General features: G+C 59.1%; 58 protein-coding genes and 2 tRNA genes (1 of these 60 cut by a window edge). 39 read left to right on the top strand and 21 right to left on the bottom strand.

The genetic code is table 11. The features are described from left to right. From hflX to AC6BYQ_RS24815, 10 genes are all read left to right on the top strand, one after another. Positions 1-1,234: the 3' portion of a ribosome rescue GTPase HflX gene (hflX, locus tag AC6BYQ_RS24860; RefSeq protein WP_004933675.1), read on the top strand. The gene continues 47 nt to the left of window position 1, outside the view; only the last 1,234 of its 1,281 coding nucleotides appear in the window; its start codon lies beyond the left edge, outside the window; its stop codon occupies positions 1,232-1,234. Between the two features lie 68 nt (positions 1,235-1,302). Then, entirely contained in the window at positions 1,303-2,553 is a 1,251-nt protein-coding gene (hflK, locus tag AC6BYQ_RS24855) for an FtsH protease activity modulator HflK (RefSeq protein WP_019453380.1), read from the top strand. Positions 2,554-2,556: 3 nt separating this feature from the next. After that, entirely contained in the window at positions 2,557-3,561 is a 1,005-nt protein-coding gene (hflC, locus tag AC6BYQ_RS24850; protein ID WP_004933669.1) for a protease modulator HflC, read from the top strand. A 63-nt stretch (positions 3,562-3,624) separates the two neighbouring features. Continuing rightward, entirely contained in the window at positions 3,625-3,825 is a 201-nt protein-coding gene (locus tag AC6BYQ_RS24845; RefSeq protein WP_004933666.1) for a DUF2065 domain-containing protein, read from the top strand. 98 nt (positions 3,826-3,923) lie between these two features. Then, complete coding sequence (locus AC6BYQ_RS24840; RefSeq protein ID WP_025159583.1) at positions 3,924-5,222, top strand: adenylosuccinate synthase; 1,299 nt, start codon at positions 3,924-3,926, stop codon at positions 5,220-5,222. 233 nt (positions 5,223-5,455) lie between these two features. Beyond that, on the top strand, positions 5,456-5,881 hold the full coding sequence (gene nsrR, locus AC6BYQ_RS24835; RefSeq protein ID WP_015376391.1) for a nitric oxide-sensing transcriptional repressor NsrR: 426 nt from the start codon (positions 5,456-5,458) through the stop codon (positions 5,879-5,881). A 59-nt stretch (positions 5,882-5,940) separates the two neighbouring features. Continuing rightward, on the top strand, positions 5,941-8,415 hold the full coding sequence (gene rnr, locus AC6BYQ_RS24830) for a ribonuclease R (protein WP_049201413.1): 2,475 nt from the start codon (positions 5,941-5,943) through the stop codon (positions 8,413-8,415). 61 nt (positions 8,416-8,476) lie between these two features. Beyond that, positions 8,477-9,208: a 23S rRNA (guanosine(2251)-2'-O)-methyltransferase RlmB gene (gene rlmB, locus AC6BYQ_RS24825; protein ID WP_004933653.1), complete on the top strand. Its 732-nt coding sequence runs from the start codon at positions 8,477-8,479 to the stop codon at positions 9,206-9,208. A 116-nt stretch (positions 9,209-9,324) separates the two neighbouring features. Then, positions 9,325-10,953, top strand: a complete 1,629-nt coding sequence (locus AC6BYQ_RS24820) for an isovaleryl-CoA dehydrogenase (RefSeq protein WP_019453375.1) — start codon at positions 9,325-9,327, stop codon at positions 10,951-10,953. A 66-nt stretch (positions 10,954-11,019) separates the two neighbouring features. Beyond that, positions 11,020-11,418, top strand: coding sequence for a DUF350 domain-containing protein (locus tag AC6BYQ_RS24815; protein ID WP_015376394.1), 399 nt, complete (start codon positions 11,020-11,022; stop codon positions 11,416-11,418). Here the strand turns inward: AC6BYQ_RS24815 and AC6BYQ_RS24810 are convergent. Together AC6BYQ_RS24810 and bsmA are read right to left on the bottom strand one after the other, a co-directional pair. Further along, positions 11,415-11,690: a YdgH/BhsA/McbA family protein gene (locus AC6BYQ_RS24810; protein ID WP_025159584.1), complete on the bottom strand. Its 276-nt coding sequence runs from the start codon at positions 11,688-11,690 to the stop codon at positions 11,415-11,417. The genes AC6BYQ_RS24815 and AC6BYQ_RS24810 overlap by 4 nt on opposite strands. A 123-nt stretch (positions 11,691-11,813) precedes the next feature. Further along, positions 11,814-12,122 (bottom strand): biofilm peroxide resistance protein BsmA, encoded by a 309-nt coding sequence (gene bsmA, locus AC6BYQ_RS24805; RefSeq protein WP_074055420.1) that lies wholly within the window; start codon positions 12,120-12,122, stop codon positions 11,814-11,816. A 126-nt stretch (positions 12,123-12,248) separates the two neighbouring features. Between bsmA and yjfP the strand changes: the two genes are divergently transcribed. Both yjfP and AC6BYQ_RS24795 read left to right on the top strand, forming a co-directional pair. Next, a complete protein-coding gene (gene yjfP / locus AC6BYQ_RS24800) occupies positions 12,249-13,001 on the top strand; it encodes an esterase (RefSeq protein ID WP_019453372.1) in 753 nt (250 codons plus the stop codon). Positions 13,002-13,123: 122 nt separating this feature from the next. Continuing rightward, positions 13,124-13,498, top strand: coding sequence for a hypothetical protein (locus AC6BYQ_RS24795; RefSeq protein WP_100219130.1), 375 nt, complete (start codon positions 13,124-13,126; stop codon positions 13,496-13,498). Between the two features lie 103 nt (positions 13,499-13,601). Here AC6BYQ_RS24795 and AC6BYQ_RS24790 read toward each other — a convergent pair whose 3' ends face one another. Next, on the bottom strand, positions 13,602-13,868 hold the full coding sequence (locus AC6BYQ_RS24790; RefSeq protein ID WP_063918018.1) for a YdgH/BhsA/McbA family protein: 267 nt from the start codon (positions 13,866-13,868) through the stop codon (positions 13,602-13,604). After that, entirely contained in the window at positions 13,865-14,086 is a 222-nt protein-coding gene (locus tag AC6BYQ_RS24785; RefSeq protein ID WP_498057670.1) for a hypothetical protein, read from the bottom strand. Before AC6BYQ_RS24785 ends, AC6BYQ_RS24790 begins: the two co-directional genes overlap by 4 nt. Before the next feature lie 236 nt (positions 14,087-14,322). Between AC6BYQ_RS24785 and rpsF the strand changes: the two genes are divergently transcribed. The 5 genes from rpsF to AC6BYQ_RS24760 all read left to right on the top strand — a co-directional run bounded on the left by rpsF (position 14,323) and on the right by AC6BYQ_RS24760 (position 16,236). Further along, the gene (gene rpsF / locus AC6BYQ_RS24780) at positions 14,323-14,721 is read left to right on the top strand and encodes a 30S ribosomal protein S6 (protein ID WP_004933634.1); all 399 of its coding nucleotides are present in this window, start codon (positions 14,323-14,325) and stop codon (positions 14,719-14,721) included. A gap of 8 nt (positions 14,722-14,729) precedes the next feature. Beyond that, complete coding sequence (priB, locus tag AC6BYQ_RS24775; protein WP_049233092.1) at positions 14,730-15,047, top strand: primosomal replication protein N; 318 nt, start codon at positions 14,730-14,732, stop codon at positions 15,045-15,047. Positions 15,048-15,051: 4 nt separating this feature from the next. After that, complete coding sequence (gene rpsR, locus AC6BYQ_RS24770; protein WP_000135199.1) at positions 15,052-15,279, top strand: 30S ribosomal protein S18; 228 nt, start codon at positions 15,052-15,054, stop codon at positions 15,277-15,279. A gap of 39 nt (positions 15,280-15,318) precedes the next feature. Then, positions 15,319-15,771, top strand: a complete 453-nt coding sequence (gene rplI / locus AC6BYQ_RS24765; protein ID WP_004933629.1) for a 50S ribosomal protein L9 — start codon at positions 15,319-15,321, stop codon at positions 15,769-15,771. Positions 15,772-15,882: 111 nt separating this feature from the next. Continuing rightward, a complete protein-coding gene (locus AC6BYQ_RS24760; protein WP_498057669.1) occupies positions 15,883-16,236 on the top strand; it encodes a DUF488 domain-containing protein in 354 nt (117 codons plus the stop codon). Between the two features lie 3 nt (positions 16,237-16,239). Here the strand turns inward: AC6BYQ_RS24760 and AC6BYQ_RS24755 are convergent, their stop codons facing one another. Then, on the bottom strand, positions 16,240-16,908 hold the full coding sequence (locus tag AC6BYQ_RS24755; RefSeq protein WP_154747207.1) for an OapA family protein: 669 nt from the start codon (positions 16,906-16,908) through the stop codon (positions 16,240-16,242). 267 nt (positions 16,909-17,175) lie between these two features. Here AC6BYQ_RS24755 and bamJ point away from each other — a divergent pair, with 267 nt between their 5' ends. After that, positions 17,176-17,796: a BamJ family beta-barrel-assembly machinery protein gene (gene bamJ / locus AC6BYQ_RS24750; protein WP_004933618.1), complete on the top strand. Its 621-nt coding sequence runs from the start codon at positions 17,176-17,178 to the stop codon at positions 17,794-17,796. A 43-nt stretch (positions 17,797-17,839) separates the two neighbouring features. Here bamJ and ytfE read toward each other — a convergent pair whose 3' ends face one another. Both ytfE and AC6BYQ_RS24740 read right to left on the bottom strand, forming a co-directional pair. Beyond that, positions 17,840-18,505, bottom strand: coding sequence for an iron-sulfur cluster repair protein YtfE (gene ytfE / locus AC6BYQ_RS24745; RefSeq protein WP_498057668.1), 666 nt, complete (start codon positions 18,503-18,505; stop codon positions 17,840-17,842). 113 nt (positions 18,506-18,618) lie between these two features. Further along, positions 18,619-20,571 carry a bifunctional 2',3'-cyclic-nucleotide 2'-phosphodiesterase/3'-nucleotidase gene (locus AC6BYQ_RS24740; protein WP_498057667.1) on the bottom strand — a complete coding sequence of 651 codons (1,953 nt, stop codon included), beginning with the start codon at positions 20,569-20,571 and terminating at the stop codon, positions 18,619-18,621. A 254-nt stretch (positions 20,572-20,825) separates the two neighbouring features. On the opposite strand from AC6BYQ_RS24740, the gene cysQ reads away from it, so the two are divergent. Further along, positions 20,826-21,566, top strand: a complete 741-nt coding sequence (gene cysQ, locus AC6BYQ_RS24735; RefSeq protein WP_033644177.1) for a 3'(2'),5'-bisphosphate nucleotidase CysQ — start codon at positions 20,826-20,828, stop codon at positions 21,564-21,566. Between the two features lies 1 nt (position 21,567). Here the strand turns inward: cysQ and AC6BYQ_RS24730 are convergent, their stop codons facing one another. Further along, the gene (locus tag AC6BYQ_RS24730) at positions 21,568-22,125 is read right to left on the bottom strand and encodes a YtfJ family protein (protein WP_025159587.1); all 558 of its coding nucleotides are present in this window, start codon (positions 22,123-22,125) and stop codon (positions 21,568-21,570) included. A 330-nt stretch (positions 22,126-22,455) separates the two neighbouring features. On the opposite strand from AC6BYQ_RS24730, the gene AC6BYQ_RS24725 reads away from it, so the two are divergent. Next, a complete protein-coding gene (locus tag AC6BYQ_RS24725) occupies positions 22,456-22,662 on the top strand; it encodes a DUF1107 domain-containing protein (protein WP_019453363.1) in 207 nt (68 codons plus the stop codon). A gap of 66 nt (positions 22,663-22,728) precedes the next feature. On the opposite strand, the gene paeA is transcribed toward AC6BYQ_RS24725, so the two are convergent. Beyond that, the gene (paeA, locus tag AC6BYQ_RS24720; RefSeq protein WP_038879165.1) at positions 22,729-24,060 is read right to left on the bottom strand and encodes a polyamine export protein PaeA; all 1,332 of its coding nucleotides are present in this window, start codon (positions 24,058-24,060) and stop codon (positions 22,729-22,731) included. Between the two features lie 180 nt (positions 24,061-24,240). Beyond that, positions 24,241-24,879: a peptide-methionine (S)-S-oxide reductase MsrA gene (msrA, locus tag AC6BYQ_RS24715; protein WP_086012758.1), complete on the bottom strand. Its 639-nt coding sequence runs from the start codon at positions 24,877-24,879 to the stop codon at positions 24,241-24,243. A gap of 307 nt (positions 24,880-25,186) precedes the next feature. Between msrA and tamA the strand changes: the two genes are divergently transcribed. From tamA to AC6BYQ_RS24700, 3 genes are read left to right on the top strand one after another with little or no spacing between them, the layout of a single operon-like run. Then, positions 25,187-26,905: an autotransporter assembly complex protein TamA gene (tamA, locus tag AC6BYQ_RS24710; protein WP_198635868.1), complete on the top strand. Its 1,719-nt coding sequence runs from the start codon at positions 25,187-25,189 to the stop codon at positions 26,903-26,905. Further along, positions 26,902-30,720: an autotransporter assembly complex protein TamB gene (gene tamB, locus AC6BYQ_RS24705; RefSeq protein WP_498057666.1), complete on the top strand. Its 3,819-nt coding sequence runs from the start codon at positions 26,902-26,904 to the stop codon at positions 30,718-30,720. Before tamA ends, tamB begins: the two co-directional genes overlap by 4 nt. A gap of 2 nt (positions 30,721-30,722) precedes the next feature. Further along, complete coding sequence (locus AC6BYQ_RS24700) at positions 30,723-31,070, top strand: gamma-glutamylcyclotransferase family protein (protein ID WP_025159589.1); 348 nt, start codon at positions 30,723-30,725, stop codon at positions 31,068-31,070. A 53-nt stretch (positions 31,071-31,123) separates the two neighbouring features. Here AC6BYQ_RS24700 and ppa read toward each other — a convergent pair whose 3' ends face one another. Next, positions 31,124-31,654 (bottom strand): inorganic diphosphatase, encoded by a 531-nt coding sequence (gene ppa, locus AC6BYQ_RS24695; RefSeq protein WP_004933594.1) that lies wholly within the window; start codon positions 31,652-31,654, stop codon positions 31,124-31,126. A gap of 260 nt (positions 31,655-31,914) precedes the next feature. Here ppa and AC6BYQ_RS24690 point away from each other — a divergent pair, with 260 nt between their 5' ends. Beyond that, positions 31,915-33,468 carry a methyl-accepting chemotaxis protein gene (locus tag AC6BYQ_RS24690; RefSeq protein ID WP_019453357.1) on the top strand — a complete coding sequence of 518 codons (1,554 nt, stop codon included), beginning with the start codon at positions 31,915-31,917 and terminating at the stop codon, positions 33,466-33,468. A 45-nt stretch (positions 33,469-33,513) separates the two neighbouring features. Here the strand turns inward: AC6BYQ_RS24690 and fbp are convergent, their stop codons facing one another. After that, on the bottom strand, positions 33,514-34,518 hold the full coding sequence (gene fbp, locus AC6BYQ_RS24685; protein WP_004933587.1) for a class 1 fructose-bisphosphatase: 1,005 nt from the start codon (positions 34,516-34,518) through the stop codon (positions 33,514-33,516). A 169-nt stretch (positions 34,519-34,687) separates the two neighbouring features. Here fbp and mpl point away from each other — a divergent pair, with 169 nt between their 5' ends. Then, entirely contained in the window at positions 34,688-36,067 is a 1,380-nt protein-coding gene (gene mpl / locus AC6BYQ_RS24680) for a UDP-N-acetylmuramate:L-alanyl-gamma-D-glutamyl-meso-diaminopimelate ligase (RefSeq protein ID WP_033636810.1), read from the top strand. 197 nt (positions 36,068-36,264) lie between these two features. On the opposite strand, the gene yhcN (AC6BYQ_RS24675) is transcribed toward mpl, so the two are convergent. The 3 genes from yhcN (AC6BYQ_RS24675) to argR all read right to left on the bottom strand — a co-directional run bounded on the left by yhcN (AC6BYQ_RS24675) (position 36,265) and on the right by argR (position 37,786). Continuing rightward, positions 36,265-36,528 (bottom strand): peroxide/acid stress response protein YhcN, encoded by a 264-nt coding sequence (yhcN, locus tag AC6BYQ_RS24675; protein ID WP_443004570.1) that lies wholly within the window; start codon positions 36,526-36,528, stop codon positions 36,265-36,267. A 120-nt stretch (positions 36,529-36,648) separates the two neighbouring features. After that, the gene (gene yhcN, locus AC6BYQ_RS24670) at positions 36,649-36,912 is read right to left on the bottom strand and encodes a peroxide/acid stress response protein YhcN (protein WP_004933574.1); all 264 of its coding nucleotides are present in this window, start codon (positions 36,910-36,912) and stop codon (positions 36,649-36,651) included. A gap of 403 nt (positions 36,913-37,315) precedes the next feature. Then, complete coding sequence (gene argR, locus AC6BYQ_RS24665; RefSeq protein ID WP_016929335.1) at positions 37,316-37,786, bottom strand: transcriptional regulator ArgR; 471 nt, start codon at positions 37,784-37,786, stop codon at positions 37,316-37,318. A gap of 464 nt (positions 37,787-38,250) precedes the next feature. Between argR and mdh the strand changes: the two genes are divergently transcribed. Continuing rightward, a complete protein-coding gene (gene mdh, locus AC6BYQ_RS24660) occupies positions 38,251-39,189 on the top strand; it encodes a malate dehydrogenase (RefSeq protein ID WP_004933569.1) in 939 nt (312 codons plus the stop codon). A 66-nt stretch (positions 39,190-39,255) separates the two neighbouring features. Here the strand turns inward: mdh and AC6BYQ_RS24655 are convergent, their stop codons facing one another. Further along, a complete protein-coding gene (locus tag AC6BYQ_RS24655) occupies positions 39,256-39,516 on the bottom strand; it encodes a helix-turn-helix domain-containing protein (RefSeq protein WP_074055411.1) in 261 nt (86 codons plus the stop codon). A gap of 182 nt (positions 39,517-39,698) precedes the next feature. Between AC6BYQ_RS24655 and AC6BYQ_RS24650 the strand changes: the two genes are divergently transcribed. Continuing rightward, on the top strand, positions 39,699-40,055 hold the full coding sequence (locus AC6BYQ_RS24650) for a DNA-binding protein (RefSeq protein WP_498057672.1): 357 nt from the start codon (positions 39,699-39,701) through the stop codon (positions 40,053-40,055). A 50-nt stretch (positions 40,056-40,105) separates the two neighbouring features. On the opposite strand, the gene ispB is transcribed toward AC6BYQ_RS24650, so the two are convergent. After that, positions 40,106-41,077, bottom strand: a complete 972-nt coding sequence (gene ispB, locus AC6BYQ_RS24645; protein WP_019453351.1) for an octaprenyl diphosphate synthase — start codon at positions 41,075-41,077, stop codon at positions 40,106-40,108. Positions 41,078-41,347: 270 nt separating this feature from the next. Between ispB and rplU the strand changes: the two genes are divergently transcribed. The 4 genes from rplU to cgtA all read left to right on the top strand — a co-directional run bounded on the left by rplU (position 41,348) and on the right by cgtA (position 44,200). Next, positions 41,348-41,659 carry a 50S ribosomal protein L21 gene (rplU, locus tag AC6BYQ_RS24640; protein WP_004933561.1) on the top strand — a complete coding sequence of 104 codons (312 nt, stop codon included), beginning with the start codon at positions 41,348-41,350 and terminating at the stop codon, positions 41,657-41,659. 17 nt (positions 41,660-41,676) lie between these two features. Then, positions 41,677-41,934 (top strand): 50S ribosomal protein L27, encoded by a 258-nt coding sequence (gene rpmA / locus AC6BYQ_RS24635; RefSeq protein WP_004933559.1) that lies wholly within the window; start codon positions 41,677-41,679, stop codon positions 41,932-41,934. Positions 41,935-42,039: 105 nt separating this feature from the next. Next, positions 42,040-43,011, top strand: a complete 972-nt coding sequence (locus AC6BYQ_RS24630; protein ID WP_154747204.1) for a DMT family transporter — start codon at positions 42,040-42,042, stop codon at positions 43,009-43,011. 16 nt (positions 43,012-43,027) lie between these two features. Further along, complete coding sequence (gene cgtA / locus AC6BYQ_RS24625; RefSeq protein ID WP_004933553.1) at positions 43,028-44,200, top strand: Obg family GTPase CgtA; 1,173 nt, start codon at positions 43,028-43,030, stop codon at positions 44,198-44,200. Between the two features lie 36 nt (positions 44,201-44,236). On the opposite strand, the gene pmrB is transcribed toward cgtA, so the two are convergent. Genes pmrB through dacB form a run of 3 tightly spaced genes read right to left on the bottom strand, consistent with a single transcriptional unit; the run spans position 44,237 to position 47,399 of the window. Continuing rightward, on the bottom strand, positions 44,237-45,298 hold the full coding sequence (gene pmrB, locus AC6BYQ_RS24620) for a two-component system sensor histidine kinase PmrB (RefSeq protein WP_019453349.1): 1,062 nt from the start codon (positions 45,296-45,298) through the stop codon (positions 44,237-44,239). Then, the gene (gene pmrA / locus AC6BYQ_RS24615) at positions 45,295-45,957 is read right to left on the bottom strand and encodes a two-component system response regulator PmrA (RefSeq protein WP_019453348.1); all 663 of its coding nucleotides are present in this window, start codon (positions 45,955-45,957) and stop codon (positions 45,295-45,297) included. The genes pmrB and pmrA overlap by 4 nt, the downstream gene beginning before the upstream one ends. 8 nt (positions 45,958-45,965) lie before the next feature. After that, complete coding sequence (dacB, locus tag AC6BYQ_RS24610) at positions 45,966-47,399, bottom strand: serine-type D-Ala-D-Ala carboxypeptidase (RefSeq protein WP_025159591.1); 1,434 nt, start codon at positions 47,397-47,399, stop codon at positions 45,966-45,968. A gap of 256 nt (positions 47,400-47,655) precedes the next feature. Here dacB and greA point away from each other — a divergent pair, with 256 nt between their 5' ends. Continuing rightward, positions 47,656-48,132 (top strand): transcription elongation factor GreA, encoded by a 477-nt coding sequence (greA, locus tag AC6BYQ_RS24605; protein WP_004933539.1) that lies wholly within the window; start codon positions 47,656-47,658, stop codon positions 48,130-48,132. Positions 48,133-48,244: 112 nt separating this feature from the next. Here the strand turns inward: greA and yhbY are convergent, their stop codons facing one another. Next, positions 48,245-48,538 (bottom strand): ribosome assembly RNA-binding protein YhbY, encoded by a 294-nt coding sequence (gene yhbY / locus AC6BYQ_RS24600; RefSeq protein ID WP_004933536.1) that lies wholly within the window; start codon positions 48,536-48,538, stop codon positions 48,245-48,247. Between the two features lie 143 nt (positions 48,539-48,681). On the opposite strand from yhbY, the gene rlmE reads away from it, so the two are divergent. The 7 genes from rlmE (at position 48,682) to AC6BYQ_RS24565 (ending at position 54,415) form a co-directional block, all read left to right on the top strand. After that, complete coding sequence (gene rlmE / locus AC6BYQ_RS24595; RefSeq protein ID WP_004933533.1) at positions 48,682-49,311, top strand: 23S rRNA (uridine(2552)-2'-O)-methyltransferase RlmE; 630 nt, start codon at positions 48,682-48,684, stop codon at positions 49,309-49,311. A 56-nt stretch (positions 49,312-49,367) separates the two neighbouring features. After that, positions 49,368-51,299 (top strand): ATP-dependent zinc metalloprotease FtsH, encoded by a 1,932-nt coding sequence (ftsH, locus tag AC6BYQ_RS24590; protein ID WP_004933529.1) that lies wholly within the window; start codon positions 49,368-49,370, stop codon positions 51,297-51,299. A gap of 92 nt (positions 51,300-51,391) precedes the next feature. Further along, on the top strand, positions 51,392-52,228 hold the full coding sequence (gene folP, locus AC6BYQ_RS24585; protein ID WP_019453345.1) for a dihydropteroate synthase: 837 nt from the start codon (positions 51,392-51,394) through the stop codon (positions 52,226-52,228). Between the two features lie 3 nt (positions 52,229-52,231). Then, positions 52,232-53,569 carry a phosphoglucosamine mutase gene (gene glmM, locus AC6BYQ_RS24580; protein WP_019453344.1) on the top strand — a complete coding sequence of 446 codons (1,338 nt, stop codon included), beginning with the start codon at positions 52,232-52,234 and terminating at the stop codon, positions 53,567-53,569. A gap of 220 nt (positions 53,570-53,789) precedes the next feature. Then, entirely contained in the window at positions 53,790-54,125 is a 336-nt protein-coding gene (gene secG, locus AC6BYQ_RS24575) for a preprotein translocase subunit SecG (protein WP_197807064.1), read from the top strand. Positions 54,126-54,195: 70 nt separating this feature from the next. Further along, a tRNA-Leu gene (locus AC6BYQ_RS24570) sits at positions 54,196-54,282 on the top strand. Positions 54,283-54,342: 60 nt separating this feature from the next. After that, positions 54,343-54,415: transfer RNA gene (locus AC6BYQ_RS24565), tRNA-Met, on the top strand.

The raw sequence follows: 54,415 nt of genomic DNA, 5'->3' as shown, positions 1-54,415 counted from the left end.
CTATTTCTCGCAAGACAAAGATACGGAAGACCTCAACGAGTTCGAATCGTTGGTTTCCTCAGCCGGTGTCGAAGCTTTGCAAGTGGTGACTGGTAGCCGCAAAGCCCCGCATCCGAAGTACTTTGTCGGCGAAGGAAAGGCCGAAGAAATTGCAGATGCGGTGAAAGCCAGCGGCGCGTCTGTTGTCCTGTTTGATCATTCCCTTTCCCCGGCGCAGGAAAGAAACCTTGAGCGCCTGTGCGAATGCCGGGTGATCGACCGCACCGGGTTGATTTTAGACATCTTTGCCCAGCGTGCCCGCACCCATGAAGGTAAGCTGCAGGTGGAGCTGGCGCAGTTGCGTCACATCGCCACGCGTCTGGTGCGCGGCTGGACGCACCTGGAGCGGCAAAAAGGGGGGATTGGCCTGCGCGGGCCGGGGGAAACCCAGCTTGAGACCGACCGTCGCCTGTTGCGCGATCGCATCAGCTTGATTCTGCGCCGCCTGGAGCGGGTAGAGAAGCAGCGTGAACAAGGCCGACGCGCGCGGACCCGCGCCGATGTGCCGACCGTATCGCTGGTGGGCTACACCAACGCCGGCAAATCCACCCTGTTTAACCGAATAACGTCTGCCGAGGTGTATGCGGCGGACCAGCTATTTGCCACCCTGGATCCTACGTTGCGGCGCATTGATGTGCCGGACGTGGGAGATACCGTGTTGGCGGATACCGTAGGCTTTATCCGGCACCTGCCGCACGATCTGGTGGCCGCCTTCAAGGCGACGCTGCAGGAGACGCGCCAGGCATCGCTGCTGCTGCACGTCATCGACGCGGCGGATCCGCGCGTCGATGAGAACATCGAAGCGGTGAACACCGTGCTGGCGGAGATCGACTCGGATGAAATCCCTACACTGTTAGTGATGAACAAAATAGATATGCTGGACGATTTTGTGCCGCGTATCGACCGCAACGACGAAAACCTGCCGATCCGGGTGTGGCTGTCCGCCGCCAGCGGAGAGGGTATTCCGTTGCTGTATCAGGCGTTGACGGAGCGCTTATCGGGGGAGATCGCGCATTACGAATTGCGCTTACCGCCACGGGCAGGCCGTCTTCGCAGCCGTTTTTACCAGCTTCAGGCGATTGAAAAAGAGTGGAACGAGGAGGACGGCAGCATTGGCGTGGTGGTGCGAATGCCGATCGTCGAATGGCGTCGTCTCTGCAAGCAAGAACAGGACCTGATTGACTTTATCGTATGATCATATCCTGTTACATTTATGCTTCGCGAAAGCCTGAAGTACCCAATCACAGAATATGGAGCTAAAACATGGCGTGGAATCAGCCCGGTAATAACGGACAGGACCGCGACCCGTGGGGGAGCAGCAATAACAATGGCGGCAACTCTGGCGGTAACAACAAAGGCGGTCGTGATCAAGGGCCACCTGATTTGGACGATATCTTCCGCAAACTGAGCAAGAAATTGAGCGGTTTCGGCGGGGGCAAAGGCTCCAACAGCAATAGCGGCGGCACCGGCACCTCTGGTCCGGGCTTCAGCGGCCGCATTATCGGTATCGCGGCGGTCGCCGTGGTGGTGATCTGGGCTGCCAGCGGCTTCTACACCATCAAGGAAGCCGAGCGCGGCGTCGTGACGCGTTTCGGCAAGTTCAGCCACCTGGTGCAGCCGGGCCTGAACTGGAAACCGACCTTCATCGACGACGTGCGTCCGGTGAACGTGGAATCCGTGCGCGAGCTGGCGGCGTCCGGCGTGATGCTGACCTCCGATGAAAACGTGGTGCGCGTGGAAATGAACGTGCAGTACCGCGTGACCAACCCGGAAGCGTACCTGTTCAGCGTCGTCAATGCCGACGACAGCCTGAGCCAGGCGACCGACAGCGCCCTGCGCGGCGTGATCGGCAAATACTCGATGGACCGCATCCTGACCGAAGGCCGTACCGTGGTGCGTAACGATACGCAGCGCATGCTGGAAGAGACCATTCGTCCTTACAACATGGGCATCACGCTGCTGGACGTCAACTTCCAGGCGGCGCGTCCACCGGAAGAGGTGAAGGCGTCGTTCGACGATGCGATCGCCGCGCGTGAGAACGAGCAGCAATACATCCGTGAAGCGGAAGCTTACGCCAACGAAGTTCAGCCGCGTGCGAACGGCCAGGCGCAGCGTCTGCTGGAAGACTCCAAGGCTTATAAAGACCGCACCATCCTGGAGGCTCAGGGTGAGGTGGCGCGCTTTGCCAAACTGTTGCCGGAATACAAGTCCGCTCCGCAGATCACCCGCGAGCGTCTGTATATCGAAACCATGGAAAAAGTGCTGGGCCATACCCGTAAGGTGTTGGTGAGCGACAAAGGCAACAACCTGATGGTGCTGCCGTTGGATCAGATGCTGCGCGGCCAAGGCGCGGCACCGGAGAGCGGCAACAAGGATACCAGCCTGATTCGCCTCAATCCGAATCCTGCGCCGGCTGCCAACAGCAGCGCTCCGCGCACCAGCGGCGGTTCGATTATGGATCAGCGCCGGGCGAATGCGCAGCGTGACGACACCACTCGCGTAGGGAGAGAGTAATCAATGCGTAAGTCTTTTGTAGTTATTGTCCTCGCGGTGCTGGTGGTGCTGTACGCTTCGCTGTTCGTGGTGCAGGAAGGCCAGCGCGGCATTGTGCTGCGCTTCGGCAAGGTTCTGCGCGACGGTGAAAACAAGCCGCTGGTGTATGCGCCGGGTCTGCACCTCAAGATCCCGTTCATTGAAACCGTGAAGAACCTGGATGCGCGTATCCAGACCATGGACAACCAGGCCGATCGCTTCGTGACCAGCGAGAAGAAAGACCTGATCGTCGACTCCTATCTGAAGTGGCGCATCAGCGATTTCAGCCGTTACTATCTGGCGACCGGCGGCGGCGACGTCTCCCAGGCTGAAGTGCTGCTGAAACGTAAGTTCAGCGACCGTCTGCGTTCCGAAATCGGCCGCCTGGATGTGAAAGACATCGTGACCGACTCGCGCGGCAAGCTGATGTCCGACGTGCGTGACGCGCTGAACACCGGCACCGTGGGTGACGGCGAAGAAGTGGCGACCACCGAAGCCGATGACGCTATCGCCTCTGCGGCGGCGCGCGTTGAGCGGGAAACCACCGGCAAACAGCCGCAGGTGAACCCGAACAGCATGGCGGCGTTGGGCATCGAAGTGATCGACGTGCGTATCAAGCAGATCAACCTGCCGGCCGAAGTGTCCGACGCCATCTACCAGCGTATGCGCGCCGAGCGTGAAGCGGTAGCCCGTCGTCTGCGCTCGCAAGGCCAGGAAGAAGCCGAGAAGCTGCGCGCCAGCGCGGACTACGAAGTGACCCGTACCCTGGCGGAAGCCGAGCGTCAGGCGCGTATCACCCGTGGTGAAGGCGATGCCGAAGCGGCCAAACTGTTCGCCAATGCGTTCAGCCAGGATCCGGACTTCTATGCCTTTATCCGCAGCCTGCGCGCCTATGAAGCCAGCTTCAAGGACAACCAGGACGTGCTGGTACTGAGCCCGGACAGCGATTTCTTCCGCTACATGAAGTCGCCTGATACCCTGCGCAAATAAGCGCGGCAGGCAATCTGAACGAGGGCCCGTTTACGCGGGCCCTTTCTCGTTTTTGGGGGATGCATGAACTCAACGATTTGGCTGGCGCTTGGGCTGGTTCTGGTACTGGAAGGATTGGGGCCGATGCTGTTTCCGCAGGCCTGGCGCAAAATGATTGTGGCGATGTCGCAGCTGCCGGACGCGACGCTGCGGCGATTTGGCGGTGGAATAGTGGTTGCGGGCTGCGTGATCTACTACATGTTGAGCGGCCGCACGGGTCTTTAAAGTCTAGCCCAAAATTTATGCAATCGTATGCTAAAAGTGCTGAAAATCGAAAATTACGGTGGTAGAATCCATTTTTAAGCAATCGGTGATTTTGAAAAATGGGTAAGAACGTCGTCGTACTGGGCACCCAATGGGGTGACGAAGGTAAAGGCAAGGTTGTAGACCTGCTGACTGAACGGGCTCAATATGTTGTGCGCTACCAAGGTGGCCATAACGCTGGCCACACTCTGGTAATCAACGGTGAAAAAACCGTCCTTCATTTAATTCCTTCAGGTATTCTGCGTGAAAACGTCACCAGCATCATCGGCAACGGTGTTGTTCTGGCGCCGGACGCGTTGATGAAAGAAATGGGTGAACTCGAAGCGCGTGGCATCCCGGTACGCGAACGTCTGTTACTGTCTGAAGCTTGCCCATTGATCCTGCCTTACCACGTTGCGTTGGATAACGCGCGTGAGAAAGCGCGCGGCGCGAAAGCGATCGGTACCACCGGTCGCGGCATCGGCCCGGCTTACGAAGATAAAGTGGCTCGTCGCGGCCTGCGCGTCGGCGACCTGTTCAACAAAGAAACCTTCGCCGTTAAGCTGAAAGAGATCGTCGATTACCACAACTTCCAGCTGGTCAACTACTACAAAGTTGAAGCCGTCGATTATCAGGCGACGCTGGACTATGTGCTGTCTATCGCCGACATCCTGACCGCCATGGTGGTTGACGTTTCCGAACTGCTGGACGGCGCGCGCAAGCGTGGCGATCTGATCATGTTCGAAGGCGCTCAGGGCACCCTGCTGGATATCGACCACGGCACCTATCCGTACGTGACCTCTTCCAACACCACCGCAGGCGGCGTAGCTACCGGTTCCGGCATTGGCCCACGTTATGTGGACTACGTGCTGGGCATCGTGAAAGCTTACTCTACTCGCGTGGGTGCAGGTCCGTTCCCAACCGAACTGTTCGATGAAACCGGCGAGTACCTGTGCAAGCAGGGTAACGAGTTCGGCGCCACCACCGGCCGTCGTCGTCGTACCGGCTGGCTGGATGCCGTAGCGGTGCGTCGCGCGGTGCAGATCAACTCCCTGTCCGGCTTCTGCCTGACCAAACTGGACGTCCTGGACGGCCTGAAAGAAGTGAAGATCTGCGTGGGCTACCGCATGCCGGACGGCCGCGAAGTGGACACCACTCCGCTGGCGGCAGAAGGCTGGGAAGGCATTGAGCCTATCTACGAAACCATGCCGGGCTGGAGCGAAACCACCTTTGGCGTGAAAGAGCACAGCAAGCTGCCTCAGGCTGCGCTGAACTACATCAAGCGCATCGAAGAAGTGACCGGCGTACCGGTAGACATCATCTCTACCGGCCCGGATCGCAGCGAAACCATGATCCTGCGCGACCCGTTCGACGCATAATCAGGCTTTGCGGCACTAAACAAACCGGGCGCGTCCCGGTTTGTTTTTATCCTGACTCCCTCCGATTGCGGTTTCACGTCAAAAAATCCTTTCATAAACCCGCCTTAGGGCGCGGGATTCGCTAAATAATTAGCGACGAACTCTCCGGCTGGTTTATTATCCAATGAGTAATCTTTTGAATAGCGCCGAAAAGCGGCGTATCAGACGGGTAAAGTGATACCCAGAGGTAAGATGTGCAGTTAACAAGTTTTACTGATTATGGCCTGCGGGCGTTGATCTACATGGCTTCGTTGCCGCAGGACAAGATGACCAGCATCTCGGAAGTGACCGAGGTTTACGGCGTGTCTCGCAACCATATGGTGAAGATCATCAATCAGTTGAGCCGGGTGGGTTTTGTCACGGCGGTGCGCGGCAAGCATGGCGGCATCCGTTTGGGCAAACCGGCCGAGAGCATTCGCCTCGGCGACGTAGTGCGGGCGCTGGAGCCGCTTGCGCTGGTTAACTGCAGCAGCGAGTTTTGCCACATCACCCCTGCCTGCCGACTGAAGCAGGTGCTCCAGCAGGGCGTACAGAATTTCCTTGAAGAGCTGGATAAGCATACGTTGGCCGACATGGTCGAAGACAATCCGCCGCTCTACAAGCTATTGCTTGTCGAATAAAACGACGTTGAGAAGACAAGGCTCAACGTCATCCTGCTGATGACAACGGAGGAACCGCAATGTCACAAGATCCATTCCTGGAACGAGAAGCAGAAAAATACGAATCCCCCATCCCCAGCCGTGAATATATCCTGGCCCATTTGGCGAAACGAGAAACGCCGGCCAGCCGCGAAGAACTGGGCAATGAACTGGGCCTCAGCGGCGAAGAGCAGTTGGAAGCGCTGCGTCGCCGCCTGCGTGCCATGGAGCGCGATGGCCAGTTAGTGTTTACCCGCCGCCAGTGCTACGCGCTGCCGGAACGTTTGGATCTGCTGCGCGGCACGGTGATCGGCCACCGCGACGGTTACGGTTTCCTGCGCGTTGAGGGCAGCAAAGACGATCTGTACCTGTCCGCCGAACAGATGAAAATGGCGATCCACGGCGACGTGGTGCTGGCGCAGGCGCTGGGCGCAGACCGTAAAGGGCGCCGCGAGGCGCGCATCGTGCGCGTGCTGGTGCCGAAAACCAGTCAGATCGTCGGCCGTTTCTTCATGGACGCCGGTACCGGCTTCGTGGTGCCGGACGACAGCCGTCTGAGCTTTGATATTCTGATCCCGGCGGACAGCGTCAGCGGCGCGCGCATGGGCTTTATGGTGGTGGTGGAGCTGACTCAGCGTCCGACCCGCCGCACCAAGGCGGTCGGCAAGATCGTCGAGATCCTCGGCGACAAAATGGGCACCAGCATGGCGGTGGACATCGCGCTGCGCACCCATGAGATCCCGCATACCTGGCCGCCGCAGGTGGAAAAACAGGTGGCCGATCTCAGCGAGCAGGTGCCGGAAGCGGCCAAGAAGGGCCGCGTCGATCTGCGCAAGCTGCCGTTGGTGACCATCGACGGTGAGGACGCGCGCGACTTCGATGACGCCGTGTACTGCGAGAAGAAACGCGGCGGCGGCTGGCGCCTGTGGGTGGCGATCGCCGACGTCAGCTACTACGTGCGTCCGCGCACCGCGCTGGACGACGAAGCGCGCAGCCGCGGCAACTCGGTCTACTTCCCGTCGCAGGTGATCCCGATGCTGCCGGAAGTGCTGTCCAACGGGCTGTGCTCGCTGAACCCGCAGGTCGATCGCCTGTGCATGGTGTGCGAGATGACCATCTCCGCCCAGGGGCGCCTGTCGACGGCCAAATTCTACGAGGCGGTGATGAGCTCTCACGCCCGCCTGACCTATAACAAGGTGTGGCACATTCTGCAGGGCGACCAGGAGCTGCGCGAGCATTACCATCCGCTGGTCAAGCACCTGGAAGAGCTGCACGCCATGTACAAGGTGCTGGATAAGGCGCGTGCCGAGCGCGGCGGCATCGCATTTGAAACCGAAGAAGCCAAGTTCATCTTCAACGCCGAACGCCGCATCGAGCGTGTGGAACCGACGGTGCGCAACGACGCCCACAAGCTGATCGAAGAGTGCATGATCATGGCCAACGTGGCGGCCGCGCGCTTCGTCGAGAAACGCAACGAGCCGGCGCTGTACCGCGTGCACGATCGTCCAAGCGACGACCATATCTCCGCGTTGCGCAGCGTGCTGAGCGAGCTGGGGCTGACGCTGGGCGGCGGCAACAAGCCGCAGCCGAAAGACTATGCGGTGCTGATGGATGAAGTGTCCGAGCGCCCTGATCACGAAATGCTGCAAACCATGTTGCTGCGCTCGATGAAGCAGGCGATTTACGATCCGGAAAACCGCGGCCACTTCGGCCTGGCGTTGGCATCCTACGGCCACTTCACCTCGCCGATCCGCCGTTATCCGGATCTGGCGCTGCACCGCGCCATCAAATACCAGCTGGCCAAGGAACATGGCGAGCCGAAAGAACGCTGGACGCCGACCGGCGGCTGGCACAGCGAATTCGAAGAGATGCTGCAGCTGGGCGAACACTGCTCGATGACCGAGCGCCGCGCGGACGAAGCGACGCGCAACGTCGCCGACTGGCTGAAGTGCGACTTCATGCAGGATCACGTCGGTGAAGTGTTCAGCGGCATCATCTCCAGCGTGACCGGCTTCGGCTTCTTCGTGCGCCTGAACGATCTGTTCATCGACGGGCTGGTGCACGTATCAACGCTGGATAATGATTACTATCGCTACGATAATATCGGCCAGCGCCTGATCGGCGAGTCTTCCGGCACGGTCTATCGCCTGGGGGATACGGTGGAGATCCGCGTGGACGCGGTGCATATGGACGAGCGCAAGATTGACTTCGCGCTGGTGTCCAGCACCCGCAAAGCGCGCGGTGAAGGCAAAACCGAGCGCGATCGCGCCAAGAAAGGCGGTCAGCGTACGCTGCGCGACAACGGTAGCGCAGGGCGCGGCAAGCGCCGCGGTGGCAAACCACCGGCCAACTTCGAGCCGGACAGCGCCTTCCGCAAGCAGGATGACGCCAAGCCCGCCGACAAGGTGAAGAAGGCGAAGAAGAAGGCCAAGAAGGCGTCCGACAAAACGCGGAAAATCGCGGCGGCGACCAAAGCCAAACGCGCAGCCAAGAAGAAAGGTGCCGAGCAGGCCTAACCTGCCGCACATCGTTACCATCGGCCGGTTATCGCCGGCCGCACGAATTTAAAAGAGCATCATGAGCGAAATTATTTACGGCATCCACGCCGTCAAAGCCCTGTTAGAGCGCGATCCGCAACGCTTCCTGGAAGTGTTTATCCTGAAAGGCCGCGAAGATCGCCGCCTGCAACCGCTGATCGCCGAGCTGGAAGCGACCGGTATCGTTATTCAGGTGGCGAACCGCCAATGGCTGGATGACAAGGTTGAAGGCGCGGTGCACCAGGGGATCATCGCCCGGGTGCGCGAAGGGCGTCAGTATCAGGAAAACGATCTGCCGGGCCTGTTGGAGAGCGTGGAAACGCCATTCCTGCTGGTGCTGGACGGCGTGACCGACCCGCACAACCTCGGCGCCTGCCTGCGCAGTGCCGACGCCGCCGGCGTGCACGCGGTGATCGTGCCGCGTGACCGTTCCGCCCAGCTGAACGCCACCGCCAAGAAAGTGGCCTGTGGCGCGGCTGAAAACGTGCCGCTGATCCGCGTGACCAACCTGGCGCGCACGCTGCGTTTGTTGCAGGAAATGAACGTCTGGGTGGTGGGTACCGCCGGTGAAGCCGACCATACGCTGTATCAGAGCAAAATGACCGGCCCGATGGCGCTGGTGATGGGCGCGGAAGGCGAAGGCATGCGCCGCCTGACCCGTGAACACTGCGACGAGCTGATCAGCATCCCGATGGCCGGGACCGTCTCTTCGCTGAACGTGTCGGTCGCCACCGGCATCTGCCTGTTCGAAGCGGTGCGTCAGCGCGGCTGATTCTCCTGACGGGGGCCGCGAGCCCCCGTTAATTCCCCCTCTTGTGATCCCGCCTGCGGCAGAAATCTCTGTGCCGACCATACTTACCCCTGACGCTTTTTTCAGGGAGCACTCTCATGGTCTGGACTACGCACACCGTTTTTAACCAACCCAAGCCGCTGGGCAACAGCAACCTGTTTCTCTCCGATACGCCGCTGCGCGAAGCGTTGCAGCGCGAGCAGGGCGGTTGGGACGCCGAGGTATTGGCCTCGCTGGGCCAGCAGCTCGGCACTCAGGAGTCGCTGGAGCTGGGGCGGCTGGCTAACGCCAACCCGCCGGAGCTGCTGCGCTACGACGCCACCGGCCAGCGGCTGGACGACGTTCGCTTTCATCCCGCCTGGCATATCCTGATGCAGGGGCTGATCGCCAACCGGGTGCACAACCTGCCCTGGCAGGAGGATGCGCGCATCGGTTCCTTCGTGGCGCGCGCCGCGCGCTTTATGCTGCATGCGCAGGTCGAGGCCGGCACCCTGTGCCCGGTGACCATGACCTTCGGCGCCACGCCGCTGTTGCTGCAGACGTTACCGGCTGAGTTTCGCTCCTGGCTGACGCCGCTGCTGTCGGATCGTTATGACGCTCATCTGCTGCCGGGCGGGCAAAAACGCGGCCTGCTGATCGGCATGGGCATGACGGAGAAGCAGGGCGGCTCCGACGTTTTGAGCAATACCACCACCGCCACGCCCTTAGGCGTGCGCGGGCCGGGCGAAGCCTACCGGCTGGTGGGGCACAAGTGGTTCTTCTCGGTGCCGCAGAGCGATGCGCACCTGGTGCTGGCGCAGGCCGAAGGCGGGTTGTCCTGTTTCTTCCTGCCGCGCATTTTGCCGGACGGCAGCCGCAACGCCATTCGCCTGGAACGGCTGAAAGACAAGCTGGGCAACCGCTCCAACGCCAGCAGCGAAGTGGAGTTTCAGGACGCCACCGCCTGGCTGCTGGGCGATGAGGGCGACGGCGTGCGGCATATCCTGAAGATGGGTGGCCTGACCCGTTTCGACTGCTCGCTGGGCAGCCACGGCCTGATGCGCCGCGGGCTGTCGGTGGCGCTGTATCATGCGCTGCAGCGGCAGGCATTCGGTAAGCTCCTGATCGAACAACCGCTGATGCGCCAGGTTCTGGCGCGCATGGCGCTGCGGCTGGAGGGCCATACCGCGTTGCTGTTCCGGCTGGCCCGCGCCTGGGAGAGTCGCAGCAATGAGGGCGAGCTGATCTACAGCCGCCTGCTGACGCCGGCGGCCAAATACAGTATCTGCCGGCAGGGCATGCCGTTCATCGCTGAGGCGATGGAGGTGCTGGGGGGGATCGGCTACTGCGAAGAGAGCGAACTGCCGCGTCTGTACCGCGAGATGCCGGTCAACAGCATCTGGGAGGGTTCCGGCAACATCATGTGCCTGGACGTGCTGCGCAGCTTGCACAAGCTGCCGGGCGCGCTCGAGATGTTGCAGTTCGAGCTGCAGCCGGTGCGCGGTCAGAATCGGCTGTTCGATCATGCCTGGCGGCAGTGGCAGCAGCGCGCCCGGCAACCGAGCGAGGAGATGGGGCGGTTGCTGACCCAGCAGCTGTTCGATCTGTGCTGCGCCGCGCAGCTGTTGCAGCACGCCAGCCCGCAGATCGCCGACGCCTGGTGTCACCTGACGCTGGATCACCGCGGTGAGAGCCTGCTGTCGGCCGAGGTGTGCGAGCTGCTGTTGAACCGCGCCATCGGCGGCTAGGGAAAAGGGTGGCGCGCGGCGGCGAAAACCTTTTTAATTCAGCCTCACTCTGACAGGAAAATGCACATGGATATTCTCAGCGCGTTGGCGGCGTTCGCCTCTTACTTCTTTAGCGGTTTCGCCATGATTTTGGTGTTTCTGTTCGTCTATACCCGTATCACTCCCCACGACGAATGGGCGCTGATCAAGGCCGATAATCAATCCGCTGCCTTTGCTTTCATCGGTGCCTGCCTGGGGTATGTGATCCCGTTGGCCAGCGCGGCGATCAACTCGATCAGCCTGCTGGATTACCTGCTGTGGGGCGTGGTGGCGCTGGTGGTGCAACTGCTGCTGTTCGCGGCCGTGAAGATCTACATGCCGCGCATCAGCGACAAGATCGAAGCCAACCATCTGGCCGCCGGGATTTTCCTGGGGGGCGTCTCCGTCAGCGGCGGCGTGTTGAATGCGGCTTGCATGAGCTACTAAAGGTATAAGATCGCCGAGGCGCGCCAGCCAGGCGGGTGCGCCTGCTCTTCCATGCGCAGGATGCGGTAATAGCTGGCGCCGTGTTGGTCGGCGGTGCGGGCGATGGCCAGTTCCGCCTCCTGCGGTGAGCCGGGCAGATCGTTGAAGGTGATCTCGGCGATTTCACTGAGCGGCGTCACGCGATCGGCGGGCGCCAGCTCGGCGGACTGTGCGCCGGTGCTGAGCAACCCCATGGAAAGCAAGAGGGAGGTGAGTGCGGTGGAGCGTTTCATGGCGTTCCCCTTCGTCAGATCCTGATTCGACACCCGCAACATGCGGCATGCTGTCCCTCAGTGTGCAACACCCTGCTTCAGCCTGTGCAAAGCCAGTGTAAATCTGCTTAAAAAATCCCCGCCTTAGCGATACAGGATCGCCTGGGAATACCATTGGCCCGGCACGACGGTCTCGCTGTTCATGATGATCACGTAATAACGAGCGCCGGCGGCGGTGGCCTTGCGCTGGATCTCCGCTTCCACGTCCATCGGGCTGCCGCGTACCACGGCGGTGACGGTGCCGATTTTCACCAGCTCGGCGGTTTGCGCGCGGACGATCTCCTGCGCCTGTGCGGTGGGCGGAGGCGGCGGTTTCGGCGTGGTGGTCATGATGCCGCAGGCGGAAAGCTGTGTGGCCAGAGTCAGGCTAATGAGTGTACGGACAATCGTCATGGTGACCTCGGAAGCGCCGGTGCGATGGCTTCAGTGTAACGCAATATAAGCTGTAACAGATTGAGCTATCGCTGCTTCGTGCAAGTTTGTCATGATGAATGCCAACAGGTGATTGAGGATGAGCGGATGATCGAAATTCATGACGAGCGGGCGGGCGATATTGCGGTGATCCATGCGGTGCCGGCGGGGCAGTATCATCGGCCGCTGCCGACGGTGTTCTTCTGCCATGGCTATACCTCGTCGAAAGAGGTGTACGCCTACTTCGCCTATGCGCTGGCGCGTGCCGGTTTTCGAGCGGTGCTGCCGGATGCCGATCGGCACGGCGAGCGGTTCGACGGCGATGAGACGCGGCGCCTGGCATCGTTCTGGGAGATCTTGCGCAGCAATATCGACGAACTGCCGCAGGTCAAAGCGCATTTTGAGCGGCTCGGCCTGATTGCCGACGGACGCATCGGCGTCGCCGGCGCCTCAATGGGCGGCATGACTGCGCTTGGCGCCTTCGCGCGCTTCCCGTGGATCCGGGCGGCCGCCAGCCTGATGGGCTCCGGTTATTACCGTTCGCTGGCGCGAACGCTGTATCCGCCGTTGGGCGAACGGGGCGAGGCGCTCTCGCCGGCGGCGTATGCCGCGCGCACCGCCGTGCTGGCGGAGTATGAACTGGAGGGGCGTTTGGCACAGATCGCCGGGCGGCCGCTGCTGCTGTGGCACGGCGAGACGGACGACGTGGTGCCGGCGGCTGACAGCCTGCGTTTGGCGGCCGAACTGCGGCGGCAAGGCGCGGACGGCCGTTTGACGTCGCTCGTCGAGCCGGGGGTGAAGCATCGCATCACGCCGTTGGCGCTGTCCGCCACCACCGATTTCTTCCGCCGCGAGTTGTAATGCGCATCCGGGCGCGATGCAGGGAATTACAGCGCTCTGCGCAGGTTGTTTCGGCCATCGTTTGGCCGCCCGAAGGGGAGAATGTCAGCGTGAATTCTTTCTGGGGCAGCAAGGAGCAGGGCATGATAAAGGGTATCAGCAAGACGGCCGACGCCGATCGCAGTTTGATGGGAACGATAAAAGCGCGCGCCGAGGTTAAATCAGCGGCCTTCAGCGAGCTGTTGGGCGCCGCCGACGGCAAAGCGCGGCAAAACAAGGCGAATCCGCTGTCGCGCATTACCGCGCATACGGTGCAAAACATGACGGCACTGTTCTCTTTCGCGCCGAAAGCAGCGGCCACTCACACTGCGGCGGCGGGGGCGCTCTCTTTCGAGCAGCGGGCGACCCTGGCGGAAAGTACCGAGCTGCTGCAAACGCGCACCCACTATTTGCGGATGGCGTTGCAGTTGCACAATCCGGGCAAGGCGCTCAGCGCGCCGGCGTTGCTCAAGCTCTGATTGGCGTGGAAAGAAGTGGAGCGCCCAACGTGCGGCGCTCCTGAGTGGACTTAACGGGCTCTCTGGTGAAGCCCTGGGGATTTCCCTGGCGTGGCATGTCTCTTTAGCGGTACAGCTCGGCGCTGACGTGCATCGTGCTGTTGTCGCCCGGTTCGTGCAGGGCGATGATGCGATAAGAGGTTGCGCCGCGTTGATCGGCGATTTTACTGACCTGGCTGGTGGCGTCATCCGGCGAAACCACGTTCTGGTTCAGGGTGACGAAGCCGACGCTCTGGCGTTGATCGGCCTGGTGCGAGGTGATCTCCGTCGCGGCCATTACATTGGCGGAGAACAGGGCGGCCAGCGCCGTCGCGAGCATGATGCGTTTCATAGTGCCTCTCTTAACTTCTTGCCGTTACGGCCTGACAGCGAGTGTCGCTGCGGCAAAAAGTCATTTATCTGCATTGAATAACCTGGAATCTTTTTCGTCGCGCTGTCTGCGGCGGATATGGTTAATTTTAGTCCGTTGCGGCGGATTAAAAAGCGGGGCGTTTTGATGACCTTTTTCAAAAAAAATGAAATAGATCTGTGACTCAGCGCTGATTTCATTGAAAGATTTTTGAAACCGATGGATCGGCGTACATAGGTTCACCCACGAGCAAATCGTGCTATTTCCCATAGCGCCTCGCATTAACGCGAATAAAACCCACGCAGTCCTTGAGTTTCCCGCCCTGCGTCAGTATGATTACGCGTCATTTTTCAGCCGCACACTAAACACGTTCCTTGCTTCCATGGGCCGCGGTTGACCCTGACAGGAGGCTGAATAATCCGTAAGGAGCAATTCGATGCGTCATTACGAAATCGTTTTTATGGTCCATCCTGACCAAAGCGAACAGGTTCCGGGCATGATCGAGCGTTACAGTGCTACCATCACTAACGCGCAAGGTCAGATTCACCGTCTGGAAGACTGGGGCCGCCGTCAGCTGGCTTATCCGATCAACAAACTGCACAAGGCTCACTACGTTCTGCTGAACGTTGAAGCGCCGCAGGAAGCGATCGATGAGCTGGAAACTAACTTCCGCTTCAACGACGCCGTTATCCGCAGCATGGTTATGCGCGTTAAGCACGCGGTAACTGAAGCATCTCCGATGGTTAAAGCGAAAGACGAACGTCGTGGCGATCGCCGCGAAGACTTCGCTAACGAAACCGCAGATGATGCAGATGCTGGGGATTCTGAAGAGTAATTGCCGCCGTGACGGCTAATCGTCTGGTTTTGTCGGGCACTGTGTGCAAGGCGCCGGTTCGAAAAGTGAGTCCTTCCGGGATACCGCACTGCCAATTTGTGCTAGAGCACCGTTCGCAGCAGATGGAAGCCGGATTCAGCAGACAAGCATGGTGCCGAATGCCCGTGGTTGTCAGCGGACAACAGTCACAAGCACTAACTCAAAGATTAACGGTCGGCAGTCAGATTACCGTGCAAGGCTTTGTAAGCTGCCATCAAGGGCGCAACGGGCTGAGCAAATTGGTTCTGCATGCCGAGCAGATTGAATTGATAGATTCTGGAGACTAGCCAAATGGCACGTTATTTCCGTCGTCGCAAGTTCTGCCGTTTCACCGCGGAAGGCGTTCAAGAGATTGACTATAAAGACATCGCTACGCTGAAAAACTACATCACCGAAAGTGGTAAAATTGTACCGAGCCGTATCACCGGTACTCGTGCAAAATATCAGCGCCAGCTGGCCCGTGCTATCAAGCGCGCGCGCTACCTGTCTTTGTTGCCGTACACTGATCGTCATCAGTAATCGGCCACTGTCCATTAACGACTTTGAGAGGATATGGTAATGCAAGTTATTCTGCTTGATAAAGTAGCAAACCTGGGCAGCCTGGGTGATCAAGTTAACGTTAAAGCGGGCTACGCTCGTAACTTCCTGGTACCACAGGGCAAAGCTGTTCCTGCTACCAAGAAAAACGTTGAGTTCTTCGAAGCACGCCGTGCTGAACTGGAAGCCAAACTGGCTGACGTTCTGGCTGCTGCTGAAGCTCGCGCAACCAAGATCAACGAACTGGGTTCAGTGACCATCGCTTCCAAATCTGGCGACGAAGGTAAACTGTTCGGCTCTATCGGCACCCGCGACATCGCTGACGCAGTGACTGCGGCAGGCGTTGAAGTTGCCAAGAGCGAAGTTCGTCTGCCGAACGGCGTTCTGCGTACCACTGGTGAGCACGAAGTGCACTTCCAGGTACACAGCGACGTGTTCGCACAGCTGAATGTAGTTGTGGTTGCAGAAGCGTAATTTACGCTGCTGTTAACCCGGTTAAAACGCCAGCCTCGCGCTGGCGTTTTGCTTTTCTGCGCCCGGTAAAACGCGCTACGCTTGAACTCGGGATGAAAAGGAGAGCGTGCGATGGCAAAGATTACTCTGCAACGGGTTTACGACTTCAGCGCGCCGGCGCCGGCGTATTGTTATCTGATAGATAGGCTATGGCCGCGCGGCGTCAGCAAGGAAAGGCTAGCGGGCGTGCAGTGGCTGAAACAGGTGGCGCCGGATGACGAGCTGCGCAAGTGGTTCCATCAGCATACCGACCAATGGGCGGTCTTTGAGGCGCGTTACCGCGAACAGCTGGCGGCCAACGATGCCTGGCGGCCGCTGGTGGCGCTGTTGCGGCAGGGGGAGGCGCTGACGCTGCTGTATGGCAGCAAGGATACCGAGCACAATCAGGGCGTGGTGCTGCGCGAGTTTCTGCTGGCGCAGCTGTAGGGATTAGCGTTCCCGGCGGTAGCTGCCGTCGGCCTGGCGGCGGAACAGCACCTGGCTGTTGTCTGCGGTGGTGACCGACAGCGCGTTAATCACGCCGTTGGCGTCGCGTTCGATACGCACTTCCTGGCCGGCTTTCATGTTGCTCAGCGGCTTGTCGCCGCCTTCCACCTGCGCCATGGCGAACACTTCATTCACCGGCAGGTTGTTGTCGCGAAACAGCTGGGCCAGCGTCTGGCCGGGCTGGATCTGATAACGCTGCCAGTTGCCCGCCGGCGCAGTTTCGTTGGCAGACGTGGTGCCGCCGTTTTGCAGTTCGGCCTGCAGCGGCACACTGGTTTCCTGCTGAGATACCGGGAACGGCTGTCTTTCGGGCGAGTAAGGCCACAGCAACGCCAACAGCAGAATGATGCCGAAGATCAGCACCCAGCGGCGGTGGAAGTAGGGCAGCGGCTCCATCCAATGGAAACCGTCCGGCAGATGCCAGACTTTGGCCAGCAGCGCTTTGACCTGCTGCATTTTGTCGTTGGCCGACGGCGGTTCCGATGGCGGCTCCGCGCCTTCAGACGCTGGTGCGGCGCCCGGTTTCAGGCGCTGGCTGACGTTCAGCCAGGTGCGCAGCAGCGGCTGGTAGATGCGGGTGGTTTTCCTTCTCCTGGGCGCGATTCTGCCCATGGTGACCTCTCTTCGACGGCGTAATAATTAGCGCGGCGCGACAAACGCGTCGCCTGCCCGGTATCCTGCTTTCAGTATAGTCCGCTAACTGATTGAAGTGAAAGGCGGCTGAGCGGCAGAGCCGAGGTTTGCGGCTGCGGGCGTTAACAGAAGGTTATTGTTTCTTTTTCTACGACAAAAGTCATCATTCTCCACACAAGATTTTACCCGGCATTGACGCGCTGTTATGCTGCGCTTTCGACTTTTTACAGACTTAAGGAAAACCCCATGACAACCCCTTCTTTTGACAGCGTTGAAGCGCAAGCAAGTTACGGGATTGGTTTACAGGTCGGCCAGCAGCTGCAAGAGTCCGGGCTGGAAGGTTTGCAACCGGAAGCTTTGCTGGCGGGTCTGCGCGACGCGCTGGAAGGGAATGCCCCGGCGGTTCCGGTAGACGTGGTGCACCGTGCGCTGCGTGAAATCCACGAGCGTGCGGACGCGGTGCGCCGCGAGCGCCAGCAGGCGATGGCCGTTGAAGGCCAGAAGTTCCTGGACGACAACGCCAAACGCGACGACGTGACGCTGACCGAGTCCGGCCTGCAGTTCTCCGTGCTGGAGCAGGGCAACGGCCCAATCCCGTCCCGTCAGGATCGCGTGCGTGTGCACTACACCGGTCGTCTGATCAACGGCGACGTGTTCGACAGCTCGGTTGAGCGCGGCCAGCCGGCGGAATTCCCGGTCAGCGGCGTGATCCCAGGCTGGATCGAAGCGCTGACCCTGATGCCGGTCGGCTCCAAATGGCAGCTGTATATCCCGCACAACTTGGCCTATGGCGAGCGTGGTGCTGGCGCGTCCATCCCGCCGTTCAGCGCGCTGGTGTTCGACGTCGAGCTGCTGGAAATCCTGTAATCCCACCGAGGATTGCTCTGGGCGCCTTCGCGGCGCCCTTGTTTTATGCGCCGCGCAGCGCGCGCGGGAACAGCAGATTGTTCTCCAGACTGATGTGTTCCATCAGATCGCCGATGAACTCGTCGATGCCGTTGTACAGCGCTCGCCAGGTGGTGCAGGCGCCCTCCGGCGGCGTGACATTATCGGTGAGGAACTTCACCACCTCCAGTTGCTCGCCCGCCTCGTCATGTTCATGTTCCATCACCGAAATAGGTCCGGCGGCCTGTGGCCCCATCCCCTGTTTGATCAGCGGGAACAGGATCTGCTCCTCTTTCATCATGTGATTCTCCAGATCCAGGCGGATCAGGTTCAGCTGCTTCGCCAACCCGCGCGGGCAGGCGGGTTTGTCGCCGTGCACGCGTTCAACTTTTTCCGCCATCAGCACCAGTTCGGCCAGCTGTTCTCGGTGCCGCTGATGAAAGCGCGGCAGAATGTAGTCGATCACTTCATCGAGCGGGGCCGTGCGCCAGTCACGGTTTTGTACCGGCGTGGCGGCCAGAGCGGCCAGTTCGTTCTCCAATTTGTCGATATCCAGGCCTTTGCGCTCGGCGGCGCGTTCCAGTGACTGTCGGCCGCCGCAGCAGAAATCCAGCTGGTGTTGGCGAAAAAGACGGGATGCCCGGGGAATGGCGATAGCGAGCGCGCCAAGGGATTGGTTGCGGTAATCCATGGTAGTGCCTCTTTAAACGAAGGAATTCTATAACATGCATTTTAAATGCAATTTAAAGGGCGCGCCAGCGGGAAAATAGCGAAGATGGCCGGGGGATTGCCCCGGCCTGGCGATTATTTTGCGCTTAAATCGATGCGATAGACCGCGAAACCGATGCGGTCATTGCCTTCGGCGGTCATCGGGTATTGGGCGTGCTCTTTGATAAACGCCGTTGCTTTGTCCGATGGCGAGGTCTCGAAGCGGATATCCAGCGGCTGCTTGCTGCTGAAGGTCGCCAAACGCCAATTGTTGTCTGCCTGCGGATGCACTGCGCCGCGCCGTTTGGTTTCGGCGCTGATGTAGGCCGCCAGCACCGAACGATTCTCATCCGGCGAAGCGAAGGCGATATGTTGGTCGCCGGTGCCGGCAAACTTGCCGCCGTAGGCGCGGTAGTTGTTGGTGGCGACCAGGAAGGTGGCGTTCGGATCGATCGGCTTGCCGTTGAAGGTCAGCTGCTTGATACGCTCCGCCTTATTGTTGATCAACTGGCATTCGCCGTCATAGCGCGCCGGCTGGCTGACGTCGATCTGGTAATTGACGCCGTCGATCACGTCAAAGTTATAGGTGCGGAAGCCGTCCCAGTTGATCAAACCTTGCGGCTTGGCGTTATTGACGTCTATCTGGTTGAACTGACCGGCGGAGCACTCCAGCCACTCTTTCACCTCTTTGCCGCTGGCCTTCACCACCACCAGCGTATTGGGATAGAGATAGAGATCGGCGGCGTTGCGGAAGGTGAGCTGGCCCTTTTCCACTTCGACGAAGCTGGCGGGATCGTTCTTGCGGCCGCCGACCTTGAACGGCGCCGCCGCCGACAGCACCGGCAGATCGGCAAGATCCGGGTCGCCCTGGATGTAATGTTCGACGTAGGCCTTCTGCGCATTGTTGACGATTTGCACCGTCGGATCGTCCTGCACCAGCGCCAGATAGCTGTACATGTTGCCGTCGGATTTGCCGATCGGCTGGCTGACGAACTCGCGCGTGCCCTTGTGATCGTCCGCCAATACTTTCACCAGCGCGGCGTCTTCAGCCGCCAGCGATTTCTTGTTCTCTTTGTCGTAGATCGGCCGCGCTTCCGCTTTGGCGGCGGTCACTTTCCAACTGCCGCCATCGTTGTTGAGCTGCAGGTCGACCACGCCGAGATGATCGCCCCACTGGCCCGGCATGACCGCCGGTATGCCGTTCAGCAGGCCCTTATCGATATCCGCGCCTTTGATGTTGGCGAAGTCCTTGCTCGGGAACACCGCATGGGCGTGACCGAACATGATGGCGTCGATGCCTGGCACCTGGCTGAGGTAATAGACCGAGTTTTCCGCCATCGCCTTGTAAGGCTCGCTAGACAGCCCGGAATGCGGGATCGCCACCACCAGATCGGCGCCCTGTTTACGCATTTCCGGCACATAGCGCTTGGCGGTGGCGGTGATGTCGTCCACCGTCACTTTGCCCTGCAGGTTAGCTTTGTCCCATACCAGGATCTGCGGCGGCACGAAGCCGATGTAGCCGATGCGTAGCGTATGCGTCTTGCCGTCGCGGTCTTTCACCGGCGTATCGACAATGATGTACGGCGTGAACAGCGGTTTTTGCGTTTTGGCGTCGAGGACGTTGGCGTTGATATACGGGAATTTGGCGCCGGCGATGGCGTTCTTCAGGTAATCCAGCCCGTAGTTGAACTCATGGTTGCCGATGTTGCCGACCACATAGTCCAGCGTGTTCATCGCCTTGTAGACCGGGTGCACGTCGCCCGGCTTCAACCCCTTGGCCGCCATGTAGTCGCCGAGCGGGCTGCCCTGAATGATGTCGCCGTTGTCCACTAACACCGCGTTGGTGGCCTGCTGGCGCGCCTGTTGGATCAGACTGGCGGTGCGCACCAGGCCGAATTTGTCGGTCGGGGTGTCCTTGTAGTAATCGAAGTCCATCATATTGCTGTGCAGATCGGTGGTTTCCAGCACGCGCAGATCGACGGTCGCCGCCTGCGCCGAGGCGCACACCAGCAGCGCAAGCGCAGACAGCCTCAGTGGATGCTTCATCATTGGGGGTCTCTCCATTCCATTATTCGAGTGTTATCGCAGAGGGAAATGTAATTAACATTGCTTGCCACAGCAAACTGTGAAGTTTGACAGAAAACGGCGGCAGGTAACGCGGGGAAGTTCACAGTTGCGCCCTACAAGATCTGAGCAATTCCCGGGGCTTAGGCGGTTGAGATGGATATTCGGCGCAAAAAAAACTAGTCTGCTAGCAGAGACAGAGGGAAATTTCCCACGGAGATGCGGAGTTGAGGTGCATGATGTTAGAGCGAATTTGCCAACTGTCCCGCGAGGCGGGGGCGGCGATCATGGCGGTGTACGATGGTGAACAACCGCTTGATGTCGCACAGAAAAAAGATGATTCACCGGTGACGGCGGCCGATCTGGCGGCGCACCATATCATCAAGCGCGGCCTGGCGGCGCTGACGCCGGAGGTGCCGCTGCTGTCGGAAGAGGATCCGCCGGCGTGGGAAGAGCGTCGCAACTGGACGCGCTACTGGCTGGTCGATCCGTTGGACGGCACCAAAGAGTTTTTGCATCGCAATGGCGAGTTCACGGTCAATATCGCCCTGATTGAAGACGGGCAGGCGGTGATGGGCGTGGTGTATGCCCCGGCGATCGACGTGTTGTATCTGGCGGAGCGCGGCAAGGCCTGGAAAGAAGAGAAGGGCGTGCGGCAGGCGATCGGCGTCAGCAACGCGCATCCGCCGCTGGTGGTGGTGAGCCGCTCGCATATCGACGACGAACTGAAAGACTATCTGCAGCAGCTGGGCGAGCACCAGACCGTGTCCGTCGGTTCTTCGCTGAAATTCTGCCTGGTGGCGGAAGGCAAGGCGCAGCTCTATCCGCGCTTCGGGCCGACCAACATTTGGGATACCGCCGCAGGGCATGCGGTGGCGGTGGCCGCCGGGGCGCAGATTCACGATTGGCAGGGCAAGCCGTTGCTTTACACCCCGCGTGAATCCTTCCTCAACCCCGGCTTCCGGGTTTCGCTGTTCTGAGTTAGTTCGCCAACAGCTGGTGCAGCTTGGACATCACCTGCTGCACCTCTTCCGGCGTCAGCGCGCCGTCTTTGGCGAACTGGATGCGCCCTTGCTTATCCAGCACCACAATAGCTGAGCCTTTCGGCTGCAGATCCCAGGCTTTGCGCACGTTGCCGTCGCTGTCGACGATAAACTGCGACCACGGGAACTCCTTCTTGCTGTCTTCAATGCTGCTGCGCACGAACATCGCGGTGCCCATCAGGGCATCGTCGGTGTTGACGATTGTCGTCGTTTGGTAACGATCGTGTGGTAGCTTCGCCTTCTTGATCGCTTCAATCAGCGGGTCGTTCATGTCTTTGGCGGAGCTGCGGCCGGCAATATGTTGTATCACCCGCACTTTTCCACTGAGCTGCGCGCTGTTCCAGTTTTGGTAGCTAAAATTACCGTCAGCGTAATTGAGTTCTCCTTTGTCGCTGACGCCGACCGGCGCCACGCGCTGCTGGAGCTGGAAGTTGTGTGCGGAAGCGAAAAGCGGGGCGAGCAGCAGGGATACCATCAGCATGCGACTTGTTTTCATGCTTTCTCCTTGTAATGGGGGGAATTTGTGCGACAGCACTTCGACAGCCTAAAGCATAGGATGTGATAAGAGGTCTGTCCTGTTAACCGGATCGCAGATTTTCCCTTGGTTCGCTAATCATCAGATTTTGAAGGGATATCCTGAAAACGTTATAAATTATCATATACAATTCTGTCAAAAAGTGTAAATCCAGCGTAGATCACCGGGCGAAAGTGAACGTTCTGGTCTTTACTGGGTCTACTACATGCAATCAAGTTGCGTTCTGAATTTCGAGGCTGCCACCTTTGGCGGCTCGCTGAGCGCATGGATCAACGGGAGGAGCGTAAAAGAATGAGAATCTTCCAGCGTTATAACCCTTTGAAAGTGGCAAAGTACGTTAAGACCCTGTTTCGCGGAAGGCTATATATCAAGGACGTAGGCGCATTTGAATTCGACGAGGGGAAAATCCTGCCGCCGAAGATTCGCGACAAGCGCCATTTCAGCGTGATGTCTGAAGTGAACCGCCAGGTGCTGCTGTTGCAGGCCGAGTTCGGTTGAACACCATGCTGACAGCTGAAAAAAATGCGGCCCCGATGGGGCCGCTGATGTTTTTGCCGGCTGGCATCAAGCCGCCGGGGTGTCTTCCGGGGCTTTCGGCAGTACCGCCGCCGGTTTGTCGCTCAGCCGGGTGACCAGCAGCTGGTCTATCTTGTAGCTGTCGATATCCACCACTTCAAACTTGTAGCCGGCGTATTTGACGAAGTCGGTGCGTTTCGGGATCTTGCGCAGCATATACATCATAAAGCCGCCGATGGTCTCGTAGTTACCCGCCTGCGGGAATTCGTCGATATCCAGCACGCGCATCACGTCGTCGATCGGTGTGCCGCCTTCAATCAGCCATGAGCTTTCGTCACGCGCTACGATCTGCTCTTCCTGACCCTGGCCGACCAGGTCGCCCATCAGCGTGGTCATCACGTCGTTAAGGGTGATGATGCCCACCACCAACGCATATTCATTGAGGATCACCGCGAAGTCTTCACCGGCGGTTTTGAAGCTTTCCAGCGCTTCAGACAGCGTGAGGGTGTCCGGCACGATCAGCGCAGAACGGATCTGCACGCCGCTGCTCAGCACCAGGCTCTGGTTGCCCAGCACGCGGTTCAGCAGGTCTTTGGAGTCGACGTAGCCGACCACCTGATCGATATGGCCGTCGCACACCAGGAACTTGGAGTGCGGGTGGGTCGAGACTTTCTCCTTGATGCTCTCTTCGCTTTCGCGCAGATCGAAGTACACCACGCTTTCGCGCGAGGTCATCGAAGACGGCACGGTGCGCGATTCCAGTTCGAACACGTTTTCAATCAACTCGTGCTCCTGCTTGCGCAGCACGCCCGCCAGGGCACCGGCTTCCACCACCGCGTAAATATCATCGGAAGTGATGTCGTCCTTGCGCACCATCGGCAGCTTGAACATGCGGAAGATCAGGTTGGCCATGCCGTTGAAGAACCACACCAGCGGGCGGAAGATCATGATGGAGAAACGCATCGGGTTGATGATCCGGACGGCGACCGTCTCTGGTGCAATCATACCGATGCGCTTCGGGGTCAAATCGGCGAACAGGATAAACAGGCTGGTCACCAGCACGAAGGAGCAGATGAAGCTGACCTGTTCCGCCAGTTCGGGGGACAGGAATTTAATAAAGAATTGTTGGAAGGTGCCGGAAAAAGCCGCGTCGCCGACGATACCGCCGAGGATGGCCACGGCGTTCAGGCCGATCTGCACCACGGTGAAGAAGATGCCCGGAGTTTCTTGCAGTTTAAGCACTCTGGCGGCGTTGACGTTGCCTTCGTCCGCCATCAGCTTCAGTTTGATCTTGCGCGAGGCGGCCAGAGAGATTTCCGACAGTGAGAAGAACGCACTCACCGCGATCAGAAAAAGAATCAGTAAAATACTGTTTAACATAATCTATCCATACGTGCCGACGGGATGCCGGCGCTCTTGAGGAAGGGTAGTACATAGTAAAAAAAGCAGCGATAACAACCAGAAGGGAAGCTATCGGGCCGCAGAAGCGGCCCGCATAGTATAGCAGTTGCCCCACAGGGGCCGCCAGCGGTTAAAAAAGTGCCGCCGGCCTGCATCGGATCAGCCCTGCGGCGGCAGGCAAACGCCGATGCCGCCCAGCCCGCAGTAGCCTTCCGGGTTCTTGAACAGGTACTGCTGGTGATCGTCTTCTGCGTAATAGAACGGCAGCGCCGGCGCGATCTCGGTGGTGATGACACGCTTGTCTCCCGCCGCGTCCATCGCCTGCTGGAAGCGCTGCAGGCTGCTTTCGGCTTCGGCCTGCTGTTCAGGGCTCAGCGTATAGATCGCCGAGCGGTACTGCGTGCCGACGTCGCCGCCCTGGCGCATGCCCTGCGCCGGATCGTGATTTTCCCAGAACAGCTGCAGCAGCTGTTTGTAGCTGACGACCTGCGGATCGAACACCACGCGCACCACTTCGGCATGGCCGGTCTGGCCGCTGCATACTTCACGGTAGGTCGGGTTCGGCGTGTAGCCGCCGCTGTAGCCGGCGGCGGTGCTGTAGACGCCCGGCTGTTGCCAGAACAGGCGCTCTACGCCCCAGAAACAGCCCATGGCGAAGATCGCCACTTCCATGCCTGCCGGCACCTGGGTCATCGAGTGTTCGGTGACCACGTTGAGCGTTGCGACAGGCATTGGCGTGGTGCGGCCAGGCAGCGCGCTTGCCTTATCGACGGTTTGTGATTTATCAAAAAATGGCACCACGGTTGACTCCTGTTGTCACAGTAAGAATTGACCCTACATGGCGGCGGTTCGGTTGTATCTCACCGCGTCTTTGCCCACAATAAGTGGCAAGTTGGATTTTGTATAAGCTTAACGCAGTATTTTGAGCGCCAAAAGTGAAGAATTCGCCTGTTGCGCGGCGGTGGCAAAGCGCGGCGGGCGGCGTCCGGAACGAGGCTGAAGAGGGCTGCCGTCATGATAGCGCGGAGTCTGCCCTGGCCCCGGAGCGAACACCATAACAGGAAAGTAAAATCAATAAGGAGAACACGTGCCAAAGTACCCGGTCATGTGCTTGATAGCTGTGTTGCTTGCAACACCTGCAGCCTACGCGGCGAACGTGCGGCTGCAGGTGGAAGGGTTAAGCGGAGAATTGGAAAAAAACGTCCGGGTGCGGCTGTCGTCGATCACGCCTGAAGAAGTCGGCACCGACGGCCGTTTTCGCGCGCGGGTGGATGAGGCGGTGCGCCAGGGGCTGCGCGCGCTCGGCTATTACCAGCCGACCATCGAGTTTACGCTGGACGACAGGCCGGGGATGTCGCGCCCGGTGCTGCATGCCAAGGTCAATCCGGGCGAACCGGTGCGCATCGCCGGCGCCAACATCGTGCTGGAAGGCGGCGCAAAGACCGATGAGGACTACCTGGCGCTGGTAAAGAAGGACCGGCCGACCATCGGTGAGATCCTCAACCACGGCAAGTATGACAGTTTCAAAGGCTCGCTCACCGGCCTGGCGTTGCGCAAAGGCTACTTCGATGCCGACATGACCAAAAGCCAGCTCGGCGTGGCCGAAGATCTGCACAAGGCGTTTTGGGATATCGATTTCAACAGCGGCGAACGTTATCGCTTCGGCAAGGTGAAATTCACCGGTTCGCAAATCCGCGAAGACTATCTGCAAAATCTGGTGCCCTTTCATCAGGGGGATTACTACAGTTCGGAGGATTTGGCCGAGCTGAACCGCCGTTTGTCCGCCACCAACTGGTTTAACTCGGTGGTGGTGTCCCCTGATTTCAACGATGCCAAAGAGAACAAGATTTTGCCGTTGGACGCGCTGGTGACGCCGCGCACGCGCAACACCGTCGAAACCGGTATCGGTTACTCCACCGACGTCGGCCCACGGGTGAAAGGCACCTGGAAAAAGCCCTGGCTCAACGATCGCGGGCATAGCCTGGAAACCAGCGCCAGCGTGTCGGCGCCGGAGCAGCAGCTGGATCTGACCTACAAGATCCCGCTGCTGAAGAATCCGCTGGAGCAGTATTACCTGCTGCAGGGCGGGCTCAAGAACGTCAATCTCAACGACACCAAATCCGTCACCTCCAAAGTGGTGGCCTCGCGCAACTGGGATCTCTCCAGCGGCTGGCAGCGGGCGATCAACCTGACCTGGCGCTGGGATAACTTTACCCAGGGTAACGTCAGCAACACCACCATGCTGTTGTATCCCGGCGTCAGCTTCAACCGCACCCGTTCGCGCGGCGGCCTGATGCCGACCTGGGGCGACAGCCAGCGCTACTCCATCGACGTCTCCGACACCACCTGGGGCTCCGGCGTGGACTTCGCGCTGATGCAGGCGCAGAACGTCTGGATCCGCACCCTGGCCGACAAGCACCGTTTCGTGGCGCGCGGGCAGGTGGGATGGATTGAAACCAACGATTTCGACAAGGTGCCGCCGGATCTGCGTTTCTTCGCCGGTGGCGACCGCAGCATTCGTGGCTACAAGTACAAAGACATTTCGCCGCGCGATGACGACGGCAAGCTGACCGGTGCCTCCAAGATGCTGACCGGATCGCTGGAGTACCAATACAACGTGACCGGCAAATGGTGGGGGGCGATGTTCGTCGACTCCGGTGAAGCGGTGAACGATATCAAGCAGAGCAACTTCAAAACCGGCGCCGGTGTCGGCGTGCGCTGGCAGTCGCCGGTGGGGCCGGTGAAGCTGGATATCGCCGCGCCCGTGGGGGACAAGGACACCCACGGGATGCAGTTCTACATCGGTTTGGGGCCTGAACTATGAGCCTGGTTAAAAAGATTTGTCTCGGATTTCTGGTCGTCCTGCTGCTGCTGATCGGCGGGCTGGCCTTTCTGGTGGGGACCACCACCGGTTTGCATATGGTCATCAACGGCGCGGCGCGCTGGGTGCCGGGGCTGGAGATCGCCGGCGTCAGCGGCGGCTGGCGCGATTTGACGCTGAAGGGCGTGAAGTATCAGATGCCGGGCGTGACGGTCAACGCCGGGCAATTCCACCTCTCCCTCGATCTCTCCTGTTTTAAACGCAGCTCGCTGTGCGTCAACGCCTTGACCGCTCAGGACGTAGACGTGGCGGTGAACACCAAAGAGATGGCGCCTGCCGCGCCGGTGGAGGAGAGCAGTGAGCCGACCACCAATCTCAGCACGCCTTATCCGATCACGCTGCGCCTGTTGGCGCTGAATAACGTCAAGGTCACCGTCGACGACACCGCCATCTCTCTGGCCGAGTTCCGCACCGGTGCACACTGGCAGGAGCGCGCGCTGACGCTGATGCCCACCAAGATCGGCTCGCTGCTGATCGCGTTGCCGAAAACCCCGCAAAACCCGTTGCCGGAAGCGGTGCAACCGGCGGTAGAGGTGGCGAAAAAGGTCGGCGAGCAGGTTACCGAAGCGGCGAAACCGGCGCCGCAGCCGGAAGAGAAGCCGCTCGGCGAAACGCTGAAGGAACTGTTCGCCAAACCGCTGTTGCCGGATCTGCCGGACATCCGCCTGCCGCTGGATATCACCGTCAAAGAGATCAGCGGCGAGCAGCTGCGCTTGACCGGCGATACCGACGTGCTGATCACGAGCCTGTTGCTGCAGGCCAGCACGCAGGACCAGCATATCCAGCTGGACAACTTCGACGTGAAATCGCCGCAGGGCACGCTGTCGGTGCAGGGACAGGCGACCCTGACCGGCGACTGGCCGGTGGTCCTGACCGCCAACAGCGCGTTGAATATCGAGCCGCTGAAGGGCGAGAAAGTGAAGCTGAACATCGGCGGCGGACTGCGTGACGAGCTGAAGGTGGCGCTGAACCTGTCCGGCCCGGTCGGGGCCCAACTCGATGTGCAAACCCGGCTGGCCGAAGCCGGCCTGCCGCTGGCGCTGACGCTGCAGAGCAAGCAGCTGAAATGGCCGCTGAGCGGCGAGGCGCAGTATCAGGTCAACGATTTCCGCCTGCGCTTTAACGGCAAGGCGACCGACTACGCGCTGTCGACGCGCGCCAATCTGAAAGGCCAGGATCTGCCGCCGGCGGTGTTGACGCTGGACGGCAAAGGCAACGTCGAGCAGTTCAAGCTGGAGCGCCTGCGCCTGGCGGCGCTGCAGGGCAATACCGACCTCACCGCGCTGGTGGACTGGAGCAAGGCCATCAGTTGGAACTCGCAATTGACGCTGAGCGGCATCAATACCGCCAAGCAGTGGCCGGAATGGCCGGCGAAGCTCGATGGCAAGATAGCTACGCGCGGCAGCCTGCACGGCGGCAGCTGGCAGTTGCAGGTGCCGGTGTTGCAGCTGGACGGCAACGTGAAGCAGAACAAGGTCACGGCGCGCGGCACGCTGAGCGGCAACGCCGCCGGGCAGTGGAAAATCCCCGGCATCGATCTGACGCTGGGGCGTAACCAGCTGAACGTCAAAGGGCAACTGGACGAGAAGAGCTGGAACCTGGACGCCAACATCGACGCGCCGCGTCTGGACGGCGCGCTGCCGGGCCTGGGCGGCACCGCCAAAGGGCTGCTGAAACTGCGCGGCAATCTGCAGGCACCGCAGCTGCTGGCGGATTTGACCGCCTCCGGCTTGCAGTGGCAGGCGCTGCGCATCAACCGCGTGAAGATCGATGGTGATGTGCGCTCCACGGATCAGATCCAGGGGCAGTTGGCGGTACGCGTCGAGCAGCTGAAGCAGGACGCGCTGGAGGTCAGCCTGCTGACCCTCGACGCCAAAGGCAGCGAGAAACAGCATCAGCTGCAGTTGAAGATCGACGGCAAACCGGTCTCCGGCCAGCTGGCGCTGCAGGGCAGCTTCGATCGTCAACAGCAGCGCTGGCGCGGCAATCTGAACAACACCCGCTTCGATACGCCGGTCGGGGAGTGGCGCCTGACGCGCGCCATCGCGCTGGACTACCTGAACACCGAGCAGAAGATCAGCGTCGGGCCGCACTGCTGGCAGAACCCGAATGCCGAGCTGTGCGTGCCGAAGACCATTGAAGCCGGCCAGAGCGGCCAGGCCAGCGTGGTGCTTAACCGGTTCGACCTGGCGATGATCAAACCGTTCCTCGGTCCGGAAACCGCCCTCAGCGGTGTGTTCACCGGCCGGGCCGACGTCAGCTGGAAATCAGGCGGCGCGCTGCCGGAGGCGAAAGTCACGCTGGCCGGCAACGGCGTCAAGGTGGTGCAGCAGGTACAGGGCAACGCGCTGCCGATCGCCTTCGATACGCTGACCCTCAACGCCGGGCTGAACAACGGCCGCGCGCAGGCCGACTGGCGGATCAAACTGACCAACAACGGCCAGTTCGACGGCAACATCCAGGTGGCGGATCCGCAGGTGCGGCGCACCATCAGCGGCAACGTCAATATCACCAACATCTCGCTGGCGCTGATCAACCCGGCGCTGATGAAGGGCGAAAGCGCGGCGGGCATGCTGAACGCCAACCTGCGCCTGGGCGGCAGCGCGCAGAAGCCGCTGGTGTTCGGCCGCCTGGCGTTGGATCGGGCGAAGGTGCAGGGGCACTGGATGCCGTTCGACATGACCGACGCGCGGCTGGCGGTGAATTTCAACGGCATGACCTCAACACTCGAGGGGCTGCTCAGCACCACGCGCGGCCAGCTGAATCTGGCGGGCGACGCCGACTGGCGTGACATCAATGCCTGGCGTGCGCGCATCGCCGCCAAGGGCGACAAGCTGCGGGTGACGGTGCCGCCGATGATCCGCATCGACGTGTCGCCGGATCTGGTGTTCGAAGCCACGCCGCAGCTGTTCTCGCTCAACGGCAAGGTCGATATTCCCTGGGCGCGCATCACGGTGCAGGAGCTGCCGGAAAGCGCGGTGGGCGTCTCTTCCGACGAGGTGATGCTGGACGATCAGCTGAAGCCGATTCAACCGAAGACGGCGTCGATCCCCATTAACAGCAACCTGATGATTCACGTCGGCAACGACGTGCGGCTGGACGCTTTTGGCCTCAAAGCTCGCCTGAAGGGTGACCTGAAGGTGGTGCAGGACAAGAAAGGGCTGGGCCTCAACGGCCAGATTGACATCCCTTCCGGTCGATTCCATGCTTATGGTCAGGATTTGATCGTACGTAAAGGGCAACTGATGTTCTCCGGTCCGCCGGATCAGCCGCTGCTCAACATCGAGGCGATCCGCAACCCGGAATCCACCGAGGACGACGTGACCGCCGGCGTGCGCGTGACCGGCCTGGCGGATGCGCCGAAGCTGGAAGTGTTCTCCGATCCGGCCAAATCGCAGCAGGAAGCCTTGTCTTATCTGCTGCGCGGCCAGGGTTTGAGCAGTTCCGGTGCCGACGGCAACGCCATGACGTCGATGTTAATCGGCATGGGGGTTGCACAAAGTGGTCAACTTGTGGGTAAAATCGGCGAGGCATTCGGCGTGAGTAATTTGGCCCTGGACACTCAGGGGGTTGGCGACAATTCCCAGGTTGTCGTGAGCGGCTATGTCCTCCCAGGCTTACAAGTAAAATATGGGGTGGGCATTTTCGACTCGCTGGCCACGCTGACGTTGCGTTATCGCCTGATGCCTAAGTTGTATCTTGAAGCGGTGTCTGGTCTCGACCAGGCATTAGATTTGCTCTATCAGTTTGAGTTTTAGCGATGCGAATAATTGTCTACGGCAGTTTACGACGCAAACAGGGAAACAGCCATTGGATGACCAACGCCCAATGGCTCGGCGAGCACGAGCTCGAAGGCTATCAGATTTATAATCTGGGCCATTACCCGGCGGCGATCCCTGGAGAGGGCACGATACATTGCGAGGTGTATCGTATTAACTCATCGATTCTGGCAGAGCTGGACGAACTGAAAAGCAACACCAAGGACTATAAGCGCGAGCTGATTCAGACGCCTTATGGGAGTGCGTGGATCTACCTGTACAAACACAGCGTGGACGGTTACCCGCGAATTACCAGCGGTGACTGGCTGAAGCGTCTCGAAGAACAGTAAGAAAAAAAACACCGCTCATTGAGCGGTGTTTTTTCATCGGACGGCGGCGAGAATTACTTCTTGGCGGCGCGTTCGAAGGAGGCGATGATTTCCGCTTTAGCCGCGGCAGCGTCTGCCCAGCCTTCCACTTTCACCCATTTGCCTTTTTCCAGATCTTTGTAGTGCTCGAAGAAGTGAGCGATCTGAGCTTTCAGCAGCTCCGGCAGGTCGTTCACGTCTTTCACGTGATCGTACTCTTTGGTCAGCTTGCTGTGCGGTACCGCAACCAGCTTGGCGTCTTCACCGGCTTCGTCGGTCATCTTCAGCACGCCAACCGGACGGCAGCGGATCACGGAACCCGGCTGCAGCGGATATGGCGTTGGGACCAGTACGTCAACCGGGTCGCCGTCCAGAGACAGGGTGTGGTTGATGTAGCCGTAGTTGCACGGGTAGAACATTGCGGTGGACATGAAACGGTCAACGAACAGCGCGCCGGTTTCTTTGTCGATTTCGTATTTGATTGGATCGGCGTTGGCCGGGATTTCGATTACTACGTAGATGTCTTCCGGCAGGTCTTTGCCAGCAGGGACCAGATTCAAGCTCATGTCGGTTTCCTTTAATCATCAAACCAGAAATGGAGTGGCGGCTATTATAGCGGACTCTTTTGCGATTTCCTGCCCTTTTCATCGTCGAAAACCCAGTGTCTCTGCGCGCGGAGAATTTCCAGATTAATCCCGCCACGGCATGAAGTTTTGCCTGCGGCTGCCGATAACTTCAACAAACAATAATGAGCCAGCAAAGCTGGCTCCGCGTTTTGCCACCCCTACTACGTCTGATCTCACTATTCTGAAGCCGGGAAGAACTCATGCTAAAAAAGATTACGGTGAAGGCTGGGCTGATCGCCCTGCTGAGCCTGATGACCATGCTGCTGATCATGGTCAGCGTTATTGGCGTCAACGCGATTAACGAAGGATCGCGCTCGATCCATACCTTAAACCAGATCCTTGGCGAAGAGCTGGGCTCGCTGGCCAACAGCTCCAACCTGACGCTGCGCGCCCGAACTGCTGCCTCGCTGGCGGTGCGCCAACGGGAGATCGGCCAGACTGATGTCTCCGACGCGACCGTCGGCCGCATCTACGGCTACCTCGAGCAGTCGAACAAGGAAATGGCGCGCTTTGTCGGCGTCGGCACCGTGACCGATCGCGGCCGCGAACTCTCCAACCGCCTGCAAAACAGCTATCGCGCCTATCTGGAACAGGGCGTGAAGCCGATGGCCGCCGCCATCAAGGCCGGCAAGATTGATGAGTATTACCATATTCAGGAGACGCGCATCTCCGCATTGAGCATCGCGTTTGAAAAGGATCTCACCGATTTCCGCAGCTTCGCCATGAAGCTCGGCGCCCAGCAGGTGCATGACGCGGAAAGCAACGCCAGCACCAAGATCTCGCTGATCGTGGTGGCGGGCCTGCTGAGTGTGCTGCTGGCGGTGCTGGCCTGGTTCGCGCTGCGCGTGATCATTCTGCGCCCGTTGGACGAGTCCATCGCGCAGCTGGAACACATCGCCGGCGGCGATCTGACCCATGAGATCCGCGGCGAGGGCGATACCGAAATGGGGCGCCTGATACGCGCGATGCAGCGCATGCAGCGGGCGTTGGCCAGTTCGGTCAGCAAAGTGCGCGATGCCAGCAGCCAGATCGACACCGGTTCACGCGAACTGGCGGCCGGCAACCTGCACCTGGCGCAGCGCACCGAAGAATCGGCCGCCTCGCTGGAAGAGACCGCCGCCAGCATGGAGCAACTGACCTCGACGGTGAAAATGAACGCCGAGAACTGCGAACAGGCCAACCAACTGGCGCTGAGCGTGTCCGATATCGCCAACCAGGGCAGCGACGTGGTCAGCCAGGTGATGAGCAAGATGCAGGCGATCACCGACAGTTCACGCCGCATCGCCGATATCATCAGCGTGATGGACGGCATCGCCTTCCAGACCAATATCCTGGCGCTGAATGCGGCGGTGGAAGCGGCGCGCGCCGGTGAACAGGGCCGCGGCTTCGCGGTGGTGGCCGGCGAAGTGCGCAATCTGGCGCAGCGCAGCGCCCAGTCGGCGAAAGAGATCAAAGGGCTGATCGAAGCGTCGCAGAACCGGGTGCAGGAAGGCGAGCAGATGGTGGAGTCGGCGGCGCAGACCATGAGCGGCATCACCGGCGAAGTGGGCCGGGTGACGGCGTTGATGCGTGAGATCTCGGCGGCGACGCGCGAACAAAGCAGCGGTATCGAACAGGTGAACCTGGCGGTGGCGCAGATGGATCAGGTGGCGCAACAGAATGCGGCGCTGGTGGAGGAGTCTGCGGCGGCGACGCGCTCGCTGGAAGATCAGGCTCAGCTGCTGGCGCAGAGCATGGCGGCGTTCAAGCTGTAAGGCGATAAGGGTTCGGCAAGGCGCCGAACCCTGGCAAAAAACGCGTTACTCGTCCGGGTTTTCGGCGATGAAGCGTTCTGCGTCTTCCACCATCGACTTGGTGCCGACGAAGAATGGCGCGCGCTGGTGCAGTTTCACCGGCGTGATGTCCAGAATGCGGTTTTTACCGTCGCTGGCCTTACCGCCGGCCTGTTCGGCCAGGAACGCCATCGGGTTGCATTCGTACAGCAGGCGCAGCTTGCCCTGTGGGTGGCTGGCGGTGCTTGGGTAGATGTAGATGCCGCCTTTCAGCAGGTTGCGGTGGAAGTCCGCCACCAGAGAACCGATGTAGCGCGAGGTATAAGGGCGCTGCGTCGCTTCGTCCTGCTCCTGGCAGTACTTGATGTATTTCTTCACGCCGAGAGGGAACTTGATGTAGTTGCCTTCGTTGATGGAATACATGTTGCCGCTCGCCGGGAAGCGCACTTTCTCGTGAGAGAGACAGAACACGCCCAGAGACGGGTCGTAAGTGAAGGCGTGGACGCCGTAACCGGTGGTGTACACCAGCATGGTGGACGAACCGTAAACCACATAACCCGCTGCGACCTGGGCGCTGCCCGGCTGCAGGAAGTCTTCTTCGGTCACCGGCGTGCCGACCGGCGTGATGCGACGGTAGATAGAGAAAATCGTACCGACCGAGACGTTGACATCGATGTTGGACGAACCGTCCAACGGATCCATCAATACGACATACTTGGCATTTTCAGCACGCTCGCCGTCGAATATCACGATTTCATCTTCTTCTTCGGAAGCGATACCCGCAACTTCACCGCGCGCTTTCAACGCCGCTTTCAGTTTTTCGTTCGCGTACAGGTCCAGTTTCATCTGAACTTCGCCCTGTACGTTGGACACCCCGCTGGTTCCCAGAATATCAACCAGGCCGGCCTTGTTGATGTCGCGGTGGATGATTTTGGCGCCCAGTTTAATGGCAGAAAGTAACGCGGTCAGCTCGCCGGTGGCGTGCGAGAAGTCGTGCTGTTTCTCGACGATAAATTCGCCTAACGTTTTCATGACACAATCCCTGAATCTACGGATGGATAGCGGCCTGTTAACAAACCGCCAACGTTTTCGCGTGCAGTGTAGCCCAAAGATGCGCGCCATTCATAGGCAAATCCATTTCTTCTGGACGATTCTGAGCGTTAGAATATGCCGACATTCGATGCACTCACATGAGAAACCTATGCGCATTCACATTCTTGGGATCTGTGGCACCTTTATGGGCGGGCTGGCGATGCTGGCGCGCTCACTGGGGCATGACGTCACCGGTTCGGACGCCAACGTCTATCCACCGATGAGCACGCTGCTGGAGAACCAGGGGATCGATCTTATTCAGGGTTATGATCCAGCCCAGCTGGATCCGGCGCCGGATCTGGTGATCATCGGCAACGCCATGACGCGCGGCAACCCGTGCGTGGAGGCGGTGCTGGAGCGTGGCATCCCTTACGTTTCCGGTCCGCAGTGGCTGCACGACGCCGTGTTGCGCGATCGCTGGGTATTGGCGGTCGCCGGCACCCACGGCAAAACCACCACCGCCGGCATGGCGACCTGGATCCTCGAGGCCTGCGGCTACCAGCCCGGCTTCGTCATCGGCGGCGTGCCGGGCAACTTCGACGTTTCGGCCCGCCTCGGCGGCAGCCCGTTCTTCGTCATTGAAGCCGACGAGTATGACTGCGCGTTCTTCGACAAGCGCTCCAAATTCGTGCATTACAGCCCGCGCACGCTGATCATGAATAACCTGGAGTTCGACCATGCCGACATCTTCGACGATCTGAAAGCCATCCAGAAACAGTTCCACCATCTGGTGCGTCTGGTGCCGGGCAAAGGCAAGATCATTCTGCCGGACAACGACAGCCACCTGAAACAGGTGATGGCGATGGGCTGCTGGAGCGAGCAGGAGCTGGTGGGGGAAGAGGGCACCTGGCGCGCGCAGAAGTTGACACCGGACGCCAGCCATTACGCGGTGTTCCTCGACGGCGAGCAGGTCGGCGAAGTGAACTGGGCGCTGGTGGGCGAGCACAACATGCATAACGGCCTGATGGCCATCGCCGCCACCCGCCACGTCGGCGTGCAGCCGGCGGACGCCTGCCGCGCATTGGGCGATTTCATCAATGCCCGCCGCCGCCTGGAGCTGCGCGGCGAAGCCAACGGCGTCACCGTTTACGACGACTTCGCGCACCACCCGACGGCGATCCTGGCCACCCTGGCCGCGCTGCGCGGCAAGGTAGGCGGCACGGCGCGCATTCTGGCGGTGCTGGAACCGCGCTCCAACACCATGAAAATGGGCATCAGCAAAAACGATCTGGCGCCTTCGCTCGGCCGCGCCGACGAGGTGTTCCTGTTCCAGCCGCATCACATTCCGTGGCAGGTGGCGGAAGTGGCGGATGCCTGTGTGCAACCGGCGCACTGGAGTGCGGATCTCGACACGCTGGTGGACATGGTGGTGAAAACCGCACAGCCGGGCGATCACATTCTGGTGATGAGCAACGGCGGTTTCGGCGGCATTCACGATCGCCTGCTGGACGCGCTGGCGAAAAAGCAGGAACCGAAGGTGACCTACTGATCGCTTAGCCGCATCAGCCAACACAAGGGCCGCATTCGCGGCCTTTTTTACGCCCATAAAAAAGCCCTCGCGAGCGAGGGCAACGGGGTTCGTCGGATAGGACGACGAGAGGGTCTCTGGGAAATCGGCGTTTGCGTCAGAACTCGGCAGTGGCAGTGACGAGGGTAATCAGCTCTGCAAAGCCGTTCCCAGAGTTGTTATTTGTAAATCTCGGCGGTGGCGTGGTAGTTGCCTTCGTTACGCGCTTCGATTACGCGGTAGGCGGTCGCGCCTTTCGCGTCGGCTTTCTCCGACAACGCCTGGCGAATGTCGGTCGGCGCGCCGTCGATGCCGCTGACGGTAATGGTGCCGATAGATTGCAGATTGGTGGTCTGATCGTTAGTCACCAACTGGGCGGCGGAGGCGCCGAAGGAGATGACGGACAGCAAACCGAGTGCAGCAACAGTAGTTTTCATGTTCATGATAGCGATCCTTGGTCATAACAGCCTGGAAGGGCTTGGCAGCGATTTTTATTCTTGAAGGCCGTTATGACAGCGTTTGGTTCCAGAGATGTATTGCCCGTTGCCGGGTAATGCCGGTACTTATTTGTAGATTTCAGCGGTCGCGTGGAAGTTGCCGTCGTTACGCGCTTCGATCACGCGGTAAGCGGTCGCCCCTTTGGCGTCGGCTTTATCGGACAGCGCCTGACGAATGTCGGAAGGTGCAGCGGCGACGCCGCTCACAGTGATCACGCCGGCGGGCTGCAGTTTTGCGGCCTGGGTTGCATCAACAGATTGTGCTGCGAATGCGCCGAAGGAAAGCATGGACAGAACGCTCAGGGTTGCAACGGTAGCTTTAATTTTCATCATCTCACCTCATCGTATTCTTTTATCAGTTCTAACGAACTGTGACTTAGTTCACGGAAATGAGTATACAGCTAGTAACGCGAAAAATTAATAGTTCGCTAACAGTTGCTAGTGAAACTTTAAACCGGTGAACCTTCTTTTTTATAACCGTAAGGAATAAAAAACGCTTATAAAACGATCTTTTGATGTTAATTTTATGTAATTTCAATGAGGTAAGTGCTTTTGACCAAAAGTGCGGAAGATCACAGTGGGTACTGCTGGCTACATGGAGATGTCATGGAAATGTGTTGTAGCGGGATAAAAAAGCAGTGTTAAACGCGGTTGGGGGCCGAGAAGGTAACGCAGGGGTTAAAGAAGCGCTAACAAAATGCGAACGGTAGCCGCACTTTGTTAGCGCCAGGTTTCACAGCTCTTGCTCGAACACGCCCAGGATCGCTTCATGCAGCTTCTGAGCGGTAAAGCCGCTGGACGGGGTGACGAAAATCGTGTCGTCGCCGGCGATAGTGCCAAGGATGCCCTGGGATTTGCCCAATGAGTCGAGCAGGCGGGCGATCAGCTGTGCGGCGCCCGGGCTGGTGTGGATCACCACGACGGCGTCGTTATGGTCGACGTCCAGCACCAGGTTCTTTAGCGGGCTGGTAGTGGTCGGCACGCCGAGTTCGGCCGGAAGGCAATACACCATCTCCATTTTGGCATTACGCGTACGTACCGCACCGAACTTGGTCAGCATGCGCGATACTTTGGATTGGTTAATGTTTTCGAAGCCTTCTTCTTGCAGCGCCAAAACGATCTCGCCTTGAGAACTGAATTTTTCTTCTTTCAATAACGCTTTGAACGTCTTGATCAGATCTTCCTGTTTTGCGGGATTACGCATTTTGCACCGTGGAAAGTTGATAGTGGAAGTCATGATTATGCATATAGATGAATTTTTATGCAACAGAGGCCGACCCAAAGAAAATAAACATGACCGGGCGGCGAGGAAAGGGCGGCATTTTAACAAAATCCGGCCGCGATGAATATGCCCTTTTGACGACGGAAAATCGGCCCGCAGTAGTAAATAAAATGTTATTAAAATGATGTTGTTCTGATGTTGCGTAAGGGTGTAATGTAACGGCCGGTTAACTTGCTCGTGAATAACCTCGCATTATTTTTGATTAGTGTGCGCTATGCCCTTCATGCGTAAGCGATTTAATCTAAAATGGGCGCGACAGCGGCCATTTTATTACACTGGCAGGCAAGAATTGGCTAATTTATTGTTTTTAAAGGTGTAATAATTTAAGGTCCGTAACCAACACATTCACGGCGCTTTATATATTTAAGATAATAAAGGAGTATAGGATGAAAGTTGCAGTTCTCGGTGCTGCTGGCGGTATCGGCCAGGCCCTCGCCCTTCTACTCAAAACCCAGCTTCCTTCAGGTTCTGAACTCTCTCTCTACGACATTGCCCCCGTTACCCCAGGCGTTGCCGTCGACTTAAGCCACATCCCAACCGCAGTTAAAATCAAAGGCTTCAGCGGCGAAGACGCGACCCCGGCTCTGCACGGCGCGGACGTGGTGCTGATTTCCGCCGGCGTGGCCCGTAAGCCAGGCATGGATCGCTCCGACCTGTTCAACGTTAACGCCGGCATCGTGCGTAACCTGATTGAGCAAGTGGCGAAAACCTGCCCGAAAGCCTGCATCGGCATCATCACCAACCCGGTAAACACCACGGTCGCCATCGCGGCGGAAGTGCTGAAAAAAGCCGGCGTTTACGACAAAAACAAACTGTTCGGCGTGACCTCGCTGGATATCATTCGTTCCAACACCTTCGTGGCCGAGCTGAAAGGCAAGCAGCCTGAAGAACTGAACGTGCCGGTGATCGGCGGCCACTCTGGCGTGACCATCCTGCCTCTGCTGTCGCAGATCCCAGGCGTGAGCTTCACCGATCAGGAAGTGGCGGATCTGACCAAACGCATTCAGAACGCCGGCACCGAAGTGGTGGAAGCTAAAGCCGGTGGCGGATCTGCAACGCTGTCCATGGGCCAGGCGGCCGCACGTTTCGGCCTGTCTCTGGTGCGTGCGCTGCAGGGTGAGAAAGGCGTGGTGGAATGCGCTTACGTTGAAGGCGACGGCAAATACGCTCGCTTCTTCGCGCAGCCGCTGGTGCTGGGCAAAAACGGCGTTGAAGAACGCAAAGATATCGGCACCCTGAGCGCCTTTGAACAAAAAGCGCTGAATGAGATGCTGGACGTGCTGCACAAAGATATCGAGCTGGGCGAGAAGTTCATCAATAACTGATCGTCGCCGCGAGTCAGCCGATAAACGCCGCCGGACGCTGTTCCGGCGGTTTTTTTTGCCCTGCGTTCACGACTTGATGCGCGCTTTGCGATCCAGAAGGCAATCGCTGTGCGGATCATAATAGCGGCTTGGCCAGATCTCCGAGGGGTGAACGCCTATCGCTTCGGCGATCAGCCATTCTCCTTTCGGCCATGGGCGCGATAGCGCGTTGGCCAGCGTTGATGAGCTTAATCCTGCCTTGCGTGATACCGCCGCCAACGTGGTGCCCTGCTTGCGTAACGCCGCGATGATGTCTGCCGGGTGCCAGTCCTGCTTCCTTGAATTCATGTTTACATTCCTTTTCTGATTAGCCAAAGTTGCGTTAGTGGTATAACTAACGGGTCAAGGTTAGGCGTTTGAACAACGTGAAACGCTTATTCGGAAATCAGAATACCATTAAATTTCCCAAAAATGACCCAATCAGTTTCCAAATAAATGACTTTGCCCACTATTGTCCAGAGATAATGGCTATGAAAAACGAGTGGTTTGCCGCCAAGGAGCTGACAGGCATCGCAGGATTACCTTCCTCACCACAAGGAATCAATCTGATGGCCCGGCGCGAAGGCTGGCTCAGCCGCAGACGCCAAGGCGTGCAGGGAAAAGCGTTGGAGTATCATATCGACAGCCTGCCGGCAGGCGCGCGCAATCTGCTGATGCTGAGGGAAGACGGGGCGGCATATGACCTGGAGCGCCAGGATCCGTTGTCGGTTTGGATCGAGTATTACTACCATCTGACGGAAAGCGAGCGCGAAAAAATGGTGGCTTTCCTGATGCGGGAAGGGATCGGCGGCCTGCTGGCGCGCATCGACGAAGAAAACGAGAGGTAGTCAGGCCCGTGGGCGCGGGCCTGATGAGAACGTTAAGAAACCCAGGTTTCTTAAAATTCGCGCTGTACCGCCAGATGGGCCAGGCCTTCCAGCGCCGTGCGGTGCTCCGAGGCCGGCAAGACCTGCAGCGCGGCGATCGCCTTGTCGGCTTCCTCTTCGGCGCGTTGGCGGGTGTATTCCAGCGAACCGCATTGCTGCATCGCCTGCAATACCGGCTCCAGCAGGTGGCGGCCGTTGCCTTGCTCAATCGCGCCTCGGATCATCTCACGCTGCGCATCGTCGCCGTTGTGCATCGCGTGCAGCAGCGGCAGGGTCGGTTTCCCTTCGTTCAGATCGTCGCCGGTGTTTTTACCGAGGGTGCTGCCGTCGGCGCTGTAATCGAGCAGATCGTCGATCAGCTGGAAAGCGGTGCCGAGGTAGCGGCCATAATCTTGCAGCGCCTGCTCTTGCTCGGCGCTGGCGCCGGACAGGATCGCCGACGATTGCGCCGCCGCTTCAAACAGACGGGCGGTTTTGCTGTAGATCACCCGCATATAGTTTTCTTCGCTGATGTCAGGATCGTGCACGTTCATCAACTGCAGCACTTCACCTTCGGCGATGACGTTGACCGCCTCCGACATCAACGCCAGCACGCGCAGTGATTCCAGGCTGGTCATCATCTGGAAGGCGCGGGTGTAGATAAAGTCGCCGACCAGCACGCTGGCCGCATTGCCGAACGCGGCATTGGCGGTGGCTTTGCCGCGGCGCATGTCCGATTCGTCGACGACGTCGTCATGCAGCAGCGTGGCGGTATGAATGAACTCGATCAGGGCGGCGACGGTGACGTGCTTGTTGCCTTCATACCCCAACGCTCGCGCCGCCAGGACGGCGATCATCGGCCGGATGCGCTTACCGCCACCGCTGATAATGTAATAGCCAAGCTGATTGATGAGCGTGACATCGGAATTCAGCTGTTCGAGAATTGTTGCGTTCACGGCCGCCATATCTTGCGCGGTTAACTCGGTAATTTGCTCTAGGTTCATTGTATTTTTTTCAGCTGTGTTTCTCTTCACCGCGTTGAGATCGCTGCTCACATCGGTACATGGCGGTAACTGTCCCTATGATTGTACTTGAAAAACGGTTCAGATAAACGCCACGAAAGAAACTGTGTTTTTTTTCTTCTTTTTTGTTCATCTGGTCTTATTCTGCTCTTGTCATGCGCCGCTTTTTTGCGTAGAATTCGCGCCCTATTGTGAATATTTATAGCGCGCTCTGAACTAACACAGTCGGGCACGCGGAAAGCGGAGTTTTATATGTACGCGGTTTTCCAAAGTGGTGGTAAACAACACCGAGTAAGCGAAGGTCAGACCGTTCGCTTGGAAAAGCTGGACATCGCAACTGGTGAAGCGGTTGAGTTTGACCAGATTCTGATGATCGCTAATGGCGAAGATATCAAAATCGGCGTTCCTTTCGTCGATGGCGGCAAGATCAAAGCTGAAGTCGTTGCTCACGGTCGTGGCGAGAAAATTAAGATTGTTAAGTTTCGTCGTCGTAAACACCACCGTAAGCAGCAGGGCCACCGTCAGTGGTTCACTGACGTTAAAATCACCGGCATCAGCGCTTAAGTTAGGAGAGCGGATTAATGGCACACAAAAAGGCTGGCGGCTCGACTCGTAACGGTCGCGATTCAGAAGCTAAACGTCTGGGCGTAAAACGCTTTGGCGGCGAAGCAGTACTGGCAGGCAGCATCATCGTTCGTCAGCGCGGCACCAAATTCCACGCTGGTACCAACGTGGGTTGCGGCAAAGACCACACTCTGTTTGCTTTGAAAGACGGTAAAGTCAAATTCGAAGTTAAAGGCCCGAGCAATCGTAAATTCATCAGCATCGAAGCTGAATAATTTTTCGAGCCTTACGAAATAGATGTAAGCCCCGCAATTCGTTGCGGGGCTTTTTACATTTATGGGCTGCTCAGGTGCGGCCCCGTCAGCGTTGGCGAAGGTGATATGGATACGAAGCAGCAGGTCGGCGTTGGCATTTCCCTGGCGTTAACCACGGCGGTTTGCTGGGGCGCGTTGCCGATCGCGATGAAAGAAGTGCTGGCGGTAATGGAGCCGTTTACCGTCGTCTGGTACCGCTTTACCATGGCCGCGATCGGTTTGGGCGTCATCCTCGCGGTGCGCGGCAAGCTGCCGCCGCTGACGATGTTCCGCCAGCCGCGCTGGCTGCTGCTGTTGGCGATCGCCACGGCAGGGCTGCTGGGCAACTTCGTGTTGTTCAGTTCATCGCTGCAATACCTGAGCCCGACGGCGTCGCAGGTGATTGGCCAGCTGTCGCCGGTCGGCATGATGTTCGCCAGCGTGCTGATCTTAAAAGAGCGCATGCGGGTTACCCAGGCGATCGGCGCGCTGATGCTGATCGGCGGCTTGATGCTGTTTTTCAACGTCAGCCTGGTTGAGATCTTCACCCGGCTGACGGACTATACGCTCGGCGTCATGCTGGGCGTGTGCGCGGCGATGGTCTGGGTGAGCTACGGCGTGGCGCAGAAGGTGTTGTTGCGCCGGCTGGCGTCGCCGCAGATCCTGGTTATGTTGTACACTTTATGTGCGATAGCGTTGTTTCCTCTGGCCAAGCCCGAGGTGATTTTCCAGCTTAGCGGCTGGCAATTGGCGTGCCTGCTGTTTTGCGGCGCCAATACGCTGATCGGCTATGGCGCGCTGGCGGAAGCGATGGCGCGATGGCAGGCGGCGCAGGTGAGCGCGTTGGTGACGCTGACCCCGCTGTTTACCCTGCTGTTTTCAGATTTATTGGCGATGGCCTGGCCTCAGGCGTTCGCCGCGCCGACGTTGAACCTCGTCGGCTATGTTGGCGCGTTTGTGGTTGTGGCGGGCGCTATGTTTTCCGCAATTGGTCACCGGTGGTGGCCGCGACGGGCAGAACCCCCCCAGGTTGCTCCTTTGAAGCAGCCCGGTGAATGATTTACGGAGACGGTAAATGAAGTTTGTAGATGAAGCAGCGATTTTGGTCGTTGCAGGCGACGGCGGCAACGGATGCGTCAGCTTCCGCCGCGAAAAATATATCCCCAACGGTGGGCCTGACGGCGGCGACGGCGGCGACGGCGGCGACGTCTACCTGCTGGCGGACGAAAACCTCAACACCCTGATCGACTACCGTTTTGAGAAGTCTTTCCGCGCCGAGCGTGGCCAGAACGGCCAGAGCCGCGACTGTACCGGTAAACGCGGTAAAGACGTCATCATCAAGGTGCCGGTCGGCACGCGCGTGAAGGATCAGGGCACCGGCGAGATCCTCGGCGACATGACCCGTCACGAGCAGAAGCTGATGGTCGCCAAGGGCGGCTGGCACGGTCTGGGCAACACCCGTTTCAAATCTTCGGTCAACCGTGCGCCGCGTCAGAAGACGCTGGGCACCGCCGGCGAAGCGCGCGATCTGCTGCTGGAACTGTTGCTGCTGGCCGACGTGGGCATGCTGGGTCTGCCGAACGCCGGCAAATCGACCTTCATCCGCGCGGTGTCCGCCGCCAAACCGAAGGTGGCCGACTATCCGTTCACCACCCTGGTGCCGAGCCTGGGCGTGGTGCGCATGGACCATGAGCAGAGCTTTGTGGTCGCCGACATCCCGGGGCTGATCGAGGGCGCATCCGAAGGTGCGGGCCTGGGTATTCGCTTCCTGAAACACCTGGAGCGTTGCCGCGTGCTGCTGCACCTGGTGGACATCGCGCCGATCGACGAATCCGATCCGGTGGAAAACGCCAAAGTCATCATCAACGAGTTGAACCAATACAGCGAAAATCTGGCGCAGAAGCCACGCTGGCTGGTGTTCAACAAAATTGATGTGATTGGTGAGGAAGAAGCCGCCGAACGCGCCAAGGCGATTGTGGAAGGCATGGGCTGGGAAGGGAAGTACTACATGATCTCCGCCGCCAACCGCGAAGGCGTCAACGCGCTGTGCTGGGACGTGATGAACTTCATCAACACCCAGCCGAAAGCGATGGCGATCGAAGAAAGCGCACCGGAAAAAGTCGAATTCATGTGGGATGACTACCACCGCGAGCAAATCGCGGAAGTGGAAGCCGAAGCGGAAGATGACTGGGATGACGACTGGGATGAGGACGACGACGAAGGCGTCGAAATCATTTACCAGAAGTAATTCGGTGATCAAGGGCTCAGCAACGCTGGGCCCTTGTTATTTGAGCGCTTTTTCCGGCAGCCAGCACTGGGCGTTCAGGCCGCGTGCATCGCGGCGGTTTTCCAGCGTCAAACGCCCCTGGTGCAGCTGCACGATGCGGATCACGATATTCAACCCCAGCCCGCTGCCGCCGTAGCGTTGATCCATGCGGCGAAACGCCTGCGTCAGCTCCCCGACCATCTCTTCCTTGATCCCCGGGCCATCGTCGATGACCTGCAGCAGATAGCCATTGTCCTGTGGCGTTAACTGTACCAGTATCGCGCCGCCTTCCGGGCCGTAGCGGTGGGCGTTTTCGACCAGGTTGCGCAGCAGCAGCCGCAGCAGCACCGGATCGCCGTTCACCGCCGCGGCGGCCGGCAATCGCCAGTCCAACGTCTGCCCGCGTTGAGCGGTCATTTCGCCGAGCTCTTCGCGCAGCGGCTGGATCACATCGGCCACCCAATCGAAATGCTGGTAATGGCCGCTGGCGAAGTCTTGCCCGGCGCGCGACAGCATCAACAGTTGCTCGACGGTGTGCATCAGCAGATCGATGCGGGCGATCAGCGCCTGGCTGCCCTTGACCCCCTGTTTTTCCATCAGTTCCAGATGCAGGCGAATGCCGGCCAGCGGCGTGCGCAGCTCATGGGCTGCGTCGGCGGTAAACAGGCGTTCCTGTTGAATGGTGTTGTCCAGCCGTGAGAACAGCTGATTGAGCGCATTGGTGACCGCCACCATCTCCAGACTGTCGCTGTTGATCGGCAGCGGCGTCAGGTTATCGGCAGAGCGCTTTTCCAGCCGCTGCTGCAATTGGTTGAGCGGACGGGTGATCCAGCTGATGGCCCAGAACGACGCCAGCAGCGTGACGATCATCATGATCAGCGAAGGCGCCAACAGCGACGCGATGGCCTCGGCGATCTCGGTATCGACGCGTTCGCTGCGCACTTTGGCAGACAGGGTTTCGTCCACCAGGAAACTGATCTGTTCCTGGCTTTCGTGCCACAGCCAGAAGGCGCTGATGAGTTGCGTGACTAGCAGGATCAGCGCCAGCATCAACAGCAGGCGGCGGCGCATGCTGATCATGACGAAGGTTCCAAACGGTAGCCGATGCCGCGCACGGTGCGGATGCGATCCTTGCCCAGTTTGCGGCGCAGGTTGTGGATGTGCACTTCCAGCGTGTTGGAACCCAAATCGTCTTGCCAGGTGTAGAGATCTTGCTGCAGGAGCTCACGGTTAACCGTCTGCCCGGCGCGCATGATCAGGCGCGCCAGGATGGCGAACTCTTTCGGCGTGACCTCCACCGGCTGCTGTTGCAGGTAGACTTGCTGGCTGGACAGGTTCAGCTGCAGGTCGTCCACCTGCATCAGATTGTCGCTGTGGCCCTGGTAGCGGCGCAGGAGGGCGCGCACGCGTGCCTGCAGCTCAACCAATGCGAAGGGTTTGACCAGGTAGTCGTCGGCGCCGGCGTCCAGCCCGTCGACCCGGTCTTCCAGGGCGTCGCGGGCGGTCAGGATCAGCACCGGCAGATCGATCTGCTGGCGGCGCCACTGCCGCAGCAGTGCGGCGCCGTCCATGTCTGGCAGGCCGAGATCCAGGATCACCATGCTGTATTGGCTGGTGATGAGCAGGCTGTTGGCCTCCGCCGCCGTGGCGGCGCAGTCGCAGACATAGCCTTCGCCGGTCAGCGCCAGCGCCAGCCCCTGTTGCAGCAGTTCATCATCCTCAACGACCAGCAGCTTCATGACGATCCTCAGTTGTTTTGGTAAATATCCCGATACAGGCGGCTTTCGAAGCGCACCAGCGGCGCGCGGCGCTGTTTCTGATCTTCTGGCGGCACGGCATAGCCGGAGAGATACTGCACGAAGGCCATGCGCTGGCCGCTGGCGGTGGTGATGAAGCCCGCCAGGTTGTACACGCCCTGCAGCGCGCCGGTCTTGGCCGACACTTTACCGTCGACGCCGGCTTCGTGCAGGCCGCCGCGGTAGCGCAGCGTGCCGTCATAGCCGGACAGCGGCAGCATCGAGATGAAGTTCAGCTCGTTGTCGTGCTGCGCGATGTACTGCAGCGCCTGCATCATGGTCGCCGGCGCCAGCAGGTTGTGGCGCGACAGGCCGGAGCCGTCGGCGATGATGGTGTTGCCCAGATCGATACCGGCCTTCTGGCGCAGCACCTGCCGAACCGCGTCGGACCCCGCTCGCCAGGTGCCCGGCACGCCGAAGCGTTCGTGGCCGATGGTGCGGAAGACGGTATCGGCGATCATGTTGTCCGATTTCTTCAACATGATCTTCAACAGATCGTGCAGCGGCGCCGACTGGGTTTGCGCGATCACCGTGCCGGTGATGCCGGGACGCGTCTGGCGTTTCAAATGCCCGTCGATCTGGATGCCGGCCTGCGTCAGTTCGTCTTTCAGGATCGCGCCCGCATAGCTGGCACCGTCCTGGATGGCGAAGGCCAACGGCAGCGGTTCGCTGCGCTGCGTCAGGCAGCCGGTCAGGGTAAAGCGGTTCAGTTCGCCCGGCACCACGTCCAGCTCGCAGTACTGCGCGTCTGCGGAACCGCGCGCCAGAGTGCGCACCTGGCTGAACATATTGACCGGATAATAGGAGGCGACGCGGATAAACGCCATGTCGCCCGGGTTCGGCGCGCTGTACAGCGAGACCGAGAAACAGTTGCGATCGACGATGGCGGCGGCCGGCGGCGCGCTGAAGCACTGCGTCAGATCGTTCCACGGCCAGCCGGGCGCTTTGTCATGGCTGGCGAAGACCGAAGTATCGACCAGCACGTCGCCGCTGATTTGGCGCACGCCCTGTTTCTTCAGGACGGCCACCATATTGCGCAGGCTCTGACGTTTGAAGGTCGGATCGCCGCTGAAGCGGGCGATCAGGTTGCCGCGCAGCACGCCGTCGCGGATATCGCCCTGGCTCTCCAGCGTGGTGGTGAAACGGTAATCGGGCCCGAGCTGCAGCAATGCCGCCAGCGCCGTCAGCACTTTTTGGGTACTGGCCGGCAGCGCCATTTGCTGAGAGTGGTAATCGATCGTCGGCGAGCCGGCGCCGATCTTCTGAACGACCAGGGCAAGGTTGGCCCCATCAGGCAGATATTGTGTGTACTCTTCAACCGGGGCCGCATTCGCATTCAGAACAAATGCGCAAGCCAAAGCACTGACAATTCGTGAAAAACGCATAATCTCGGGATAACAGCTGGATAACGTGCCGTCATACTACGGTGCAATCAGGGAAAAAGTAAACGATGACCCTCAAGGAACTCTAGGCTAAAATGCGTATCAAAATGCAAAACCGATCTTGGCTTGGGCCCCGTTCCGAGTCAGGTTTCTTTTGTTTGTCGCCTGGAGGCGGGTGGCGCTATGCCAACCGTGTTTTCATACGAATACGTCAGGATGACGGTTATTTGAACAGGAAAGATTTAGAGGTATTTATACGATGAACCAAATTCCGATGACCTTGTTTGGCGCTGAAAAACTGCGCGAAGAGCTCGAATATCTGAAAAGCGTGCGCCGCCCGAAAATCATTGCGGATATCGCTGAAGCGCGCGAACACGGCGATCTGAAAGAGAACGCCGAGTACCACGCCGCCCGCGAACAGCAGGGTTTCTGCGAAGGCCGCATTCAGGAAATCGAAGCCAAGCTGTCCAATGCTCAGGTGATCGACATCACCAAAATGCCGAACACCGGCCGGGTGATCTTCGGCGCCACCGTATCGGTGATGAATCTGGACAGTGAAGAAGAAGTGACTTACCGCATCGTTGGCGACGATGAGGCCGATTTCAAGAAAAATCTGATTTCGGTAAACTCGCCGATGGCGCGCGGACTGATCGGCAAAGAGCAAGACGATGTGGTGGTGATCAAAACCCCAGGCGGCGACGTCGAGTATGAGATCCTGAAGGTTGAGTATCTCTGATCGAGGCCGTTGGTCATTAATGCGCCAACGTTTTGTAAAGATAGGAAAAAGGCCGCAAGCGGCCTTTTATCTTCGTCAGGCGCATGGCACCTTTTCTTTAACCTGATGGTTATTAACGCGGTAGACTGATCTTGCGCTCTTTCGAAGGGCGGTAAAGAATAAGCGTACTGCCGATAACCTGCACATTGCAGGCGCCCGTTTCGCGCACGATAGCGTCGGCGATCAGGGTCTTGGTTTCGCGATCTTCAGCGGCGATTTTTACCTTGATCAGCTCATGATGCTCCAGAGCCTGTTCAATTTCAGCCAGCACCCCTTCGGTAAGACCGTTATTGCCCAGCATCACCACCGGTTTTAACGGATGCGCCAGGCCTTTCAGGTGCTGTTTTTGTTTATTATTCAGATTCATTGTCTTTTTTGCTTAAGTTGGGATTGAAAACGGTACATTCTACCGCCATCTCATGTATATCACCAAATCGGTCTTCACCGGTGTGAGTCTACGTGAGCAGCGACCCTGACATAAGACTCTTTTTATGATAGTTGGAAAACGAGATGGCTAATAAAAAGCGTTCGGCTAGCTCCAGTCGCTGGTTACAAGAACACTTTAGCGATAAATATGTGCAGCAGGCGCAGAAAAAGGGACTGCGATCCCGCGCGTGGTTTAAACTTGATGAAATACAGCAGAGCGACAAACTGTTCAAGCCGGGCATGACCGTGGTTGACCTGGGCGCCGCGCCGGGCGGTTGGTCGCAGTATGTGGTCACCCAAATCGGCGGCACCGGTCGCATCATCGCCTGTGATATTTTGCCAATGGATCCTATCGTTGGCGTCGATTTCCTTCAGGGCGATTTTCGTGATGAACTGGTGCTGAAGGCACTGTTGGAACGAGTAGGCGAGAGTAAGGTTCAGGTGGTCATGTCCGATATGGCCCCGAATATGAGTGGCACCCCGGCCGTCGATATTCCAAGGTCGATGTATCTGGTGGAGTTGGCGCTGGATATGTGTCGTGATGTCCTCGCACCAGGCGGAAGTTTCCTGGTGAAGGTGTTCCAGGGAGATGGCTTTGACGAGTACCTACGGGAAATTCGCTCCCTGTTTACGAAGGTTAAGATTCGTAAGCCAGACGCTTCCCGCGCCCGTTCGCGCGAAGTGTACATTGTAGCGACAGGGCGCAAACTGTAGTACCCTAACGCTGTTTGTTAACACAGTTGTAAGATGAGGTTAATCCCTTGAGTGACATGGCGAAAAACCTAATTCTCTGGTTAGTCATCGCAGTAGTGTTGATGTCTGTATTCCAGAGCTTTGGGCCCAGCGAGTCGAATGGCCGTAGGGTGGATTACTCTACCTTCATGTCCGAACTGACCCAGGACCAGGTTCGCGAAGCGCGAATCAACGGGCGTGAAATTAACGTTACCAAGAAAGACAGTAACAAATACACGACCTACATCCCTGTCAACGATCCGAAGTTGCTGGATACGTTGTTAACGAAGAACGTAAAAGTTGTCGGCGAGCCGCCTGAAGAGCCGAGCCTGCTGGCTTCTATCTTTATCTCGTGGTTCCCGATGCTGTTGCTGATCGGGGTCTGGATCTTCTTTATGCGGCAAATGCAGGGCGGCGGCGGCAAGGGCGCGATGTCCTTCGGCAAGAGCAAGGCCCGCATGCTGACGGAAGACCAAATCAAGACCACTTTCGCCGACGTTGCCGGTTGTGACGAAGCGAAAGAAGAGGTGAGCGAACTGGTGGAATACCTGCGCGAACCGAGCCGTTTCCAGAAGCTGGGCGGCAAGATCCCGAAAGGCGTGCTGATGGTTGGCCCGCCGGGGACCGGTAAAACGCTGTTGGCGAAAGCGATCGCCGGCGAAGCGAAGGTGCCGTTCTTCACCATTTCCGGTTCCGACTTCGTCGAAATGTTCGTCGGCGTGGGTGCATCCCGCGTGCGTGACATGTTCGAACAAGCGAAAAAAGCCGCGCCGTGCATCATCTTCATCGATGAAATCGACGCCGTCGGTCGCCAGCGTGGCGCCGGCCTGGGTGGCGGTCACGATGAGCGCGAGCAAACCCTGAACCAAATGCTGGTTGAGATGGACGGTTTCGAAGGCAACGAGGGCATCATCGTCATCGCGGCTACCAACCGTCCGGACGTGCTTGACCCTGCGCTGCTGCGTCCAGGCCGTTTCGACCGTCAGGTCGTGGTCGGGCTGCCGGATGTGCGTGGCCGTGAGCAGATCCTGAAGGTGCACATGCGCCGCGTGCCGTTGGCCGCCGACATCGACGCTTCCGTCATTGCGCGCGGTACGCCGGGCTTCTCCGGTGCTGACCTGGCTAACCTGGTCAACGAAGCGGCGCTGTTCGCCGCCCGCGGCAACAAGCGCGTGGTGTCGATGGTGGAGTTCGAGAAAGCCAAAGACAAGATCATGATGGGTGCGGAACGTCGCTCCATGGTGATGACCGAAGCGCAGAAAGAGTCGACCGCGTATCACGAAGCGGGCCACGCCATCATTGGCCGCCTGGTTCCTGAACACGATCCGGTGCACAAGGTCACCATCATTCCTCGTGGCCGTGCGCTTGGCGTGACCTTCTTCCTGCCGGAAGGGGATGCGATCAGCGCCAGCCGTCAGAAGCTGGAGAGCCAAATCTCCACCCTGTACGGCGGCCGTCTGGCGGAAGAGATCATCTACGGGCCGGAAAAAGTGTCTACCGGCGCGTCGAACGACATCAAAGTGGCGACCTCCATCGCCCGCAACATGGTGACCCAATGGGGCTTCTCCGAGAAGCTGGGGCCGCTGCTGTATGCGGAAGAAGAGGGTGAAGTGTTCCTGGGCCGTTCTGTGGCCAAGGCGAAGCACATGTCGGATGAGACCGCGCGTATCATCGACCAGGAAGTGAAGTCGCTGATCGAACGCAACTACACGCGTGCTCGCTCGCTGCTGATGGAAAACATGGACATCCTGCACTCGATGAAGGATGCGCTGATGAAGTATGAAACCATCGATGCGCCGCAGATCGACGATCTGATGAACCGCAAAGACGTGCGTCCGCCGGCAGGCTGGGACGATGCGAACAAAGGCAACAGCTCCGACAACGGCGGCACCCCGAAAGCCCCGACGCCGGTAGATGAGCCGCGCACCCCAACACCTGGCAACACCATGTCCGAACAGCTCGACAAGTAACAACGGCTGTGTAATAACATCAAACCCCGGTACGCCGGGGTTTTTTTTTGCCCGGCGGGCAGTGAACCAGGCAACAGTAAGGTGGATCAACCATGCAGTTAACCGTGCGCGACATGACGCTCAATCTCTCCCATCCGCAGGTGATGGGTATCCTCAACGTGACGCCGGATTCGTTTTCCGACGGCGGCCGTCACAACACCCTGAACCAGGCGCTGCTGCACGCGCACGCGCTGATTTCGGCCGGCGCCACGATGATCGACGTCGGCGGCGAATCGACAAGGCCGGGGGCGGCGGAGGTGAGCGAAGAGGAAGAATTGGAACGGGTCGTGCCGGTGGTGGAAGCGCTGGCGCAGCGCTTCGAGGTCTTTATCTCGGTCGATACTTCGAAGGCGGGCGTGATCCGCGAATCGGCGCAGGCCGGCGCCCATCTGATCAACGACATTCGTTCTCTGCAGGAGCCGGGCGCTCTGACGGCGGCGGCGGAAAGCGGCCTGCCGGTCTGCCTGATGCACATGCAGGGGCAGCCGCGCACCATGCAGCAGGCGCCGCACTACGACGATCTGATCGCCGATGTTCAGACGTTTTTTGAACACCATATCCGGCGCTGCAATGAGGCGGGGATAACAAATCAGAAATTGCTGCTCGACCCCGGCTTCGGTTTCGGTAAAAATTTGGCGCACAACTATCAGCTTCTGGCTCGGTTGTCGGAGTTTCATCGGTTCGGTTTGCCGCTGCTGGTCGGCATGTCGCGCAAATCGATGATTGGACAACTGCTGAACGTGCCGCCGGATCAACGGGTTATCGGCAGCGTGGCCTGTGCAGTGATCGCGGCAATGCAGGGTGCGCAGATTGTCAGAGTGCATGACGTTAAAGAAACCGTCGAGGCGATGCGTGTCGTCGAGGCAACACTTTCAGCAAAGGGACAGTAAGACATGAGCGAGCGCAAATATTTCGGCACCGACGGCATCCGCGGCAAAGTCGGGGACAGCCCCATCACCCCGGACTTCGTGCTGAAGCTGGGTTGGGCGGCCGGTAAGGTGCTGGCGCGCCACGGTTCGCGCAAGATCATCATCGGCAAGGACACGCGCATCTCCGGTTACATGCTGGAATCCGCGCTGGAAGCCGGCCTGGCAGCCGCGGGGCTTTCTGCCTCTTTCACCGGGCCGATGCCGACGCCGGCGGTAGCCTATCTGACGCGCACCTTCCGCGCCGAAGCGGGTATCGTCATCTCCGCCTCGCATAACCCGTTCTACGACAACGGCATCAAATTCTTCTCGATAGACGGCGCCAAACTGCCGGACAACGTCGAAGAGGCGATTGAAGCCGAGATGGAAAAACCGCTGACCTGCGTGGAGTCCGCCGAACTGGGTAAAGCCAGCCGCATCATCGACGCCGCCGGCCGCTATATCGAATTCTGTAAAGGCACCTTCCCGAGCGAGCTGAGCCTGAAAGGGCTGAAGATCGTGGTCGACTGCGCCAACGGCGCCACTTACCACATTGCGCCGAGCGTGCTGCGCGAATTGGGCGCCACGGTGATCGCCATCGGCGTTGAGCCGGACGGCATGAATATCAACGAAAAATGCGGCGCCACCGACGTGCGTCAGCTGCAGGAGCGCGTACTCAAAGAAAAAGCGCACGTGGGCCTGGCGTTCGACGGCGACGGCGATCGCGTGATGATGGTGGACCATTTGGGCAACAAGGTGGACGGCGATCAGATCCTGTACATCATCGCGCGTGAAGGCCTGCGTCAAGGCCAGCTGCGCGGCGGCGCGGTCGGCACCCTGATGAGCAACATGGGGCTGGAGCTGGCGCTGAAGCAGCTGGGCATTCCGTTCGCCCGCGCCAAGGTGGGCGACCGCTATGTGCTGGAGAAGCTGCAGGAGTTGGGCTGGCGCATCGGCGCGGAAAACTCCGGCCATGTGATCCTGCTGGACAAAACTACCACCGGCGACGGCATCGTGGCCGGGCTGCAGGTGCTGACCGCCATAGTGCGCAACCACATGAGCCTGCACGATCTGTGCAGCGGCATGAAGCTGTTGCCGCAGATCCTGGTCAATGTGCGCTTCGCCGGCGAGCATAATCCGCTGGAATCCGAAGCGGTGCGTAAAGTCACCGAGCAGGTGGAAGCCGAGCTGGCCGGTCGCGGCCGGGTGCTGCTGCGCAAATCGGGCACCGAACCGCTGATCCGCGTGATGGTGGAAGGCGAGGACGAGCAGCAGGTGACCGCGCTGGCGCATCGCATCGCCGACGCGGTGAAATCCGCAGGTTAAAACAGACAGTTAGCCGCCGGGCTCGGCAACGCTGAGCCCGAACAGGCGATTGTTGGCGTTTTTTTCCGCAAACGCGCCGGCGGCTGCAAATTGCCCTTGCGCGGGTTGGCGGCTTTGGTTAGTATTCACACCCGCTTCAGTAGGCAGTTTGTAAAAGCGCCTGCTTGATGAGTGTGAAGCATTTGGCATGCGGTTAGGCCGCAAGGATACGGGTACTACTATGTACGAAGCTCTTCTGGTAATTTTCCTGCTGATCTCAATCGGGCTGGTTGCTCTGATTATGCTGCAGCAAGGTAAAGGCGCTGATATGGGAGCCTCTTTCGGAGCAGGTGCATCAGGCACGTTGTTCGGTTCGAGTGGTTCCGGTAACTTTATGACCCGCATGACTGCTGTGCTGGCGACGCTGTTCTTCGTCATCAGCCTGATTCTGGGCAACCTCAGCAGCAACCAAAGCAAGAAAAGCAGCGAGTGGGAAAACCTGGGGCAGCCAGTGAAAACTGAGCAGACAACCGCGCCGGCGGCACCAGCCAAACCGAGCAGCGATATCCCGCAGTAAGCCGCAACAGAGTTTGAAAACGGTGGTTGTGAACTCGAAAGAACAACGGCCGTTAGCAGTAAGAATCAGTACCGAGGTGGTGGAATTGGTAGACACGCTACCTTGAGGTGGTAGTGCCCTAACGGGCTTGTGGGTTCGAGTCCCATCCTCGGTACCAAATCCCAGAGATAACTTGCAATTTTGCGATTATCGGCGTAGTATTTGCCACGTTTTCGGACGCGGGGTGGAGCAGCCTGGTAGCTCGTCGGGCTCATAACCCGAAGGTCGTCGGTTCAAATCCGGCCCCCGCA

The sequence above is a fragment of the Serratia sp. LTN-2 genome (assembly GCF_059740205.1).
Note: the sequence above shows the minus strand (reverse complement) of the source record. Positions and strands in the feature narration are given on the sequence as shown.

Coding starts and splice junctions, on each gene's coding strand:
- rlmE (WP_004933533.1), top strand. CDS start 48,682: ATGGCTAATAAAAAGCGTTCGGCTAGCTCCAGTCGCTGGTTACAAGAA.
- secG (WP_197807064.1), top strand. CDS start 53,790: ATGTACGAAGCTCTTCTGGTAATTTTCCTGCTGATCTCAATCGGGCTG.
- AC6BYQ_RS24740 (WP_498057667.1), bottom strand. CDS start 20,571: ATGATGAAGCATCCACTGAGGCTGTCTGCGCTTGCGCTGCTGGTGTGC.
- rpsR (WP_000135199.1), top strand. CDS start 15,052: ATGGCACGTTATTTCCGTCGTCGCAAGTTCTGCCGTTTCACCGCGGAA.
- AC6BYQ_RS24815 (WP_015376394.1), top strand. CDS start 11,020: ATGGATATTCTCAGCGCGTTGGCGGCGTTCGCCTCTTACTTCTTTAGC.
- AC6BYQ_RS24790 (WP_063918018.1), bottom strand. CDS start 13,868: ATGAAACGCATCATGCTCGCGACGGCGCTGGCCGCCCTGTTCTCCGCC.
- tamA (WP_198635868.1), top strand. CDS start 25,187: ATGTGCTTGATAGCTGTGTTGCTTGCAACACCTGCAGCCTACGCGGCG.
- bamJ (WP_004933618.1), top strand. CDS start 17,176: ATGACAACCCCTTCTTTTGACAGCGTTGAAGCGCAAGCAAGTTACGGG.
- AC6BYQ_RS24795 (WP_100219130.1), top strand. CDS start 13,124: ATGATAAAGGGTATCAGCAAGACGGCCGACGCCGATCGCAGTTTGATG.
- AC6BYQ_RS24690 (WP_019453357.1), top strand. CDS start 31,915: ATGCTAAAAAAGATTACGGTGAAGGCTGGGCTGATCGCCCTGCTGAGC.
- yhcN (WP_004933574.1), bottom strand. CDS start 36,912: ATGAAAATTAAAGCTACCGTTGCAACCCTGAGCGTTCTGTCCATGCTT.
- AC6BYQ_RS24820 (WP_019453375.1), top strand. CDS start 9,325: ATGGTCTGGACTACGCACACCGTTTTTAACCAACCCAAGCCGCTGGGC.
- AC6BYQ_RS24650 (WP_498057672.1), top strand. CDS start 39,699: ATGAAAAACGAGTGGTTTGCCGCCAAGGAGCTGACAGGCATCGCAGGA.
- argR (WP_016929335.1), bottom strand. CDS start 37,786: ATGCGTAATCCCGCAAAACAGGAAGATCTGATCAAGACGTTCAAAGCG.
- AC6BYQ_RS24810 (WP_025159584.1), bottom strand. CDS start 11,690: ATGAAACGCTCCACCGCACTCACCTCCCTCTTGCTTTCCATGGGGTTG.
- glmM (WP_019453344.1), top strand. CDS start 52,232: ATGAGCGAGCGCAAATATTTCGGCACCGACGGCATCCGCGGCAAAGTC.
- fbp (WP_004933587.1), bottom strand. CDS start 34,518: ATGAAAACGTTAGGCGAATTTATCGTCGAGAAACAGCACGACTTCTCG.
- tamB (WP_498057666.1), top strand. CDS start 26,902: ATGAGCCTGGTTAAAAAGATTTGTCTCGGATTTCTGGTCGTCCTGCTG.
- hflC (WP_004933669.1), top strand. CDS start 2,557: ATGCGTAAGTCTTTTGTAGTTATTGTCCTCGCGGTGCTGGTGGTGCTG.
- ispB (WP_019453351.1), bottom strand. CDS start 41,077: ATGAACCTAGAGCAAATTACCGAGTTAACCGCGCAAGATATGGCGGCC.
- hflK (WP_019453380.1), top strand. CDS start 1,303: ATGGCGTGGAATCAGCCCGGTAATAACGGACAGGACCGCGACCCGTGG.
- AC6BYQ_RS24755 (WP_154747207.1), bottom strand. CDS start 16,908: ATGGGCAGAATCGCGCCCAGGAGAAGGAAAACCACCCGCATCTACCAG.
- pmrA (WP_019453348.1), bottom strand. CDS start 45,957: ATGAAGCTGCTGGTCGTTGAGGATGATGAACTGCTGCAACAGGGGCTG.
- folP (WP_019453345.1), top strand. CDS start 51,392: ATGCAGTTAACCGTGCGCGACATGACGCTCAATCTCTCCCATCCGCAG.
- bsmA (WP_074055420.1), bottom strand. CDS start 12,122: ATGACGATTGTCCGTACACTCATTAGCCTGACTCTGGCCACACAGCTT.
- AC6BYQ_RS24845 (WP_004933666.1), top strand. CDS start 3,625: ATGAACTCAACGATTTGGCTGGCGCTTGGGCTGGTTCTGGTACTGGAA.
- rpmA (WP_004933559.1), top strand. CDS start 41,677: ATGGCACACAAAAAGGCTGGCGGCTCGACTCGTAACGGTCGCGATTCA.
- AC6BYQ_RS24840 (WP_025159583.1), top strand. CDS start 3,924: ATGGGTAAGAACGTCGTCGTACTGGGCACCCAATGGGGTGACGAAGGT.
- yhbY (WP_004933536.1), bottom strand. CDS start 48,538: ATGAATCTGAATAATAAACAAAAACAGCACCTGAAAGGCCTGGCGCAT.
- ppa (WP_004933594.1), bottom strand. CDS start 31,654: ATGAGCTTGAATCTGGTCCCTGCTGGCAAAGACCTGCCGGAAGACATC.
- yjfP (WP_019453372.1), top strand. CDS start 12,249: ATGATCGAAATTCATGACGAGCGGGCGGGCGATATTGCGGTGATCCAT.
- cgtA (WP_004933553.1), top strand. CDS start 43,028: ATGAAGTTTGTAGATGAAGCAGCGATTTTGGTCGTTGCAGGCGACGGC.
- rplU (WP_004933561.1), top strand. CDS start 41,348: ATGTACGCGGTTTTCCAAAGTGGTGGTAAACAACACCGAGTAAGCGAA.
- AC6BYQ_RS24655 (WP_074055411.1), bottom strand. CDS start 39,516: ATGAATTCAAGGAAGCAGGACTGGCACCCGGCAGACATCATCGCGGCG.
- AC6BYQ_RS24630 (WP_154747204.1), top strand. CDS start 42,040: ATGGATACGAAGCAGCAGGTCGGCGTTGGCATTTCCCTGGCGTTAACC.
- AC6BYQ_RS24725 (WP_019453363.1), top strand. CDS start 22,456: ATGAGAATCTTCCAGCGTTATAACCCTTTGAAAGTGGCAAAGTACGTT.
- ytfE (WP_498057668.1), bottom strand. CDS start 18,505: ATGGATTACCGCAACCAATCCCTTGGCGCGCTCGCTATCGCCATTCCC.
- rlmB (WP_004933653.1), top strand. CDS start 8,477: ATGAGCGAAATTATTTACGGCATCCACGCCGTCAAAGCCCTGTTAGAG.
- pmrB (WP_019453349.1), bottom strand. CDS start 45,298: ATGATCAGCATGCGCCGCCGCCTGCTGTTGATGCTGGCGCTGATCCTG.
- AC6BYQ_RS24760 (WP_498057669.1), top strand. CDS start 15,883: ATGGCAAAGATTACTCTGCAACGGGTTTACGACTTCAGCGCGCCGGCG.
- AC6BYQ_RS24700 (WP_025159589.1), top strand. CDS start 30,723: ATGCGAATAATTGTCTACGGCAGTTTACGACGCAAACAGGGAAACAGC.
- greA (WP_004933539.1), top strand. CDS start 47,656: ATGAACCAAATTCCGATGACCTTGTTTGGCGCTGAAAAACTGCGCGAA.
- ftsH (WP_004933529.1), top strand. CDS start 49,368: ATGGCGAAAAACCTAATTCTCTGGTTAGTCATCGCAGTAGTGTTGATG.
- rpsF (WP_004933634.1), top strand. CDS start 14,323: ATGCGTCATTACGAAATCGTTTTTATGGTCCATCCTGACCAAAGCGAA.
- mdh (WP_004933569.1), top strand. CDS start 38,251: ATGAAAGTTGCAGTTCTCGGTGCTGCTGGCGGTATCGGCCAGGCCCTC.
- AC6BYQ_RS24730 (WP_025159587.1), bottom strand. CDS start 22,125: ATGAAAACAAGTCGCATGCTGATGGTATCCCTGCTGCTCGCCCCGCTT.
- mpl (WP_033636810.1), top strand. CDS start 34,688: ATGCGCATTCACATTCTTGGGATCTGTGGCACCTTTATGGGCGGGCTG.
- rnr (WP_049201413.1), top strand. CDS start 5,941: ATGTCACAAGATCCATTCCTGGAACGAGAAGCAGAAAAATACGAATCC.
- rplI (WP_004933629.1), top strand. CDS start 15,319: ATGCAAGTTATTCTGCTTGATAAAGTAGCAAACCTGGGCAGCCTGGGT.
- AC6BYQ_RS24785 (WP_498057670.1), bottom strand. CDS start 14,086: ATGAAATCAGCGCTGAGTCACAGATCTATTTCATTTTTTTTGAAAAAG.
- paeA (WP_038879165.1), bottom strand. CDS start 24,060: ATGTTAAACAGTATTTTACTGATTCTTTTTCTGATCGCGGTGAGTGCG.
- cysQ (WP_033644177.1), top strand. CDS start 20,826: ATGTTAGAGCGAATTTGCCAACTGTCCCGCGAGGCGGGGGCGGCGATC.
- yhcN (WP_443004570.1), bottom strand. CDS start 36,528: ATGAACATGAAAACTACTGTTGCTGCACTCGGTTTGCTGTCCGTCATC.
- dacB (WP_025159591.1), bottom strand. CDS start 47,399: ATGCGTTTTTCACGAATTGTCAGTGCTTTGGCTTGCGCATTTGTTCTG.